The 54,718-nt window shown below is 63.9% G+C and carries 63 protein-coding genes and 1 tRNA gene (2 of these 64 running past the window's edge); 29 read left to right on the plus strand and 35 right to left on the minus strand.

Going from position 1 to position 54,718, the window contains the following annotated elements:
• The 6 genes from trpA to purB all read right to left on the minus strand — a co-directional run.
• A protein-coding gene (gene trpA, locus LH19_RS08630) for a tryptophan synthase subunit alpha (protein ID WP_054727093.1) crosses the window boundary here: on the minus strand, positions 1-370 show its 5' end (the start). The gene continues 422 nt to the left of window position 1, outside the view; only the first 370 of its 792 coding nucleotides appear in the window; the start codon lies at positions 368-370; the stop codon falls past the left edge of the window.
• Complete coding sequence (trpB, locus tag LH19_RS08635; protein ID WP_054727095.1) at positions 367-1,578, minus strand: tryptophan synthase subunit beta; 1,212 nt, start codon at positions 1,576-1,578, stop codon at positions 367-369. Before trpB ends, trpA begins: the two co-directional genes overlap by 4 nt.
• A complete protein-coding gene (locus LH19_RS08640; RefSeq protein ID WP_054733235.1) occupies positions 1,575-2,204 on the minus strand; it encodes a phosphoribosylanthranilate isomerase in 630 nt (209 codons plus the stop codon). Before LH19_RS08640 ends, trpB begins: the two co-directional genes overlap by 4 nt.
• Before the next feature lie 117 nt (positions 2,205-2,321).
• Positions 2,322-2,996 carry an orotidine-5'-phosphate decarboxylase gene (gene pyrF, locus LH19_RS08645; protein WP_054727097.1) on the minus strand — a complete coding sequence of 225 codons (675 nt, stop codon included), beginning with the start codon at positions 2,994-2,996 and terminating at the stop codon, positions 2,322-2,324.
• The gene (locus LH19_RS08650; protein WP_054727100.1) at positions 2,993-3,322 is read right to left on the minus strand and encodes a lipopolysaccharide assembly protein LapA domain-containing protein; all 330 of its coding nucleotides are present in this window, start codon (positions 3,320-3,322) and stop codon (positions 2,993-2,995) included. Before LH19_RS08650 ends, pyrF begins: the two co-directional genes overlap by 4 nt.
• A gap of 69 nt (positions 3,323-3,391) precedes the next feature.
• Positions 3,392-4,708, minus strand: a complete 1,317-nt coding sequence (gene purB / locus LH19_RS08655) for an adenylosuccinate lyase (protein WP_054727102.1) — start codon at positions 4,706-4,708, stop codon at positions 3,392-3,394.
• 199 nt (positions 4,709-4,907) lie between these two features.
• Here purB and LH19_RS08660 point away from each other — a divergent pair, with 199 nt between their 5' ends.
• Positions 4,908-5,174, plus strand: coding sequence for a hypothetical protein (locus LH19_RS08660; protein WP_145923412.1), 267 nt, complete (start codon positions 4,908-4,910; stop codon positions 5,172-5,174).
• Between the two features lie 4 nt (positions 5,175-5,178).
• On the plus strand, positions 5,179-5,697 hold the full coding sequence (locus tag LH19_RS08665) for an EF-hand domain-containing protein (RefSeq protein ID WP_054727106.1): 519 nt from the start codon (positions 5,179-5,181) through the stop codon (positions 5,695-5,697).
• Positions 5,698-5,775: 78 nt separating this feature from the next.
• Here LH19_RS08665 and rnk read toward each other — a convergent pair whose 3' ends face one another.
• Both rnk and radC read right to left on the minus strand, forming a co-directional pair.
• Positions 5,776-6,174: a nucleoside diphosphate kinase regulator gene (gene rnk, locus LH19_RS08670; protein ID WP_234716113.1), complete on the minus strand. Its 399-nt coding sequence runs from the start codon at positions 6,172-6,174 to the stop codon at positions 5,776-5,778.
• A 205-nt stretch (positions 6,175-6,379) separates the two neighbouring features.
• Positions 6,380-7,063 (minus strand): RadC family protein, encoded by a 684-nt coding sequence (gene radC / locus LH19_RS08675; RefSeq protein WP_054727108.1) that lies wholly within the window; start codon positions 7,061-7,063, stop codon positions 6,380-6,382.
• Between the two features lie 198 nt (positions 7,064-7,261).
• On the opposite strand from radC, the gene LH19_RS08680 reads away from it, so the two are divergent.
• From LH19_RS08680 to LH19_RS08720, 9 genes are all read left to right on the plus strand, one after another.
• Entirely contained in the window at positions 7,262-10,429 is a 3,168-nt protein-coding gene (locus LH19_RS08680; protein WP_234716114.1) for an intermembrane phospholipid transport protein YdbH family protein, read from the plus strand.
• Positions 10,426-10,641: a YnbE family lipoprotein gene (locus tag LH19_RS08685; protein ID WP_054727110.1), complete on the plus strand. Its 216-nt coding sequence runs from the start codon at positions 10,426-10,428 to the stop codon at positions 10,639-10,641. Before LH19_RS08680 ends, LH19_RS08685 begins: the two co-directional genes overlap by 4 nt.
• A gap of 15 nt (positions 10,642-10,656) precedes the next feature.
• Positions 10,657-11,061, plus strand: a complete 405-nt coding sequence (locus LH19_RS08690; protein WP_407696719.1) for a YdbL family protein — start codon at positions 10,657-10,659, stop codon at positions 11,059-11,061.
• A gap of 256 nt (positions 11,062-11,317) precedes the next feature.
• On the plus strand, positions 11,318-11,638 hold the full coding sequence (locus LH19_RS08695; protein WP_054727112.1) for an AtpZ/AtpI family protein: 321 nt from the start codon (positions 11,318-11,320) through the stop codon (positions 11,636-11,638).
• Between the two features lie 68 nt (positions 11,639-11,706).
• Entirely contained in the window at positions 11,707-12,492 is a 786-nt protein-coding gene (locus tag LH19_RS08700) for a F0F1 ATP synthase subunit A (protein WP_054587828.1), read from the plus strand.
• Between the two features lie 41 nt (positions 12,493-12,533).
• Positions 12,534-12,761 (plus strand): F0F1 ATP synthase subunit C, encoded by a 228-nt coding sequence (locus LH19_RS08705; RefSeq protein WP_003044110.1) that lies wholly within the window; start codon positions 12,534-12,536, stop codon positions 12,759-12,761.
• Positions 12,762-12,844: 83 nt separating this feature from the next.
• On the plus strand, positions 12,845-13,345 hold the full coding sequence (locus LH19_RS08710; protein ID WP_054727114.1) for a F0F1 ATP synthase subunit B family protein: 501 nt from the start codon (positions 12,845-12,847) through the stop codon (positions 13,343-13,345).
• Complete coding sequence (locus tag LH19_RS08715) at positions 13,338-13,880, plus strand: F0F1 ATP synthase subunit B family protein (RefSeq protein WP_054727116.1); 543 nt, start codon at positions 13,338-13,340, stop codon at positions 13,878-13,880. The genes LH19_RS08710 and LH19_RS08715 overlap by 8 nt, the downstream gene beginning before the upstream one ends.
• Before the next feature lie 246 nt (positions 13,881-14,126).
• Positions 14,127-14,957, plus strand: a complete 831-nt coding sequence (locus LH19_RS08720) for a 23S rRNA (adenine(2030)-N(6))-methyltransferase RlmJ (protein ID WP_054727118.1) — start codon at positions 14,127-14,129, stop codon at positions 14,955-14,957.
• Positions 14,958-15,147: 190 nt separating this feature from the next.
• On the opposite strand, the gene LH19_RS08725 is transcribed toward LH19_RS08720, so the two are convergent.
• Both LH19_RS08725 and LH19_RS08730 read right to left on the minus strand, forming a co-directional pair.
• Entirely contained in the window at positions 15,148-15,726 is a 579-nt protein-coding gene (locus LH19_RS08725) for a hypothetical protein (RefSeq protein ID WP_054727119.1), read from the minus strand.
• 12 nt (positions 15,727-15,738) lie between these two features.
• Positions 15,739-16,377: a carbonic anhydrase gene (locus tag LH19_RS08730; RefSeq protein ID WP_054727121.1), complete on the minus strand. Its 639-nt coding sequence runs from the start codon at positions 16,375-16,377 to the stop codon at positions 15,739-15,741.
• Between the two features lie 62 nt (positions 16,378-16,439).
• Between LH19_RS08730 and lipA the strand changes: the two genes are divergently transcribed.
• From lipA to LH19_RS28550, 3 genes are read left to right on the plus strand one after another with little or no spacing between them, the layout of a single operon-like run.
• The gene (gene lipA, locus LH19_RS08735; RefSeq protein WP_054727122.1) at positions 16,440-17,387 is read left to right on the plus strand and encodes a lipoyl synthase; all 948 of its coding nucleotides are present in this window, start codon (positions 16,440-16,442) and stop codon (positions 17,385-17,387) included.
• A 7-nt stretch (positions 17,388-17,394) separates the two neighbouring features.
• The gene (locus LH19_RS08740) at positions 17,395-17,835 is read left to right on the plus strand and encodes a type II toxin-antitoxin system RatA family toxin (protein WP_082396277.1); all 441 of its coding nucleotides are present in this window, start codon (positions 17,395-17,397) and stop codon (positions 17,833-17,835) included.
• A 2-nt stretch (positions 17,836-17,837) separates the two neighbouring features.
• The gene (locus LH19_RS28550) at positions 17,838-18,014 is read left to right on the plus strand and encodes a hypothetical protein (RefSeq protein ID WP_156344018.1); all 177 of its coding nucleotides are present in this window, start codon (positions 17,838-17,840) and stop codon (positions 18,012-18,014) included.
• A 22-nt stretch (positions 18,015-18,036) separates the two neighbouring features.
• Here LH19_RS28550 and LH19_RS08745 read toward each other — a convergent pair whose 3' ends face one another.
• Together LH19_RS08745 and LH19_RS08750 are read right to left on the minus strand one after the other, a co-directional pair.
• Positions 18,037-18,594, minus strand: a complete 558-nt coding sequence (locus tag LH19_RS08745) for a CinA family protein (protein ID WP_054727126.1) — start codon at positions 18,592-18,594, stop codon at positions 18,037-18,039.
• Positions 18,595-18,598: 4 nt separating this feature from the next.
• Entirely contained in the window at positions 18,599-19,780 is a 1,182-nt protein-coding gene (locus LH19_RS08750; RefSeq protein ID WP_054727128.1) for a bifunctional 2-C-methyl-D-erythritol 4-phosphate cytidylyltransferase/2-C-methyl-D-erythritol 2,4-cyclodiphosphate synthase, read from the minus strand.
• 96 nt (positions 19,781-19,876) lie between these two features.
• Here LH19_RS08750 and dusB point away from each other — a divergent pair, with 96 nt between their 5' ends.
• From dusB to hflX, 7 genes are all read left to right on the plus strand, one after another.
• Positions 19,877-20,875 carry a tRNA dihydrouridine synthase DusB gene (dusB, locus tag LH19_RS08755; RefSeq protein WP_054727130.1) on the plus strand — a complete coding sequence of 333 codons (999 nt, stop codon included), beginning with the start codon at positions 19,877-19,879 and terminating at the stop codon, positions 20,873-20,875.
• Entirely contained in the window at positions 20,872-21,969 is a 1,098-nt protein-coding gene (locus LH19_RS08760; RefSeq protein ID WP_054727132.1) for a two-component system sensor histidine kinase NtrB, read from the plus strand. The genes dusB and LH19_RS08760 overlap by 4 nt, the downstream gene beginning before the upstream one ends.
• Positions 21,966-23,384, plus strand: coding sequence for a nitrogen regulation protein NR(I) (gene ntrC / locus LH19_RS08765; RefSeq protein ID WP_054733244.1), 1,419 nt, complete (start codon positions 21,966-21,968; stop codon positions 23,382-23,384). The genes LH19_RS08760 and ntrC overlap by 4 nt, the downstream gene beginning before the upstream one ends.
• A 145-nt stretch (positions 23,385-23,529) precedes the next feature.
• Positions 23,530-25,794, plus strand: coding sequence for a sensor histidine kinase (locus LH19_RS08770; protein ID WP_234716115.1), 2,265 nt, complete (start codon positions 23,530-23,532; stop codon positions 25,792-25,794).
• Entirely contained in the window at positions 25,784-27,163 is a 1,380-nt protein-coding gene (gene ntrX / locus LH19_RS08775) for a nitrogen assimilation response regulator NtrX (RefSeq protein WP_054727136.1), read from the plus strand. The genes LH19_RS08770 and ntrX overlap by 11 nt, the downstream gene beginning before the upstream one ends.
• A gap of 29 nt (positions 27,164-27,192) precedes the next feature.
• Positions 27,193-27,780 carry an RNA chaperone Hfq gene (gene hfq, locus LH19_RS08780; protein ID WP_257720445.1) on the plus strand — a complete coding sequence of 196 codons (588 nt, stop codon included), beginning with the start codon at positions 27,193-27,195 and terminating at the stop codon, positions 27,778-27,780.
• A 20-nt stretch (positions 27,781-27,800) separates the two neighbouring features.
• Entirely contained in the window at positions 27,801-29,156 is a 1,356-nt protein-coding gene (gene hflX, locus LH19_RS08785; RefSeq protein ID WP_054727138.1) for a GTPase HflX, read from the plus strand.
• Here the strand turns inward: hflX and mazG are convergent.
• The 10 genes from mazG to LH19_RS08830 form a co-directional block, all read right to left on the minus strand.
• On the minus strand, positions 29,134-29,907 hold the full coding sequence (mazG, locus tag LH19_RS08790) for a nucleoside triphosphate pyrophosphohydrolase (RefSeq protein ID WP_054727140.1): 774 nt from the start codon (positions 29,905-29,907) through the stop codon (positions 29,134-29,136). The genes hflX and mazG overlap by 23 nt on opposite strands.
• 64 nt (positions 29,908-29,971) lie before the next feature.
• Positions 29,972-30,148, minus strand: coding sequence for a hypothetical protein (locus tag LH19_RS28555; protein ID WP_156344019.1), 177 nt, complete (start codon positions 30,146-30,148; stop codon positions 29,972-29,974).
• Positions 30,145-30,909, minus strand: coding sequence for an MBL fold metallo-hydrolase (locus tag LH19_RS08795; protein WP_054727142.1), 765 nt, complete (start codon positions 30,907-30,909; stop codon positions 30,145-30,147). The genes LH19_RS28555 and LH19_RS08795 overlap by 4 nt, the downstream gene beginning before the upstream one ends.
• A gap of 13 nt (positions 30,910-30,922) precedes the next feature.
• Positions 30,923-31,699, minus strand: a complete 777-nt coding sequence (locus LH19_RS08800) for a TatD family hydrolase (protein WP_054727144.1) — start codon at positions 31,697-31,699, stop codon at positions 30,923-30,925.
• Positions 31,699-33,279, minus strand: a complete 1,581-nt coding sequence (gene metG / locus LH19_RS08805) for a methionine--tRNA ligase (RefSeq protein ID WP_054727146.1) — start codon at positions 33,277-33,279, stop codon at positions 31,699-31,701. Before metG ends, LH19_RS08800 begins: the two co-directional genes overlap by 1 nt.
• A gap of 47 nt (positions 33,280-33,326) precedes the next feature.
• Complete coding sequence (locus tag LH19_RS08810; RefSeq protein ID WP_054727148.1) at positions 33,327-34,304, minus strand: DNA polymerase III subunit delta'; 978 nt, start codon at positions 34,302-34,304, stop codon at positions 33,327-33,329.
• Positions 34,301-34,930: a dTMP kinase gene (tmk, locus tag LH19_RS08815; protein WP_145923632.1), complete on the minus strand. Its 630-nt coding sequence runs from the start codon at positions 34,928-34,930 to the stop codon at positions 34,301-34,303. The genes LH19_RS08810 and tmk overlap by 4 nt, the downstream gene beginning before the upstream one ends.
• Positions 34,924-36,141, minus strand: a complete 1,218-nt coding sequence (locus LH19_RS08820; RefSeq protein ID WP_145923411.1) for a D-alanyl-D-alanine carboxypeptidase family protein — start codon at positions 36,139-36,141, stop codon at positions 34,924-34,926. The genes tmk and LH19_RS08820 overlap by 7 nt, the downstream gene beginning before the upstream one ends.
• 11 nt (positions 36,142-36,152) lie before the next feature.
• Positions 36,153-37,151, minus strand: a complete 999-nt coding sequence (locus tag LH19_RS08825) for a septal ring lytic transglycosylase RlpA family protein (protein ID WP_054727155.1) — start codon at positions 37,149-37,151, stop codon at positions 36,153-36,155.
• Positions 37,135-38,145 (minus strand): lytic murein transglycosylase, encoded by a 1,011-nt coding sequence (locus tag LH19_RS08830; RefSeq protein WP_234716116.1) that lies wholly within the window; start codon positions 38,143-38,145, stop codon positions 37,135-37,137. The genes LH19_RS08825 and LH19_RS08830 overlap by 17 nt, the downstream gene beginning before the upstream one ends.
• Positions 38,146-38,436: 291 nt before the next feature.
• On the opposite strand from LH19_RS08830, the gene LH19_RS08835 reads away from it, so the two are divergent.
• Together LH19_RS08835 and LH19_RS08840 are read left to right on the plus strand one after the other, a co-directional pair.
• Positions 38,437-39,576 carry an NAD(P)/FAD-dependent oxidoreductase gene (locus LH19_RS08835; RefSeq protein WP_054727158.1) on the plus strand — a complete coding sequence of 380 codons (1,140 nt, stop codon included), beginning with the start codon at positions 38,437-38,439 and terminating at the stop codon, positions 39,574-39,576.
• Positions 39,577-39,826: 250 nt separating this feature from the next.
• Positions 39,827-39,916: transfer RNA gene (locus LH19_RS08840), tRNA-Ser, on the plus strand.
• A gap of 358 nt (positions 39,917-40,274) precedes the next feature.
• Here the strand turns inward: LH19_RS08840 and LH19_RS08845 are convergent.
• From LH19_RS08845 to LH19_RS08880, 11 genes are all read right to left on the minus strand, one after another.
• A complete protein-coding gene (locus tag LH19_RS08845) occupies positions 40,275-40,742 on the minus strand; it encodes a PIN-like domain-containing protein (RefSeq protein ID WP_054727160.1) in 468 nt (155 codons plus the stop codon).
• Complete coding sequence (locus LH19_RS08850) at positions 40,739-41,437, minus strand: MerR family transcriptional regulator (protein ID WP_145923409.1); 699 nt, start codon at positions 41,435-41,437, stop codon at positions 40,739-40,741. The genes LH19_RS08845 and LH19_RS08850 overlap by 4 nt, the downstream gene beginning before the upstream one ends.
• A 50-nt stretch (positions 41,438-41,487) precedes the next feature.
• Positions 41,488-41,649, minus strand: coding sequence for a hypothetical protein (locus tag LH19_RS29840; protein WP_407696720.1), 162 nt, complete (start codon positions 41,647-41,649; stop codon positions 41,488-41,490).
• Positions 41,588-42,289: a hypothetical protein gene (locus LH19_RS28560; RefSeq protein ID WP_054727164.1), complete on the minus strand. Its 702-nt coding sequence runs from the start codon at positions 42,287-42,289 to the stop codon at positions 41,588-41,590. Before LH19_RS28560 ends, LH19_RS29840 begins: the two co-directional genes overlap by 62 nt.
• 2 nt (positions 42,290-42,291) lie before the next feature.
• On the minus strand, positions 42,292-43,113 hold the full coding sequence (locus tag LH19_RS28565) for a hypothetical protein (protein ID WP_145923408.1): 822 nt from the start codon (positions 43,111-43,113) through the stop codon (positions 42,292-42,294).
• Positions 43,110-43,400 carry a hypothetical protein gene (locus LH19_RS08865; protein WP_054727168.1) on the minus strand — a complete coding sequence of 97 codons (291 nt, stop codon included), beginning with the start codon at positions 43,398-43,400 and terminating at the stop codon, positions 43,110-43,112. The genes LH19_RS28565 and LH19_RS08865 overlap by 4 nt, the downstream gene beginning before the upstream one ends.
• Positions 43,397-43,600, minus strand: coding sequence for a hypothetical protein (locus LH19_RS27895; RefSeq protein ID WP_062912894.1), 204 nt, complete (start codon positions 43,598-43,600; stop codon positions 43,397-43,399). Before LH19_RS27895 ends, LH19_RS08865 begins: the two co-directional genes overlap by 4 nt.
• The gene (locus tag LH19_RS08870) at positions 43,593-43,784 is read right to left on the minus strand and encodes a hypothetical protein (protein ID WP_054727171.1); all 192 of its coding nucleotides are present in this window, start codon (positions 43,782-43,784) and stop codon (positions 43,593-43,595) included. The genes LH19_RS27895 and LH19_RS08870 overlap by 8 nt, the downstream gene beginning before the upstream one ends.
• A gap of 3 nt (positions 43,785-43,787) precedes the next feature.
• On the minus strand, positions 43,788-43,970 hold the full coding sequence (locus LH19_RS08875; RefSeq protein WP_054727174.1) for a helix-turn-helix domain-containing protein: 183 nt from the start codon (positions 43,968-43,970) through the stop codon (positions 43,788-43,790).
• A 75-nt stretch (positions 43,971-44,045) separates the two neighbouring features.
• A complete protein-coding gene (locus tag LH19_RS28570; protein ID WP_145923407.1) occupies positions 44,046-44,744 on the minus strand; it encodes a hypothetical protein in 699 nt (232 codons plus the stop codon).
• On the minus strand, positions 44,741-45,982 hold the full coding sequence (locus LH19_RS08880; protein ID WP_054727176.1) for a tyrosine-type recombinase/integrase: 1,242 nt from the start codon (positions 45,980-45,982) through the stop codon (positions 44,741-44,743). The genes LH19_RS28570 and LH19_RS08880 overlap by 4 nt, the downstream gene beginning before the upstream one ends.
• A gap of 139 nt (positions 45,983-46,121) precedes the next feature.
• Between LH19_RS08880 and LH19_RS08885 the strand changes: the two genes are divergently transcribed.
• The 4 genes from LH19_RS08885 (at position 46,122) to LH19_RS27900 (ending at position 50,012) form a co-directional block, all read left to right on the plus strand.
• Complete coding sequence (locus LH19_RS08885; protein ID WP_234716117.1) at positions 46,122-47,456, plus strand: tyrosine-type recombinase/integrase; 1,335 nt, start codon at positions 46,122-46,124, stop codon at positions 47,454-47,456.
• Positions 47,453-47,701, plus strand: a complete 249-nt coding sequence (locus LH19_RS08890) for a sigma factor-like helix-turn-helix DNA-binding protein (RefSeq protein WP_054727179.1) — start codon at positions 47,453-47,455, stop codon at positions 47,699-47,701. Before LH19_RS08885 ends, LH19_RS08890 begins: the two co-directional genes overlap by 4 nt.
• A 52-nt stretch (positions 47,702-47,753) precedes the next feature.
• Complete coding sequence (locus LH19_RS08895) at positions 47,754-48,683, plus strand: HEPN domain-containing protein (RefSeq protein ID WP_054727181.1); 930 nt, start codon at positions 47,754-47,756, stop codon at positions 48,681-48,683.
• A 225-nt stretch (positions 48,684-48,908) separates the two neighbouring features.
• Complete coding sequence (locus LH19_RS27900) at positions 48,909-50,012, plus strand: IS110 family RNA-guided transposase (protein ID WP_158514415.1); 1,104 nt, start codon at positions 48,909-48,911, stop codon at positions 50,010-50,012.
• Here the strand turns inward: LH19_RS27900 and LH19_RS08900 are convergent.
• Entirely contained in the window at positions 49,979-51,193 is a 1,215-nt protein-coding gene (locus tag LH19_RS08900) for an IS256-like element ISSpma2 family transposase (protein WP_006954973.1), read from the minus strand. The genes LH19_RS27900 and LH19_RS08900 overlap by 34 nt on opposite strands.
• A gap of 661 nt (positions 51,194-51,854) precedes the next feature.
• Positions 51,855-52,412 (minus strand): hypothetical protein, encoded by a 558-nt coding sequence (locus LH19_RS08905; RefSeq protein WP_054727183.1) that lies wholly within the window; start codon positions 52,410-52,412, stop codon positions 51,855-51,857.
• Between the two features lie 1,415 nt (positions 52,413-53,827).
• On the opposite strand from LH19_RS08905, the gene LH19_RS08920 reads away from it, so the two are divergent.
• Together LH19_RS08920 and LH19_RS08925 are read left to right on the plus strand one after the other, a co-directional pair.
• On the plus strand, positions 53,828-54,289 hold the full coding sequence (locus LH19_RS08920; protein WP_054727187.1) for a hypothetical protein: 462 nt from the start codon (positions 53,828-53,830) through the stop codon (positions 54,287-54,289).
• On the plus strand, positions 54,286-54,718 hold the 5' portion of the coding sequence (locus tag LH19_RS08925) for a zeta toxin family protein (protein ID WP_054727189.1). Its footprint extends 308 nt past the window's final position; 433 of the gene's 741 nt are visible here — the first part of the coding sequence; it begins with the start codon at positions 54,286-54,288; the stop codon falls past the right edge of the window. The genes LH19_RS08920 and LH19_RS08925 overlap by 4 nt, the downstream gene beginning before the upstream one ends.

Here is a 54,718-nt window from a genome sequence, read left to right on the forward strand (position 1 = left end):
TATCGACGCAGATGACGCCATCGACACCCGCTTTTGCGCATTCGGCGGCGAACCAGTCGGCCCCGCGGATCGTCATCGGATTGGCATAGCCCATCAGGACAAGCGGCGTATCGGGATGGCGCGACCGGAACGCGGCGGCGATCGCGAAGATGTCGGCGGTCGTCGTGCCCTTGGCGAGGCTGCGCAGGTTCGCGGCCTGGATCGCCGGACCGTCGGCCATCGGATCGGTGAAGGGCATGCCGAGTTCGATCACATCGGCGCCGCCCGCGACGAGCGCATCGAGGTTCGCGGCGGTATCGCCGTCGCCCGCGGTGATGAAGGCGACGAGCGCGGTGTGCGGCTTCGCGAAGGTGGCAGCGAAGCGGCTCACAGCTTCACCCCCAGCGCATCCGCTACGGTGAAAATGTCCTTGTCGCCACGGCCCGAGCAGTTGACGATGATGATCTTGTCCTTGCCGAGTGTCGGCGCGATGCGTTCCGCTGCCGCGATGGCGTGGGCGCTTTCGAGTGCGGGGATGATGCCCTCAAGCTTGGTCAGCTTCTGGAAGCTGGCGAGCGCCTCGGCGTCGGTGACCGGTTCATAGCGGACGCGGCCGATTTCGTGGAGCCAGCTATGCTCGGGCCCGATGCCCGGATAGTCGAGCCCTGCCGAGATGCTGTGCGCCTCGGTGATCTGGCCGTCCTCGTCCTGCAGCAGGTAGGTCTTGTTGCCATGAAGAATGCCGGGGCGACCGCCGGCGAGGCTCGCGGCATGCTTGCCATCGAGACCTTCGCCGGCCGCTTCGACGCCGACGATCTCGACGCTGTCGTCGTCGAGGAACGGGTGAAACAGCCCGATCGCGTTCGAGCCGCCGCCGACCGGGGCGATCAGCATATCGGGCAAGCGGCCCTCGGCTTCGAGGATCTGCGCACGCGCTTCGTCGCCGATCACCGACTGGAAGTCGCGGACCAGTTCGGGGTAGGGATGCGGGCCCGCGACCGTGCCGATGATGTAGAAGGTGTCGTGGACGTTGGCGACCCAGTGGCGCAGCGCTTCGTTCATCGCGTCCTTCAGCGTCTTGGCGCCGCTTTCGACCGCGACGACTTCGGCGCCGAGCAATTTCATACGGAACACGTTCGGCTGCTGCCGCGCAACATCGACCGCGCCCATGAAGATTGTGCAAGGCAGGCCGAACAGGGCCGCGACGGTCGCGGTCGCGACGCCGTGCTGGCCGGCGCCGGTTTCGGCGATGATCTTCGTTTTGCCCATCCGCTTCGCGAGCAGGATCTGGCCGATGCAATTGTTGATCTTGTGCGCGCCGGTGTGATTGAGATCCTCGCGCTTCAGATAGATTTTGGCGCCGCCGAGCTGCTCGGTCAGCCGCTCGGCGAACCACAGCGGGCTCGGGCGGCCGACATAATGCTTCAACAGATAGTCGAATTCGGCCTTGAAGCTGTTGTCTTGCTGCGCCGCGCGATAGCAACGCTCGAGATCGAGGATCAGCGGCATCAGCGTTTCGGCGACATAGCGGCCGCCGAACTGGCCGAAATGGCCGCGTTCGTCGGGCTGGGTACGGAGGCTGTTCGGTGCGTGGGTCATCGACCCGCCGCTTTAAGGAAAGCCGCGATCTTGTCCATATCCTTCACGCCCGGCGCGCTTTCGACGCCCGAGGATACGTCGACCAGCGGCGCGCCCGTCGCCGCGAGTGCCTCGGCGACGTTGGCGGGGGTCAAGCCGCCCGCGATCCCCCAGTCGATGCTGTGGCGATGATTGACGAGCAGCGACCAGTCGAAGCGGGTGCCGGTGCCGCCGGGCATCGCCTGCGCCGGGGCGTCGAAGAGGATACGGTCGACGGCGCCGTCATATTGGCGGATGCGGTCGAGCGTCCCGGCATCTTTCAGCCCTACCGCCTTCCAGACCTCGGCGGGGATCGAACGCTTCACCGCCGCGACCCATTCGGGCGCCTCGCTGCCGTGGAACTGGACGATATCGGGGCGCACCTTGCCGAGCGCTTCGGCGGTGGCGATTTGCGACGCGTTGACCAGCAGCAACGCGACCTTGACCCGCCCTTCGGCGCACTTGCGCAGTTCGGCGGCGGTCTTGAGGTCGACGTAGCGCGGGCTCGGTTCATAGAGGTTGAGACCGATATGCGTCGCGCCGAGGCGGATGGCGGCATCGACATCTTCGGGTGTCTTGAGGCCGCAGATTTTAACGAGAGGGGGCATGGCTGGCTCGGCTATCCTGTATCCGTTCGCATCGAGCGAAGTCGAGATGCCCATCGGTCATGCGCGCCTTCGGGGTGTCTCGACTTCGCTCGACACGAACGGGTATTGCTGGTGGGCTTAAAGCGTCGCCTCGATTTCGCGTGCGGCGAGGTCGGGGTCGGGCGACTGGCTGATCGGGCGCCCGACGACGAGGATCGAGGCGCCGTCGGTCATCGCCTGCGCCGGGGTGACGATCCGCTTCTGGTCGCCGGCAGCGCCGTTCGCAGGCCGCACCCCGGGAACGACGTAGAAGCCTCCGGGCCATGCCTTGCGCGCCGCCTTCACTTCCTGTCCCGAACAGACGATGCCGTCGACGCCCGACTGGCGCGCCAGCGCCGCGAGCCGGACGACCTGGTCGTGCGGGGTGCCGCCGACGCCGATGTCATCGAGATCGGGCGCGTCGAGGCTGGTCAGCACCGTCACCGCGATGACCTTGGTACTCGTGCCCGCGGCCGCCTTGGCTTCCTCGAGCATCGCGCGGCCGCCCGCGGCGTGGACGGTCAGGATGGCGGGTTCGAGCGGACGCAACGCCTGGATCGCCTTGGCGACCGTATTCGGAATGTCGTGCAGCTTGAGATCGAGGAAGATCGGCAGGCCGAGCTTCGCCATTTCATGGACGCCGTGATGGCCGTTGGCGCAGAAGAATTCGAGCCCCAGCTTCAGCCCGCCGACATGGTGCCGCACCTTCTGCGCCAGCGTCAGCGCCGCATCGAGGTGGGTGGTATCGATGGCGAGATAAAGCGGCGAACTCATGGGGTCTCCAATGGCGATGGCGGGATGTCGTTGACGGGGGCCGACGCCGGGGCGGGGTCGGACGGGCGGTTGGCCATGGCGCGCAGGTCGGCAAGCTGGCGCTCGCTGTTGTCGAGGCGCCGCTTCATCGACCAGCGTGTCGCACGCAACGCGATCCAGGTCGGGATGCTGCCGAGCAGGAAAGCGATGAAGATCAGCATCGGCAATTTGGTTTCGAGATCCTGCCCCGGCCAGATGCGGACCGTCACCGGAATCCAGTTCGCCATCGCGAAAACGACCAGTACGATGGTCAGGAAAACCCAGATGATCGTTCGCAGGATTCCCACTTGGCCTTGCTCCTCGGTCGGTCTTCGCGCGACCCTAGGACAGATTGCCGCGGGTTTCCAGCCCGCGCACTATGCCGCCCCGAACACCCGCGCAAAGATCGTGTCGACATGCTTCATATGATAGTCGAGGTCGAACAGCGCGGTGAGCTCGTCCGCCGACAGCCGCGCGGTCACGTCGGCATCGGCCTTGAGCAGTTCGAGCAGCGACAACTGGCCGTCGCTTTCCCACACCCGCATCGCGTTGCGCTGGACCAGCGCATAACTGTCTTCGCGGCTGGCGCCCGCCTGGGTCAGCGCCAGCAGCACGCGCTGCGAATGGACGAGCCCGCCCATCCGATCGAGGTTCTTCTGCATCCGCTCAGGATAAACGAGCAGCTTGTCGACCACCCCGGTCAGCCGCGCGAGCGCGAAGTCGAGCGTGATCGTCGCGTCGGGACCGATGAAGCGCTCGACCGACGAATGGCTGATGTCGCGTTCGTGCCAGAGCGCGACATTCTCCATCGCCGGGGTCACGGCGCTGCGCACCATGCGCGCGAGGCCGGTGAGGTTTTCGGTCAGCACCGGATTGCGCTTGTGCGGCATCGCCGACGAACCCTTTTGCCCCGGCGAGAAATACTCCTCGGCCTCGAGCACCTCGGTGCGCTGCAAGTGACGGACCTCGACCGACAGGCGTTCGATCGACGAGGCGATGACGCCGAGCACCGCGAAGAACATGGCATGCCGGTCGCGCGGGATCACCTGCGTTGATACCGGCTCGATGGCAAGGCCGAGCTTGGCGGCAACATGTTCCTCGACGCGCGGGTCGATGTTGGCGAAAGTGCCGACCGCGCCCGAAATGGCGCAGGTCGCGATTTCGGCGCGCGCCGCCTGCAGGCGGAGTTTGCAGCGCGAGAATTCGGCATAGGCCTCGGCGAGCTTGAGCCCGAAGGTCACCGGTTCGGCATGGATGCCGTGGCTGCGGCCGATCGTCGGGGTCAGCTTGTGCTCATAGGCGCGGCGCTTGATCGCTTCGAGAAGGGCGTCGAGGTCGGCGAGCAATATGTCGGCGGCCTGCGCGAGCTGGACGGCGAGGCAGGTGTCGAGCACATCGCTCGACGTCATGCCCTGATGCATGAAGCGCGCCTCGTCGCCGACATTCTCGGCAACCCAGGTCAGGAAAGCGATGACGTCGTGCTTGGTCACCGCCTCGATCGCGTCGATCGCGGCGACGTCGATCACCGGCTTGGTGGCCCACCAGTCCCACAGCGCCTTCGCCGCCGATTTGGGAACTGTACCCAGTTCCGCGAGCGCGTCGGTCGCGTGCGCTTCGATCTCGAACCAGATACGAAAGCGATTCTCGGCCGACCAGATAGCGGTCATGTCCGCCCGGGCGTAACGCGGAACCATTGATTTTCCTTCCTTTTGCGGCGTCTCATCGGAGAATCCGTCCGAAACTGCGACGGAGCGCCCCCTAGCAGGGACAGAGTGTTTCGCCAATCACGACCGGCGCGCAACTTTCGGCAAATCGGGTGAGTTGACCCCATGCCCCATCAGAAAGGTGGCGGGTCGCACCATCGCAAGCCGTCGCCCCTACAGGAGTAATATCGTGATTAAACAAGTGCTTTTGATCGGCGCGGCAGCAATCAGCTTCCCCGCTCTGGCGCAGACGACCGAACCGACGGACAGCGATCCGGCACCGACCACGCAGTCGGAGCCCGCACCGACGGCCGAGCCGGCACCCGCGCCTGCTCCGACCGACAGTACGACCCCGACCGAGGAACCGGCGCCCGATGCGGACAAGGCCGATCCTACGGACAGCACCCCGCCGGCCGAGCCGGCCCCGGAGCCGGAATCGGCTCCCCCGCAGGAGTAATATCATGCTGAAACAGATGCTTTTGATCGGCGCCGCCGCGGTGAGCTTCCCCGCGCTGGCCCAGGAAACGCCGCCCGCCGACCCGGCCGCTCCGGCGACCTCGCAGCCGGCACCGACCGATACTACGACGACGCCCGCGCCGGCTGAGCCGGCTCCGGCTCCGGCACCCGATGCCGCAACTTCGACGCCGCCCGCCAGCGAGGCTCCGGGTACGCCGCCGGCCGGCGACACCGCAACGCAGCCTGCGCCTTCGGGCGGCACGGCAGCCTCGCCGACGCAGGTCGCACAGATCGTGGACCAGGAGTTCCCGACCTATGACGCCGACAAGTCGGGCGAACTCAGCGACGCCGAATTTGCGGCGTGGATGAAGAAGCTGCGGACTGCCACCGATCCCTCGGTCGATCCCGAATCGGCTGATGTGAAGACGTGGATTGGCCAGGCCTTTGCCGCCGCCGATGGCGATAAGTCGGGTCAGGTCAGCAAGACCGAGCTTACCGGTTTCCTGTCGCGCGGCGCTGGTTAAACGGCGTCCCTGACTGGGTGGTGAAGCCGTCGGAGCGATCCGGCGGCTTCATCGCGTCAGGGGTATTGCCAACGTGCGTCAGGGCTGCCGGACCTTCACGATCGTCAACCGATGCTCCTCGCCGCCCCGGTCGGGCCAGAGGATCGACTGGCCGGTACTGAGCCCGATCAACCCGGCGCCGATCGGAGTGAGGATCGATATTCGCCCCGCCGAAATGTCAGCGTCGCCCGGATAGACAAGACGCACCGTCCGTTCGGTGTCGCTCTTCTCGTCGAGAAAGGTCACTTCCGACCCCATCGTCACGACATCGTCCGGGATGTCCGCGCTGCTGTGGATCGCGGCGCGGTCGATTTCGCCGAGTAACAGTTCGTAAAGGCGGATATGGTCGCGTTGCTTCTGCAAAGTAAGCTCGGTCAGCGCATCGGCCTCGCTGTCGATCATATGGATATGCGGCCGGATGGCCTCTTCGTTTTTCATGGTGCGGACTTTCCAGCACGCGCGCAGCAGAACAGCCGCACGCAACAATAGAATCTAGTGGAAATTTGCCCCGGGTTCGGGGCAGTCGCGCCGGAACCCGGGGCTAGATGCCCGCGAGAAGCTGTCCCCCATGGAAACGGAAAAGGCTACGCATCATCGGCATGGCGCGATGATGTCGCCCATGCTCGCGAAAGTCAAATCGCGCCTAAAGGAGCCCCATGGCGCGCAGGCTGCGAAAATCCGAGCCGCCGATGATGATATGATCGTGAAGCGCGATGCCGAGCTTTGCCGCCGCCGCGGCGATGTCGCGCGTGATCGCGATATCCTGCCGGCTCGGTTCGGGGCTGCCGCTCGGGTGATTGTGCACAAGGATGATTGCCGAGGCGCCGAGTTCGAGCGCGCGCTTGATCACCTCGCGAACGTAGATCGCCGACTGGTCGATCGATCCCTCGCTCGCCAGTTCGTCGCGGATCAGCATATTGCGCGAATTAAGGTAGAGGACGCGGACGCGCTCGACGTCGATCGGCCCCATGTCGGCACGCAGCCAGTCGAGCAGCGCGTCCCAGCTCGAGAGCAGGGGCTTGTCGCGAAACTCGCCCTTCAGCATCCGCAGCCCTGCCGCCTGAACGATCTTCAGTGCGGCGATCGCGCCTTCGCCCATGCCGTCGACGCGGCGCAGCGATTCGGGGTCGGCGCTGATCAGTTGCGCGAGCGAGCCGAATTCGCGGAGCAGCGCCTTGGCCAGCGGCTTGGTGTCGCGGCGCGGAATGGCGAGGGCCAGAAGATATTCGACCAGCTCGTAATCGGCGAGCCCCTCCGCATCGTCGAGCAGGCGGGCGCGGAGCCGCGCGCGGTGGCCGATATGATCTGGTGCTTCGCTGTCCCCCATCCGCCTCCGAATAACCGCCTTGTGGGGCGCACTCAACGGTCATAGGAAACGGATGATGGCGATCCGGACCAATCTCCTGCAGCGAAACGGGATTTCCGGCGTTTTCATCCCGGACAGGGTTTGGGCCGGAGGACGATTTTTGCACGGCATGACGTCATCGGGCGATCTCGGCGTTTCCGCACTTCCCGGGGGCAGGCCGTGAGCCAGGCGGATGAGCAGCCCCGGCCCCGGTGGCGATACCGGACATTGTTGTTCAAGAAACGCTGGCTGACGGCGGGTGCGGTTGCGGCGTTGATCGCCGGGGTATGGCTGGCGCGCGAGCCGATCGCCGACCGCTTCATTCGCGAAGAACTCGACAGCCGCGGCATCGCAGCAAGCTATCGCGTCGAAGACATCGGTTTTCGCACCGAGCGGCTGTCGAATGTCGTCATCGGCGACCCAAAACGCCCCGACCTGATCGCGAAAACGGTCGTCGTATCGCTCGGCTATGGCTGGTCGGGGCCCTATGTTTCCCAAATTCGCGCCGACGGAGTACGGCTTTACGGGCGCTTTACCGAAGGGCGGATGTCGTTCGGAGCACTCGACAAGTTCCGCGATCCGACCAGTACCGATCCCTTCGCCTTGCCGGACCTGTCGGTGGTGCTGAAAGACGCCCGGGCGCGAGTCGAGACGCCGTGGGGCGATGTCGGCGCGGCGCTGAATGGCGGCGGCAACCTGCGCAACGCCTTTACTGGCAAGCTGGCGCTCGTCGCGCCGGACATCACCGCGGCGGGATGCAGCGGCGACGGAGTCACCTTCTATGGCACTGTGTCGGTGCGCGATGTGCGGCCGCGCCTCGTCGGGCCGCTGCGCGGGAAGTCGCTGCGCTGCGCGAACGGCAGCGTGACCGCCGCCGCGCCGCAGATCGCGCTCGACCTCTCGCTCTCCGAAAACCTGCAAAGCTGGAAGGGCAGCGCCGATGCCAGCATCGCGAAGCTGGCGGCGGGACCGGTGCAGGCGGACCGGCTGGGGGTCATCGCCCGCTTCGACGGGACGGCGGCGCAGACCCGCCTCGACATCGACGCCGATATGGCGCGCCTGCGTGGCGCCGATTTCGCTGCCGATTCGGTCAATCTCGATGCGAAAGGCATCGTCGGCGCAAAGGCGCCGAGGCTCGACGGGCGTATCGCCTTTGCCCGCGCGAGTGCCAGTGCGGGGCTGCGGCAGTCGATCGCTGCGAGCGCCGATGGCCTGAAGGCAACGCCCATCGGCCCCTTGGCCACCAAGGCGACCGCAGCGCTCTCGCGCATGCTCGCCGACGCCGGCGGCAGCGCGCAATTCCTGTTGGCGGGCGAAGGGGAGGCGGCGCGAGTCGATGTGGTCGCCTTGCAGCTCTCGAGCGCTAGCGGCGCGCGATTCAGCGGCGATGCCGACAGCCGCATCTCCTACCTCTGGGCGGCAGCGAAACCGGCGATGCTGATCGCCGGGCGCTGGAGCTTCGGTGGCGGCGACCTGCCGACGGGTGACCTCGACCTCGATCGGCGCGCCGATGGCGCGGTCAGCGGGCTCGCGCGACTCGATCCCTATAGTGCGGGCGATGCGCGGCTGGCGCTCGCCCCGGTCCGTTTCTCGGGCGAACCGGGCGGCCTCGTCCGCTTCGCGACGCGCGCCGAACTGTCGGGCCCGCTTGCCGACGGGCGGGTCGACGGGTTGACGGTACCGCTGGTGGGCGTGCTCGCCCCGACCGGCGCGCTGGCCCTCAATGGCGGGTGCAGCCGAGTTGCCGCACAACGGATCGCGATCGCGGGTTTCCGGCTCGGCGCCAGCGCGATCGACCTGTGCAGCCGCCCCGGCGCACCGTTGCTGAGCGCGGGCCCCGACGGGCTGCGCGGCGACATCCGCATTCCGGGCATCCGACTGCGCGGTGCGAGCGGCACGTCGCCCTTCGCCTTCGACAGCGGCCCGGCGCGGATCGACCTTGCATCGATGCGCTGGTCGCTCGCGCGCGCCGACGTGCGGCTGGGCGAGGGCGACAGCGTCACCCGCTTCGCCGCCGAAACGTTGTCGGGACGCAGTACCGCAAATGGCCTTGCCGGCGAACTCGGCGGGGCGAGCGGCAAGATCGGCGTCGTGCCGCTGAACATGAGCGAGATTGGCGGCGGATGGCGCTGGGCAGGCGGCGCGCTGTCGCTCGACGGCGCAATGGTGCTGACCGATGCCGAAGCCGACGCGCGCTTTTCGCCGTTGATCAGCAACAACGCCCACCTGTCCTTTACGAATGGCGTGATCGACGCAACCGCCGGGTTCGACGAGCGGAAGTCGGGCGTCCGCGTCGTCGATACGGTCATCCGCCACCGGCTCGCCGACGGAACCGGTTCGGCCGACCTCAAGGTCACTGAATTGCGCTTTGGCGACAATTTCCAGCCCGACCAGCTGACCCGCCTCGCGCTCGGCGTCGTCGCCAATGTCCAGGGATCGGTGGTCGGCGACGGCCGCATCGACTGGTCGCCCGCCGGAGTGACCAGCCGCGGCACATTCGCTACCGCCGACACCAACCTGGCCGCCGCCTTCGGTCCGGTCACCGGGCTGACGACCACCCTGACCTTCGACGACCTGATCGGCCTCAGGTCCGCGCCGGGGCAGATCGCCAAGATCAAGGAGATCAATCCCGGCATTCCGGTGATCGACGGCGAGATCGAATACCGGCTGCTCGGCGACAACAAGGTGCGCGTCGAGGGAGGAAGCTGGCCGTTCGCGGGCGGCAAGCTGTTGCTCCACCCGACGACGCTCGATTTCAACGCCACCGAGCCGCGGCGGCTGTCGTTCGACATCGTCGGGGTCGATGCCGCGGTCTTCCTGCAGAATTTCGGCTTCGACAATATCAACGCGACCGGCAAGTTCGACGGGACGCTGCCGGTCGAGTTCGGCGGCCTCGGCGGCAAGATCGTGAATGGCCGCATCGATTCGCGCGAGGGTGGCGGCACGCTCGCCTATGTCGGCGAACTGTCGAACCACAATCTGGGCGCGATGGCCAATTTTGCCTTTGGTGCCCTGCGCAGCCTGAAATATGACGATCTGACGATCATCCTCAACGGCGATCTCGACGGCGAGATGGTGACCGATATCCGCTTTGGCGGCGTCGGGCAGGGTGAGGGGGCGACGCGCAATTTCCTGATCAACCAGATCGCGAAGCTGCCGTTCGTCTTCAACGTCAAGATCCAGGCCCCCTTCCGCCAGCTCGTGACATCGGCCAAGGGCTTTTACGACCCGACAGTGTATATCGAACAGAATCTGCCCGCGCTGCTCCAGGCGCAGGAAGACGCCAAGGCAGCCGCCGCCAACCCGGCCAATCCCGTTCAGCCCCCAGCAAGCGAGCCCGTGCAATGATGACCACCAATGGAGAAGCAAGGAGGCAGGGTGTCGCGAGCCGGTATCTGGCGCTATTGATCGGAACAGTCGGCCTTGCGGGCTGCGTTCAGATCGATACGCCCGACAAGCCGATCGAGATCAACCTGAACATCAACATCCGCCAGGAAATCGTGTACAGGCTGGATGGAGACGCCAAAAAGCTGATCGAACAGAATAGCGAGATATTCTGACAGGGAATGATGACGATGAAGACATATTTCAAACATATGAAGCCGACCGGACTGGCGATGGCCGCCCTGGCCGTGACCGCTGCGGTGGCCGTGGCGGTGCCCTCGGCGACCGCACAGCGCAACCCGGCCTATGAAGCCGCGCGCGCGGCGGGGCAGGTCGGCGAGCAGCCCGACGGTTACCTCGGCTATGCCTCGACCCCGACCCCGGCGGTGCGGGCAATCGTCGACGACATCAACATCAAGCGCAAGGCCGCCTATACCAGCGGCGCGCCGCAGGGCAGCACGGTCGAACAGTTCGCTTTCGTCACCGGCTGCAACCTGATTGCCAAGACCAAGCCGGGCGAAAAATACAAGGCGCCCGACGGGAGCTGGAAGACGCGCGACGGCGGTGCGCCGGTGCGCGATTCGCGCTGCCCGTAACGCTCGGCCAACGAACAAGGGCGCCTGCGGGCGCCATATGCCGCCGCGCCCCTAAACGCGGCGGCATTTTTGTGTGCGTGCGCCAAGTTCATTTGCGCGCTGCAACATAATGTTGCGCTGCGCCCACGCGCGGGCATTGACTTCACAGGGCGTCGTTCCTAAACGGACCGCGCCTTAGGGGTCCCCCGATTTTTCGGGCCTTTTTTCGCAGGCAGGATCGCGGTTTTCCGCTTCTGTTTCAGGAGGATGGCGCAAGATGACGGGTAACGGCAGCGATCCGGAACCAACTTCGGAGGATTCGCGCCTGGTCTCGCTCGAAGAGCGATTGGACCGGGCCGAAGCCGCAGAAGCGAAACGGACCGCGGTGACCGCCGGACCGGAATCCGATGCCAATTACCGGCTCGGCAACCGGGTATTGGCGGAACTGCTGGGCGGATTGATCGGCGGCGCACTGTTCGGGTGGCTGATCGATCGCTTCGCCGGCACGTCGCCCTGGGGCTTGTTGGGGATGTTGTTTCTGGGGATCGTCGTGGCGTTCCGGAACATCATCCGCCTGACAAAGACGCCCCGCAACTAGCGGAGCAAACAGGAATTTATCGGCGGGACGGCCCCAAAAGCCGCCCCGCAATGCGCGTGGAGTGAAGAGTGGCGGCGGAATCCGGCAAGATCGACCCGATGCACCAGTTCGAGGTGACCCCGCTCGGCGGCGGTTTCAACCTCGGCGGGCATGAAGTCCTGTTCACCAACAGCGCGCTGTGGATGGTGATCGCCGCCGTCGTGCTCGGCCTCTTCATGTGGGGCGGGATGCGCCGCCAGCTCGTTCCGGGCCGCTGGCAGGCTGCGGTCGAAGGCTTCACCGGCTTCATCTCGAACATGATGACCGCGAATATCGGCAGCGAAGGGCGCAAATATACGCCTTATGTCTTCTCGCTTTTCATGTTCATCCTGTTCTGCAACCTGCTCGGCATGTTGCCGCTGGGCGTGCTGGGGCTCCACCCCTTCACCGTCACCAGCCACATCGCGATCACCGGCGTGCTCGCGCTGCTTTCTTTCTCGATCGTGCTCGTCGTCGGCTTCTGGCGCCATGGCCTGCACTTTTTCTCGCTGTTCGTTCCGCACGGTACGCCGTTGCCGATGATCCCCTTCATCGCGGTGATCGAGTTCATCTCCTTCATGATTCGCCCGTTCAGCCTCGGCCTGCGGCTTTTCGTCGCGATGACCGCCGGCCACGTGCTGCTGAAGGTGCTGTCGGGCTTCGTGATCAACGGCTTCAACGCCGAAAATATCGCGATCGGTTCGGTCGTGTCGGTGCTCAGCTTCCTCCTGATGATCGGCATCAGCGCGCTCGAACTGCTCGTCGCCGGCATCCAGGCCTATGTTTTCGCCCTGTTGACCTCGCTTTACATCAACGATGCGGTCAACCTTCACTAATCCCGTTTTATAATAAACGCTTACACCCAAGGAGTATTACAATGGACGCAGAAGCAGCAAAGCTGATCGGTGCAGGTCTCGCCGCTATTGGTGCCGGCATGGCCGCCATCGGCGTGGGCAACGTCTTCGGCAGCTTCCTCGAAAGCGCGCTGCGCAACCCGGCGGCCGCCGACGGCCAGCAGGGCCGCCTGTTCATCGGCTTCGCCGCTGCCGAACTTCTCGGCCTGCTGGCGTTCGTCGTTGCGATGATCCTGCTCTTCGTCGTCTGATTTCAGCGACGACCGGTGACGCCGGCTTTTCGGAGCCGGCGTTCGCCTGTGCAGGTTTTTCCAGATTTTAGGGTTCGCCTTTCATGCCCCAGATAGCCCAGCTAACCGCTGACAATTGGTACCTTGCCTCGCAGCTTTTCTGGCTGCTGGTCGTCTTTGCCGGTATTTATATCGTCATCGGCCGCGGCATGCTGCCCAAGATCGAAGCGACGGTGGACGCGCGCGACCGCAAGGTGGCGGACGATCTGGCGGCGGCAAAGGCGGCCCATGCTGCCGCCGACACGCTCGAGGAAAGCTACCGCCAACAGGGCGACGCGGCACGCGCCGCTGCCCAGAAGGCGGTTGCCGACGCGAAGGACAAGGCCGCGAAGGATGCCGAAAAGCGTCTTGCCAAGGTCGATGCCGAACTGGGCGACAAGCTGTCGGCGGCCGAAGCCGAAGTCGCCAGCGCGCGCTCCTCGGCAATGGCTGAAATCGAATCGGTCGCGGCCGAGGCGGCGGGTGACCTCGTTGCCAAGCTGTCGGGCGTGAAGGTCGTCGCGGCGGATGCCAAGGCGGCGGTGAAGGCGGTGCTCCATGGCTAATCCCCTGATCATCCTGTCCGAAGCGGCGGGCGAAGCGCATGCCGATCCGACGGCGTTCGGCATGGACGCCACCGTCTGGGTGTCGATCGCGATGCTCGTCTTCATCGGCATTTTGCTGTGGAAGGGCGTTCCCGCGATGATCGCGGGGATGCTCGACAAGCGGATCGCGGAGATTTCGAAGCAGCTCAATGAAGCCGAACAACTTCGTCTCGACGCCGAATCGCTGAAGGCGGAATATGAGGCAAAGCTCGCCGACGCGGCCAAGGAAGCCGACGAAATGCGCGTCCGCGCCGACGCGGAGGCCGAGGCGCTGGTCACCAAGGCCAAGGCCGACGCGACTGCGCTGATCGCGCGCCGCAAGCAGATGGCCGAAGACCGCATCGCTGCGGCCGAAGCCACCGCGCTCGCCGACGTGCGCAGCGCCGCAGCCAAGGCAGCGACCGAAGCCGCGGCCAAGCTGATCGCCGAAAAGCATGACGCCAAGGCCGACAAGGCGCTGGTTGATCAGGCAATCGCAGGTGTCACCAAGGGCTGACCCTCGGCAACATTGCTGAAACAAGGCGCCCGCGGATTTCCGCGGGCGTTTTGCTATGGGCTGCGGGGCGAATGGCAGGTTTCCGACCGATCCAGGTCATTCGACATTGAGCGGGTTGAGCAGAATGCTTTGAAGGTTTCCGCCCGACTCTATACCGGGACCGGATTGGTTGCTTCCATCGCCTTGCGCCCGGCTGCCGCGCCCAGCCATTCGTGCAAGAGCAGATCGCCGGGATTTTGGATTACGATGAATTATCGCCATAGCTTTCATGCCGGCAACAGCGCCGATGTCGTAAAGCACAGCCTGCTGATCGCCCTGGTGCGGGCGTTGCAGCTTAAAGAGGGCCCGCTTACTCTGATCGACACCCATGCCGGCTGCGGCCTGTACGACCTTGGCGGCGAGGAGGCGAGGCGCACCGGTGAGGCTACACAGGGCGTAGTGCGCGCCTTTGCCGACACGAACCCCTTGCTGGACGACTATCGCGCCGCCGTGCGGGCGGTAAATGCCGGGGCCGAGCCGCGCCTCTACCCAGGATCGCCGCGATTTCTGGCGCAGCTTCTGCGTCCGCAGGATTTTCTGATCCTGAACGAGAAACATCCCGACGACGCCTATGCCCTGCGCGGCGCGATGCGCGATACATCCGCTGCGGTACATCAGCGCGACGCCTACGAACTTTGGCTGGCGATGCTGCCGCCCCGCACCGCGCGCGGCGTGGTGGTGGTCGATCCGCCCTACGAGCAGACCGATGAACGCGCCCGTATTACCGCCACCCTCGCCGCCGCTCACCGCAAATGGGCGCATGGCGTGACGGCGATCTGGTATCCGCTGAAAGACCGCGCCACGCATGTGCGGTGGAAGGCGCAGCTACGCAAGCTCGGCATCCCGAAGTTTCTTGTGGTGGAGCATTGGTTGTACGACAGCGATCAGCCCGACATCTATAACGGCGCGGGCCTCTTTATCGTCAATCCGCCCTACGCCTTCACACAGGCGCTGCCGCCTCTGCTCGAAGCCCTGCGCGCCGCGCTAGTACCGGAGGGGCATAGGGGAAAGATGACGACCGATTGGTTGGGCGATTGAAATAAACCCTCAACTTCCCCTTGACGCAGAGGAGGAATTGCCGCGCTGCAGCTTGCCTCTATGCGCAAGGAGACTGTCACGCCCTTCCAGCCATCGGAAGAGGACAGTCGGGGCTCACTCACGAGGTCCCAGTCATATTTGACACCATCGATTTGGACAGTGCCGCCGCGGCCGTGCGTGTGAAGCATATTCAGGCCGGCGGCACTTCCCACAGCATCAGCTTGGTCGCATGGACATTCTCGCGCGCCTTGGTCGAGTCGAGCCGTGTCAGTTTCACGTCGCCTTTCAGCGCGCCCATTTCCAGCATCGCATCGATCACCACGACGCCGCCGGCGCCGACCTCGATCTCGATTTCACTCGGACGCGCGAGGCTCGCCTTGGCGGTGGCGGCCTGAATGCGGTGCGTTCCCGGCGCGACATCGGCGAGCAACATCTGGCCCGACTTGATCTGGCCCCTGGCAGCGTCGTCGAGCGTGATGTTCATGCCCTGCAACGCAGCGACGAAGCCGCGGCGGGCGATATAGATGCGCGCCTTGCCCTCGGGCGCCTGCATCGCCCGCGCGTTGGCGACGGCCGCATCGTCGGCCTTGGCGCCGCCCTTGTTGCTCGACAGGGCCCAGAAACAGAAGATGACGACGCCGCCGATCAGCAGCACCGAAAGGATCAGCAAGGTGCCCGGCGAAAAGATGCTGGCGAGCGATGGCCCCATGAAGGCCCCGAAAATGGCTGCGAGGAAAATGATCGTCAGCCACATTGCGTTCTTGCTCATGCCGTCCTCCTGTTACGCCGGGGCAAATTCTCCCGTCGCTTCGTCCATCACATGCAATATGCCGTCGCTGATCGCAAAAAATGCGCCGCGCAGTTTCAGCGTACCGCGTTTTTCCTTCTCCTGAATACAGGGGAAAGTGCGGAGATTGTCTATGCTCACGCGCACAGCCGCCATTTCCATCGCGCGGCCTGCGGTGCGGTTGTCGAAATCGGGATATTCGGCGCGAATCCCGGCGCTCGCGTCGTCGAGCAGGGCGATCCAGTCGGCGATGAAGCCGCCGCGGCCCGGCTCGGCGCCCTCCATCGATTTGTGAAGCGCGGCGTGGCACCCGCCGCACAGACCGTGCCCCATCACGACGATTTCCTCGACCTTCAGGAACTGCACTGCGAATTCGAGCGCGGCCGAGACGCCGTGGCGGCCCGGCGTCGTTTCGAACGGAGGCACCAGCGCCGCGACGTTGCGCACGACGAAGATTTCGCCGGGATTGGTATCGAAAATCTGCGACGGTTCGGATCGGCTGTCCGAACAGGCGATGACCATCACCTTGGGCGACTGGCCCTCTGCCAGCTGTTCCCAGCGCTCGCGTTGCTCCGCCCAACCGCCGTTACGGAAACGACGATATCCTTCGATCATGTCTGCAAAGTGAGTCATGGACGCGCCTTAGCATAGGATGCGAGGTTGAGAAGAGGCGCGTGCACGACTATGTGGGCGAAATGAACGCTCCCGCACAGCCCGTTTCCCCGGCGGCATCGACGCCCAGCCAGCGCAGCCGCAAGCCCGACTGGATCCGCGTCAAGGCGCCGACCAGCCCCGGCTATGCCGAAACGCGCAAGCTGATGCGCGAACTGAACCTGCATACGGTGTGCGAGGAAGCAGCCTGCCCGAACATCGGCGAATGCTGGACCAAAAAGCATGCGACGGTGATGATCCTCGGCGACACCTGCACGCGGGCCTGCGCCTTTTGCAACGTCAAGACCGGCATGCCGCGTCCCGTCGACCTGCTCGAGCCCGAGCATACCGCGATCGCCGCGGCGAAGATGGGGCTCAGCCACATCGTCATCACCTCGGTCGACCGTGACGACCTGCCCGATGGCGGTGCGAGCCAGTTCGTCAAGGTGATCAACGCGCTGCGCCGCGAAACGCCGAAGACGACGATCGAGATCCTGACGCCCGATTTTCGCAACAAGCCCGAAAGCGCGGTTGCGGCGATCGTCGACGCGCGGCCCGACGTTTATAACCACAATCTCGAAACCGTCCCCCGGCTTTATCCGACGATCCGTCCGGGCGCGCGCTATTATGCGTCGCTGCGCCTGCTCGAAAGCGTCAAGCGCCGCGATCCGTCGATCTTCACCAAGTCGGGGATCATGCTGGGCCTCGGCGAGGAACGGATGGAGGTCCATCAAGTGATGGACGACATGCGCAGCGCCGACATCGACTTCATGACGATGGGGCAATATCTGCAACCGACGCCGCGGCACGCCAAGGTGATCGACTTCGTGACGCCGCAGGCGTTCGATTCCTATGCCCAGATCGCGCGCGCCAAGGGCTTTCTGCAGGTCGCGTCGTCGCCGCTCACCCGGTCAAGCTATCATGCCGGCGACGATTTCGAGCGCATGCGCGCCGCGCGCGAGGCGCAACTGGCGCGCGCCAGGGCGGACTGACGCCGCGTTGCCGAGGCACCACGAAAGCCGCGTCCTGCCGTACAGCGCAGAACAGATGTTCGCGATGGTCAGCGACATCGCGCATTATCCCGATTTCCTGCCGTGGGTGATCGCGCTCCGCATCCGCAGCGAAAGCGAGGAGGAGGCGGTCGCCGACATGATCGTCGGCTTCAAGGGATTGCGCGAAAGTTTTTCGTGCCGTGTCCACAAGCAGCGGCCGAGCGACGTGTCGGTCAGCTATATCGACGGGCCGATGCGCCATCTCAGCAACGAATGGCATTTCGAACCGACCGAAGAGGGCTGCTGCCGCGTCGATTTCATGGTCGATTTCTCGTTCCGCAGCCGGGTTTTCGAAACGCTGGCAGGCCAGATGTTCGACAAGGCGCTGCGCAAGATGATCGCGGCGTTCGAAGCGCGCGCCGACGAGCTTTACGGGGTAGCCGCGTGAGAATGCCCAAGCGCTTTTCGGGAGCTATAGGCCTGTTGGCCGGCGCTCTCGTCGTTGTCCTGCTTTTCGGAGCAACACTGAAAAATGTCGCGCCCGTTCTTGCCGCGGCATCGCTCCTGATCGGCTATTCATTGATCGAATTGTTGATCGAGCGCAGCAAACGGAAGCGGAACGGCTAGGCCCTTCCCGAGCTTATATGTTTTACTCTGCCGGCAGGGTGATATCCTCCGACGGCCGCAGCGCATCCTTGCCGGGCTGAAGCAGTTCGAGCGCGAACATCGTCGCGTGATGGCGAATGCCTGCGCGGTCGCCGCCTTCGAAGAAGACGCGCTGGGTGAAATAATCGTCGGGATCCTGTCCGCGCACCGCGCGCGCGAAAACAACGGTTCCCACCGGCTTCTTTTCCGAACCGCCGCCGGGCCCCGCGATCCCGGTGATTGCGACCGCGACATCGGCGTCGCTGTTCGCCAGCGCGCCGGCGGCCATCGCCCACGCCGTCGCGAGCGACACTTCGCCGAAGGTTTCGAGGATTTCGCTGCTGACGTCGAGCTGGCGCTTCTTCGCTTCGCCCGAATAGGTGACGAAACCGGCGCTGAACACGTCCGAGCTGCCGGCGATGTCGGTCAGCGCGACCGCGACCATGCCGCCGGTGCAGCTTTCGGCGACCGCGATCTTGCGGCCGGCGGCGCGATTTTCGGCCAGCACGTCGGCGGCAAGCGCGTCGCGCGCGGCAAGGCGCGTTTCAAAGTCGGACGGCACGGGGTCAATTCTCCGGAAGTTGCAGGGTAGCGACGGCCTGGGCCGCGATCCCCTCGCGGCGGCCGGTGAAGCCCAGCCGCTCGGTCGTTGTCGCCTTCACACTAACCCGCACGGGGGAAATCGCAAGGATTTCGGCGATGCGTTCGCGGATCGCGGTGCGGTGCGGTCCGATTTTCGGCGCTTCGGCGATGATCGTCAGGTCGATATGGCCGATCCGTCCGCCGCGTGCCGCGATACGTTCGGCCGCGAAGGACAGGAAGCGGTGCGATGCCGCGCCGCGCCATTGCGGATCGCTGGGCGGGAAATGATCGCCGATGTCGCCTTCGCCGAGCGCGCCGAGCAGCGCGTCGGTCAGCGCATGAAGTGCGACGTCGGCATCGCTATGGCCTTCAAGTCCATGACTATGCTCGATTTCCAGTCCGCCGATCCACAGCGGCTTGTCGGCAACCAGGCGGTGCACGTCATAACCCATGCCCACCGCGGTCTGCATCATGACGCTGCTCCCCAATAGTCCCGACAGGATCGCCATATCGTCGGCATATGTCAGTTTGTGGAGCCTGGCATCGCCCTCGACCACAGCGACGGCGACGCCAAGCCGCCGTACGAGCTGCGCATCGTCGGTCGCCGAACCGTCGCGCGCGGCGGCATGCGCGCGGCGCAATGTCCCCAAATGAAACGCCTGCGGTGTCTGCACCCGCGCCAGCGCGCCGCGGTCGACGACCGCGCCCGCTTCGCCATCCGCCTGTTCGACGAGGGTATCGGGGACGGGCAGCGTCGGAATGGCTGCCTTGGCGCCATCCTTTAGCGCATCGAGCAGCCGGCCGATCACGGCCGCCGACACACCGGGCCGCGCGGCATCGTGCACCAGTACCAACGCGTCATCGTCCCGGTCGGCGAGGACCGCGAGGGCATTGGCCACCGAATCCTGCCTTTCCGTGCCCGGCACGGCGGTTTCCCACCCCGCCGGGAGCGGCCCGATCGCCGCAGCGACGTCTTCGCTTGCGACCAGCACGCCCGCCGCAATCGCTTCATGCGCCGCCAAGGCGTCGAGGCTCCAGCGCAGCACCGGCTTGCCCGCCAGCTCCGCGAGTTGTTTCGGCAATTCGAATCCCGCGCGCTTTCCCAGACCGCCGGCCAGCAGAACGGCTACGGCGTGCGGGGCAGGGGAGGATGCGGACTCGCTCATCGCCCGCGCGGTTAGCGCAGCCACGCCTTGCAGGAAAGCGGCTTAGCGTGTAGGGGCGTGCTCAATTTTTAGGCAATTCGACGAAAGCTCCCCGCCATGGCGCCGCTCCGGCCCATCCAGATCGGCAACATCACCATCGCGGATCCCGTGATCCTCGCGCCGATGACGGGCGTCTCCGACCTGCCGTTCCGCAAGCTCGTCCGCTATTATGGCTCGGGGCTCAACGTCACCGAGATGATCGCGAGCCAGGCTGCGATCCGCGAAACGCGCCAGTCGATCCAGAAAGCCGCATGGGACCCGATCGAGGAGCCGGTGTCGATGCAGCTCGTCGGCTGCACCCCCTATGAAATGGGCGAGGCGGCGAAGCTCAACGAGGATCGCGGCGCCGCGATTATCGACATCAACATGGGCTGCCCGGTCCGCAAGGTCACCAACGGCGATGCGGGTTCGGCATTGATGCGCGACCTGAAACTCGCCGCCGCCCTTATCGACAGCTGCGTGAAAGCGGTGTCGGTCCCGGTTACGGTCAAGATGCGCATGGGCTGGTGCCACGATAGCCTGAACGCCCCCGAACTCGCCCATATCGCCGAGGACCTCGGCGCCAAGCTGGTGACGGTTCATGGCCGGACACGGAACCAGATGTACCGCGGCGAAGCCGACTGGCGTTTCGTCCGCACGGTCAAGGATGCGGTATCGATCCCCGTCATCGTCAACGGCGACATCTGCTCGTCCGACGATGCGAAGGCCGCGCTCGCGCAGAGCGGGGCCGATGGCGTCATGATCGGCCGCGGCGCTTATGGCCGGCCCTGGCTGCTCGGACAGGTGATGGCGGCGCTGCGCGGCGAAGCCGAGCGGCCCGATCCGGGTATCGACGAACAATATGACGTCATTACATCGCATTACCGTGCGATGATCGACCATTATGGCGAGATGACCGGGGTCAATATGGCGCGCAAGCACCTTGGCTGGTACGTCAAGGGACTGCACGGCTCGGCCGAGTTCCGCAACAAGGTCAACCAGATCCCCGACAGCAAGGGCGTGCTCGACGCGCTCGAAGCCTTCTACGGGCCGCATTTGACCCGGGCCGCCGCGTGAGCGCGCTCACGTCGAGCATCCCGACCTTCGATCACGACGAGCTGATCCAGTCGCACCCGATCGCGACGCTGATGATCGACAAGGGCGGAGTAATCCTGTTCGTCAACGCCGCCGCCGAGCAGCTTTGCAACGTCAGCCGGGCCGCGATGGTCGGCCGCGTCGTCTATGACGTCATTCGCATGGACCGCAGCTATCGTCAGCGGATGAACGATCCCGGCTACTCGGCACTGTTCGCGCACCGCGCCGAAATCTCGGTCGGCGCCCGCCGTTCGATCTTCGTCGACATGCAGATGGTGTCCTATGGCCAGAGCGGCCACCGCATCCTCGCGCTGGTGCCGTCGCAGAATGAGGCCGAGCTGATGGGCGGCGCGATCGGGCGCTCGGGACGCGCCGCCGGCGCCGCGGCATCGATGCTGGCGCACGAGATCAAGAACCCGCTCGCCGGCATCAAGGGGGCGGCGCAACTGCTGGCGCGCAAGACCGATATAGGAGGGGAGCGTTTCACGACGCTGATCTGCGCCGAGGTCGACCGCATCACCACGCTGATCGACCAGATGGAGCATTTTTCGCGCGGTCAGCCGATCGCCTGTTCGGCGATCAACCTCTATCAGGCGATTCATCAGGCGATGGAGGCGGTGCGCGCGCGGCAATTGCCCGATATCCGCTTCTTCGAGGACTTCGATCCGTCGCTGCCGCTGGTGCTGGGCAACCATGACGCCATGGTGCAGATATTGCTCAACCTCGTCACCAACGGCTGCGAGGCGCTGAGCGGCCAGCGGGACGGCACGGTGCGCATCGCGACCGCCTATCGTCACGGCCTGTCGATCGACAATGGCGACGGGCGCGGCCGCATCGCGCTGCCGATCGAGGTCAGCGTCAGCGACAATGGCCCGGGCGTCCCCGCCGAGATTCGCGGCGACCTGTTCGATCCCTTCGTCACTACCAAGCGCGAGGGGCGCGGTCTCGGCCTTGCGCTCGTCGCCAAGCTGGCGCGCGATATGGGCGGCACGGTCCAGCATATGCGCGACGGCGAATGGACGCGCTTCCGCATCCACTTGCCTGCCGCGCCGGCGGGGAAGGGGGGCGCCCGGTGACCAACGGCAAGACGGTTCTGCTGGTCGAGGACGATCCCGCGATCGCGCTGATCATCCGCGAGACGCTGGTCGACGAATGCGGCACCTTTGCCTCGGTCGGCAGCATCGCCGAACGCAACGCCTGGCTTGCCGACCACCGCCCCGACCTGATCATCACCGACGTCGTGCTGCCCGACGGCGACGGCATCGATTCGCTGCCCGGCGTCGGGGTCGACCCGGCCACCCCGGTGATCGTGCTGTCGGCGCAGAATACGCTCGACACTGCGGTGCGTGCGACCGGGATCGGCAGCTATGATTATCTGCCCAAGCCGTTCGACCTCGAAGAGTTGACCGCCAGTGTCCGCGCCGCGCTGCAGCGCCGCGCCGAACCTGCGGCGAAAGCCGATGCCGGACAGGCCGACAGCCATGGCCTCGTCGGCCGCGCACCGGCGATGCAGGCGGTCTATCGCACCATCGCACGGCTTGCCTCGAACGATCTTGCCGTCCTCATCCTCGGCGAGTCGGGAACGGGCAAGGAAGTCGTCGCGCGCGCGGTCCATGCGACCGGGCTGCGCCGGGCGGGGCCGTTCGTTGCCATCAATATGGCCGCGATCCCGCGCGAATTGATCGAGGCCGAGCTGTTCGGCCACGAAAAGGGCGCCTTCACCGGCGCGCATAGCCGCAACGCGGGGCGCTTCGAGCAGGCGGCGGGCGGGACGCTGTTCCTCGACGAAATCGGCGACATGCCGCTGGAAGCGCAGACGCGGCTGCTGCGCGTCCTCCAAAGCAACGAATATTCGACCGTCGGCGGCAGCCAGGCGCTGCGCGCCGACGTCCGCGTCGTTGCCGCCACACACCGCGACATGCGGACGCTGGTCGCAGACGGGCGGTTTCGCGAGGATCTGTTTTACCGCCTCAACGTTATCCCCGTAACCTTGCCCCCGCTCCGCGACCGGCGGAGCGACATTGCCGCGCTGGTCCGCCATTTCGTCGATGCCGGGCGGCATTCGGGGCTCCCCGACCGCCAGTTCGCGCCCGCCGCGATGCAGATGCTCGAACGCCATGACTGGCCCGGCAACGTCCGCGAACTCGGCAATGTGGTGCAACGGCTCGCCGTGCTGTCGCGGGATACGGTGGTCACGGCGCGCGACGTCCAGGCGGTGCTGCACGACAATATCGACGGCGTCGGCACCGCCGAACCCGCCGACCTGCTGGCCCGCGCCGTCGACGACTGGGCACGCGACCAGATGGCCGAAGGCGCGGCGGACGGCGATATCCACGAACGGCTCGAAGCGATCGTCGAAGCGGCCCTGTTCCGCCGCATCTTGCGCGAGGTTCGCGGCAACCAGCTCGAAGCCGCACGGCGCCTTGGCATCAATCGTAACACGCTGCGCAAGCGGCTGGGACAGCTCGACATCGACCCGGCGCATCCCTGATCCGCTCCGCGCTCGGTTCGACCGGGCAGAAATCGGGCCGATCGAACCGCAAAACGCACTTTGTGTGTTTTCTATGCAACAGGTTTGTCGTAACGCAGCAACAATGGCGCAACTCGCTCCCCCCGCCAATGACATCGATTCGGGCGTGGACGACGCACGGGCGAACGACTGGCAGTTTGCGGCGCCCGAATATTACACGCTCGGCATCATGATCAGCGTCGCGATCGCGACCTATATCTTCGTTACCGGCGACAGTCAGAGCCAGCGGCTGCTGACTCCCGCGATTGTCGCCGCGATCATGGTCGCCAACCTTGTGCCCGCGATGGCGCTGATCGTGCTGATCGGCAGCCGCGTCGCGCGGGCGCGCGCCGTGCGGTCGATGGCGGGCGGGAATGGCCGCCTCCACGTCCGCCTCGTCGCGCTTTTCTCGCTGCTCGCGGCAACTCCGACGCTGCTCGTCGTCATTTTCGCCTCGCTGCTGTTCCAGTTCGGCGTCGACTTCTGGTTTTCGGACAAATCGCGCGGCATGTTCGAGAATGCGGCAAACCTGGCCGAGGGCTATTATCAGGAAAACCAGCGCGAGGTGGGAGCGAACACCGCGAAAATGGCTGAGGATCTCGGCCGTATCCTGACGCGCCTGAAGATCGATGACCCTGATTTCTCCAACTATTACTTTCAACAAGTCGTTGTTCGCAGCCTCAACGAATCAGCGATCATCGAGATCGGCGCCGATGACGTTGCGCGTACCGCGGCAGCGATCAATCCCGACAATCGAGCGGCTGAAAACCGTCTGTCGAAGATGATGGTGAGCCGCCTCAATGCTGGTGAAGATGTGGTCGTCGTCCGCCAGCCCGACCGGATCGAGGCGGCGACACGGCTGCCCGGGACGGAACGCGCCTATCTCTACGCCTCGCGCGATTTCAACGTGCCCGGTTTCCAGCAGTCGGTGCGCGCCGGCAATGTGCTCGCCGACTATAATGCGCTGTTCAAGCGCTCGCAGCTTTTGCAGTTGCAGTTCAACGGCGCGCTGTTCCTCGGTGCGCTGTTGCTCTTGGCGCTGGCGGTGGTCGCGGCGATCGTCGTCGCCGACCGTATCGTCCGCCCCCTCGGAACGCTGGTCGGGGCGACGCGCACCGCGGCCGATGGCGATCTTTCGGTGCGGGTGACGCCCCCGGCGCGCGACGACGAAATTTCGGTGCTGACGCGGGCTTTCAACCGCATGACCGAGCAGCTCGAAGGTCAGACCGGCGCGCTCGTCAGCGTCAATGAGCAACTCGAGGCCCGCCGCAGCTTCATCGAAGCGGTGCTCAGCGGCGTGTCGTCGGCGGTGGTATCGGTCGATGCCGACCATCGCATCCTGCTCGCTAATGCCGCGGCCGAGCGGTTGATCTGCCAGTCGAGCGACTGCCTGACGGGTCGCAATCTCGCCGAGGTTGCGCCTGAACTCGCCGAGCTGCTCGCCAGCGACGAGCGCGAGGCGATCGTTCAGCACGCGCGGAAGGATGCCGAACCGGCCACGCTCGCCGCGAAGGCGGTGGCGCAGGGCGACGGATTCGTACTGAGTTTCGAGGATATCACCCAGCAATTGCTCGATCAGCGCCGCGCGGCCTGGTCCGACGTCGCGCGGCGCATTGCGCATGAGATCAAGAATCCGCTCACCCCGATCCAGCTCGCGGCGGAGCGTCTCCAGCGCCGGTTCGGCGACAAGGTCGAAGGCGACAGCGCCACCTTCCGCAAGCTGACCGATACGGTGATCCGCCAGGTCCATGACATGCGGCGCATGGTCGACGAGTTTTCCAGCTTCGCACGCATGCCGAAGCCGACTTTCGGGGTCGAGGATATCCGCGACATCCTCCGCCAGGCGGTTTTCCTGTTCGAGGTCGCCAAACCCGAAATTGCCTTCACGATCAAGACGGCGGACGAAATCGAGCCGCTCGTTTGCGACCGCCGCCTGCTCTCGCAGGCGCTCACCAATATCGTCAAAAATGCCGTCGAAGCGATTGAAGAAAAACCGAAAGATGCCGAAGCCAACCCGGTCGGCCATATTCTCGCCGAACTCGAAGCGGGCGCCCGCGATTCGCTGATCATCCGCATTTGCGACGACGGGATAGGGCTCCCCGAAGCCCGCGAGGCGATCGCCGAACCCTATATGACGACGCGGCAGGGCGGAACGGGCCTCGGTCTCGCGATCGTCAAGAAGATCGTCGAGCAACATTATGGCGAGCTGGAATTTTCGGACAATCCGGCGGGGCAAGGCGCGTGCGTGACGCTGACCCTGCATCCCGACCGGTTGCGCGCGCTTGCGGACCGGGGGGTCGGCAAGGGCGGCGAGGGGACAGTGATAGGGCAGGCAGAATCGGTACCGGGGCGGGTACGGCACCGGCAGGACAGAGAAGAACATGGCGCTTGATATTCTGATCGTCGACGATGAGCGCGACATTTGCGACCTGGTCGCCGGCGTCATGGAGGACGAAGGCTATGAAGCGCGCACCGCGTCCGACAGCGACGCGGCGCTGGAGGCGATCCGCCAGCGGCGGCCGTCGCTCGCGCTGATCGATGTCTGGTTACAGGGCTCGCGGCTCGACGGGTTGGGGCTGGTCGAGGCGATCAAGGCGTTCGACCCGACGTTGCCGATCATCGTCATTTCGGGCCATGGCGGGCTCGATACCGCGGTCGCGGCGATCCGCCGCGGCGCCTTCGACTTCATCGAAAAGCCGTTCGAGGCCGAGCGGCTGCTCCATCTCGTCGCGCGCGCGACCGAGAACGAGCGGCTGAAATTCGAATATGAGCAGCTTCGCGAAAAGGCGGGTCCCGCCGACGAACTGACCGGCACCAGCGCCGCGATCAACAATGTCCGCGCCACGCTGAAGCGCGTCGCCGGTACCGGCAGCCGGGTGCTGATCACTGGCGCGCCGGGCGTCGGCAAGGAAGTCGCATCCCGCGTGCTCCATGGTTGGAGCGGCCGGCACAACGCGCCGTTCCGCGTCATCTCTTCGGCGCGAATGGATCCCGAGACGGTCGAGATCGAGCTCTTCGGTTCCGAATCCGACGACGGATCGATCCGCGTCGGCCTGCTCGAACAGGCGCATGGCGGCACATTGTTCCTCGACGAGGTCGCCGACATGCCGCTGACGACGCAGGGCAAGATTTTGCGCGTGCTGACCGACCAGAGTTTCACGCGCGTCGGCGGGCGAACGATGATCCGCGTCGATGTCCGGATTATTTCGGGTTCGGCGCGCGACCTGATGGCCGAAATCGCCGAAAACAGGTTTCGAGAAGATCTTTATTACCGCCTGAATGTCGTGCCGGTGCATATTCCGCCGCTGCGCGAACGGCGCGACGACATCGCCAGCCTTTGCGACCATTTCGTTCGCCGCTACGCCGCCGACCGCCGTGTCCCGCCGCCGGAAATCAGCGCCGAAGCGATGGCGGCGCTGCAGGCGCACGACTGGCCGGGCAACGTCCGCGAACTGCGCAACGTCATCGAACGCGTGATGATCCTTGCTCCCAGCGACCGGCTCGCACGGATCGACGCCGACATGTTGCCCGCCGAGCTGGTGCGCGGCGGCGCCGATATTCTGCCGAACAGCGAATCGATCACCGCCATTCCGCTCAAGGAAGCCCGCGAGAATTTCGAACGCGAATATCTGCGTATCCAGATCAACCGTTTTTCGGGCAATATCTCACGTACCGCAACCTTCATCGGGATGGAGCGTTCGGCATTGCACCGCAAACTGAAGCTGTTGGGATTGAGCGACAATAGCGATGGCGAAGGGTAAGGGGCTTTGACGTAGACCTGCGGCGCGCTATGCCGCATATTGCGTGTGCGAAGAAGGTCAAAGATGCCGGCTGTGCCGACATCGCACCGCGGTTATACCGCCAAGAACAGGAGGCCAATGTGTCCGATAAGAATCAGAATCTCCAGGATCTTTTCCTCAACGCCCTGCGCCGCAGCAAGACTCCGGTCACGATGTTCCTCGTCAAGGGCGTCAAGTTGCAGGGAATCATCACCTGGTTCGACAATTTTTCGCTCCTTCTCCGCCGCGACGGACAGTCGCAGCTCGTCTACAAGCACGCCATCTCGACGGTCATGCCCTCGCATGACTTCGATCTCTCGCTCCTCGGCGACAATCTGCGCGATGCGCCCGCCAGCAAGGGCAAGGCCTTGCAGGATGTTTTCCTGAACGCGGTGCGGCGTTCGGACGAGTCGGTGACGATGTTCCTCGTCAACGGGGTGATGCTGCAGGGCGATATCGTCGCCTTCGACCTGTTCTGCATGCTGCTCGAACGCGAGCGGCAGGTGCAGCTTGTCTACAAGCACGCCATTTCGACCGTCCAGCCGAACGGGCCGATCAACCTGACCGACAACGGCGACGACGACGCGGGCGGCGCCTGATCGATCGCCCGAACGCTCCGATGAACGATGACATTGGCGAGGTGACGCGCGGCGCCGCGGCGCTGCTGGTCGTGCCCGAATGGCATGGCCAGCGGTTGTCGCGCGACCTCGATGCGCGCGTTGAGGAAGCAAAGGGGCTCGCCATCGCGATCGGGCTGGTCGTCGTCGCGGCGCATCCGATCCGGCTGCGCCAGACGCGCGCCGCCACCTTGCTCGGCGTCGGGCAGATCGACGCGATCAAGCCCGATATCGCGGCCCACGACGTCCAGGTCGTCATCGTCGACGCGGCGCTGACCGCGATCCAGCAGCGCAATCTCGAAACCGCGTTCGGGGCGAAGGTGATCGACCGCACCGGGCTGATCCTCGAAATCTTCGGCGAGCGTGCCGCGACCGCCGAAGGGCGGCTGCAGGTCGAACTTGCGCATCTCGATTATCAGGCGGGGCGGCTGGTGCGGAGCTGGACCCACCTTGAGCGCCAGCGCGGCGGCTTCGGCTTCCTCGGCGGCCCCGGCGAAACCCAGATCGAGGCCGACCGGCGGATGATCCGCGACCGCATGGCACGCATCCGCCGCCAGCTCGAGGATGCGCGCCGCACGCGCCAGCTTCAGCGTGCGAAACGCCAGCGCGCACCATGGCCGGTGATCGCGCTTGTCGGCTATACCAACGCCGGGAAATCGACATTTTTCAACCGCTTGACGGGAAGTGACGTCATGGCGGAAGATATGTTGTTCGCAACCCTCGATCCGACGATGCGCGAGATCGGGTTGCCGGGGATCGACAAGGCGATCCTGTCCGACACGGTGGGCTTCGTGTCAGACCTGCCGACCCAGCTTGTCGCCGCGTTCCGCGCGACGCTCGAGGAAGTGACGACCGCCGACCTGATCGTCCACGTCCGCGACATCGTCCATCCCGACAGCGAGGCGCAATATGACGATGTCCGCGCGATCCTCGACTCGTTGGGCGTCAACGGCGCGCAGGACGGGGAAGGGGGCGGCGATGCGCCCGACGCCATTCCGCAGATCGAAATCTGGAACAAGATCGATACCGCCGATCCCGAACGCCGCGCGGTGATCGCGGAAATGGCGGCGCGGCGGCCCGACGTAGCGCTGATCTCGGCGGTCACCGGCGAAGGCGTCGACGCCGCGCGTATCCTCATGGCGTTGCAATTGACCGCGCAGCACCAGACGCTGCGGATCTTCCTCGGCTTCGACCAAGGCGACGCGATGGCGTGGCTGCACGCGCGCGGCGAGGTGCTGAGCGACGAAGTGCAGGGCGAGGGGCATTTGCTCACGGTCCGGCTCGATCCCGCCGACCGGGCACGTTTCGAGCGATTGTGGCCGGCCAGACCCGACGCTACGAGCGCTCCGACGCCTTGACGGCCTGCCAATGCGCTTCCTGCGCATCGAGCGACAGCCCGGCCAAGGAGCCGCCGGCCCGATCCTCCATGGCGGCAAAACGGCGCGCGAATTTGAGATTCGCGTCGCGCAGCGCGCCTTCGGCATCGACGCCGAGCTTGCGCGCATAATTGACCACCGCGAACAGCAGGTCGCCAACCTCCTCGTGCCGCGCCGCATCGCTGTCCGCATCGGCGACCTCGGCCAGTTCCTCGGCAATCTTGTCGCGTGGCCCCTGGGCGTCGGGCCAGTCGAAGCCGACCCGTACGGCGCGCGCCTGCAGTTTCTGCGCGCGGAGCAGTGCGGGCAGCGACAGCGCGACGCCTGCCAGCGCGCCCTGCGGACCGTCGGCAGCACGCTCCGCCGCCTTGATCTGCTCCCATTGCATCCGGACGTCATGGGCCTTGGTGTCGCCGAAGATGTGCGGATGGCGGCGCTCCATCTTGTCGCTGATCGCCGCAGCGACGTCGTCGAACGTGAAGAGCCCGTCATCGGTCGCAATCTGGCTGTGAAAGACAACCTGGAGCAGCAGGTCGCCAAGCTCGTCGCAGATCGCAGCGGGGTCGCCGCCGGCGATCGCGTCGGCAACCTCATAGGCTTCCTCGATCGTATAGGGCGCGATCGTCGAGAAATCCTGCGCCAGATCCCATTCGCAACCGCCGTCGGGGTTGCGCAATTGGCGCATGATGGCAAGCAGGCGATCGATGGGGGACAGGCTTGTCGTTTCGGCCATCCTATTATCCGATAATATATATTATGTTAAATCATCATATGCAGGCGAGAAGCGGCGCGCCCCCTCACGCCACGAGCTGCCACGTCCGGATGACGATGAACACGAGCGCGAAGATCGCGAGCCAGGCCAGCCCCATCTTAAGCCAGTCGGCCAGTTTTAGCTGACGCGCGACGAGCGCACTGACAACGAGCGTCAGCGCCATCGCGAACCACAGCATGTCGGCGCCGGTTTCCATGGTCATAGCTGCACCTCCAGCCCGTCATAACCCGGCTCGACGCCCGGCGGCAACTCGGCCGACAGATCGTCATAGTCCATCGTGTTATCCATGTGCGTGATGATCGCACGCGGGCTGCCGACTTTGGCAAGGCCTTCGAGGGACATTTGCAGATGCGGATGCGTCGGATGCGGATAGCGCCGCAGCGCGTCGATCACGAACAGGTCGACACCCTGGAAAAAGTCGACCATCTCGTCGGTAAACTTCGAAAAATCCGTAGCATAGGCGATCTTGTGGGCACCGTCGCTGAAGATCAGCCCGGTCGCCTTGATCGGCCCATGCGGCATTTCGATCGCCGACACCTCGATCGGCCCGATCGATTGATGATCCATCAGTTCGACCGGATCGACCGACGCCGGATAGCCGGCATTTCCGGCAAAGGCGTAAGTGAAACGCCATTTCAATATGTCGAGCACATGGTCGCGCGCGTAAGCCGGCACCGCCGAGCGCCGCAAATGCATGATCTGCCGAAGATCGTCGAGCCCATGGCAATGATCGGCATGCTCGTGCGTCCAGATGACCGCATCGACCTCGCCGACTTCGGCGTCGAGCAGTTGCAGCCGCATGTCGGGGCTCGTGTCGACGAGCAGCCGGAAGCCGCCGAGCGAGATCAGGATCGAGGCACGGCTGCGCAAATTGCGCGGATTGTCCGGATCGCACTGACCCCAGTCGTTGCCGATCCGCGGGACGCCCGACGACGTCCCGCAGCCAAGGATCCGAAGCTTCATGGCGTGTCCGACGTCACGGCGCCGCCTTGTTGAAAAGCTTGTAGAAATTGGCGCTGGTCGTCGCCGCCAGTTCGTCGCGATCGTCACCGCGCAAATCGGCGAGATAGGCGAGCGTGTCGGCGACGAACGCCGGTTCGCTGGTCTTGCCGCGGTGCGGCACGGGGGCGAGGAAGGGGGAGTCGGTTTCGATCAGCAAACGGTGCTGCGGCAGCCACTTCGCGGTCGCCTGCAGGTCGGCGGCATTCTTGAACGTCACGATCCCCGAGATCGAGATATAGAGGCCAAGATCGAGCGCATGCCGGGCGAAATCATCGCTGGCGGTGAAGCAGTGGATGACGCCGGGAAAGACCGCCCTGCCCATTTCCTCGCCGAGCAGCGCCAGCGTATCCTCCTCGGCATCGCGTGTGTGGACGATGACCGGCAAACCGCTTTGCTGCGACGCGTGAATATGGCGGCGGAAACTATCCTGCTGCCGCTGCCGGTCGCTCTTGTCATAATAATAGTCGAGCCCGGTCTCGCCGATGCCGATCACGCGCGGGTGCGCGGCGCGCTCGACGAGTTTCGCGGTGTCGACGTCGGGATGCTGGTCGGCGTCATGCGGGTGAATGCCGACGCTGGCCCAGACGTCGGGATTGGCTTCGGCCGCCGCGAGCACATCGTCCCATTCGCTTTCGCGCGTCGCGATGTTGAGCATCGCCGTGACGCCCCGCTGCCGCGCCCGCACCAGCACCTCGCCCTGCTGTTCGGCAAGCCCCTTGTAATTGAGGTGGCAGTGCGAATCGACGAGCATCAGGCCTCCCCTTCCCCCTCATTCTCTTCGGCAGGCAGTTCGAGGCGCGGGAAGATCGGGACGGGCTGGCCGACGGTGAAGCCGCTGGCGGCGAGCTTCGCGAACCAGTCGGTTTCGGCCAGCGCGGCAAAATCGCGGGCGTCTTCGGCGATCCCCATCTGGTCGAGCAATGTGTCGGCGGCCGCCGGCACGACCGGACGGATCGCGATCGCGAGCGTCCGGACCGCCTTGAACAAAGTCATCAGCACCGCGCGCATCCGCTCAGGATCGGTCTTGCGCAGCGCCCAAGGCGCCTGCGCGTCGACATATTGATTGCACGCGAACACCGCGCGTAGCCAATCCTCGATACCGACCGAAAAGGCCAGTTGCTCGAAGGCATGTGGCAGGCAATTGCGCGCCATTTCATTGACTTCGCCGAGCAGGTCGAGATCATCCTGCGCCTGCCCATAGTCAGAGGAAAGAGCACCATCCAAATTCTTGAAAATCATCGACAAGCTGCGCTGCGCCAGATTGCCGAAACTGTTCGCCAGATCGGCATTGGCGGTGCGCACGATCGCCTCGGCCGAATAGGTGCCGTCCTGCCCGAAGCTGACTTCGCGGAGCAGATAATAGCGGAGCGGATCTACGCCATAATGTTCGGCGAGCGCCATCGGGTCGACGACATTGCCCAGCGACTTCGACATCTTCTCGCCGCGGTTGAGCAGGAAGCCGTGGCCGAACACCTGTTTGGGCAGCGGCAGACCGGCGCTCATCAGGAAGGCCGGCCAGTAAACCGTATGAAAACGAACGATATCCTTGCCGATCATGTGGATATTCGCCGGCCAGAACTTGCCGAAATCGCTGGCGGGATCGGGATAGCCGAGGCCCGAGAGATAGGTGGTCAGCGCGTCGACCCAGACATACATGACATGCCCCGGCGAGCCCGGCACCGGCACGCCCCAGTCGAAGCTGGTGCGCGAGACGCTGAGATCCTTGAGCCCGCCCTCGACGAAGCGCAGCACTTCGTTGCGGCGGCTTTCGGGACGGATGAAATCGGGCTGGTCGTTGTACAGTGCGAGCAACCTGTCCTGATAGTTGGACAGGCGAAAGAACCAGCTTTCCTCGACGGTCCATTCGACCGGCGTGCCCTGCGGCGAGAGTTTGGTTTCCCCCTCTCCTTCCGTCAGTTCGCTCTCGTCGTAAAAGGCTTCGTCGCGGACCGAATACCAGCCTTCGTAGCGGTCGAGATAGAGATCGCCATTGGCCTCCATCGCCTTCCAGATCGCCTGCGACGCCGCATGGTGCGCGGCGTCGGAGGTACGCATGAAATTGTCATAGCTGATATTCAGCCTGGCATACATCTCACGGAAATATCCCGACATTTCGTCCGCGAGATCGATCGTCGCGCGTCCCTGGTCGCGCGCCGTCTGGAACATCTTCAGCCCATGCTCGTCGGTGCCGGTGATCAGCCGCACGTCGCGACCGCGGGCGCGCTGGAAGCGGGCCATGACGTCGGTGGCGATCGCTTCATAGGCATGCCCGATATGCGGGCGGCCGTTCGGATAGCTGATCGCGGTGGTGATATAAAAGGGGTCTGACATGCCCGCGCCTTAGCGGGTGCGGAGCAGGAGGGGAAGTATCCCGACGATTATCGCGCCGCCGCGACTTTGGGCGCGAGTTCGGCAAGGCAATTGCCGATCTCGAACCCGACCATCGCGCCGTCGTAGGAACCGCGGATCGCATCGCGCACCGTCCGCTGGATGCGGTCCCATTGCGCCAGCACCGGTGCGATCTCCGCTACCGGACGCTCGCGCGCCAGCCGGGCAAGCAGGCCCGGAACGATGTCGATCACCAACTCGAGCCGGGCGCGGTTACTGGTGCCCGCGACTTCGCGCGCCAGCGCTTCGCGCAGCCGGTTTCCGGGATCGCCGCTCGCCGCAATGGCGAGCAATTTCTTCTCCATCGCCGCAACGTCGCTGTCGATCAGGGCGATTGCCTTTCCCGGCACCCCGCCCGATGCCGCAACGATCGCGCGCACCTCCGCCATTTCGAGCATCGGGCGCAATTCGTGCAGCCAAGATGTCATGACGTCATGTGCAACCGGTTGAAAACGAAGCGTTCTGCATCGCGAACGGATCGTCGGCAGCAAGCGTCCGGGTGAGTGACTGATCAGCAAAAACAGCGTTCTGGCTGGCGGCTCCTCGAGTGTCTTGAGCAGGGCATTCGCGCCATCGGTCTCGAGGTCGTCGACCGCATCGACGATGATCACGCGCCACTCGCCGAGCGAAAGCGACAGGTGCAGGCGGCGGATGATGCCGCGCACCTGGTCGATGGTGATGTTGCGCGCGAGTTCCTTGCCCTTGTCCTTCGGCTGACGCGTCAGTGAAAGAATCTCGGGATGGTTGCCGGCGTCGACAAGGCGCGATGCGGCGATATCGCCGGGGTCGTCGAGCGATACCGGCACGCCGTCACCACCGCTCCCGTGGGTGACGAGGAACCGCGCCACCCGCTCGGCAAAGGCACCCTTCCCCATCCCCTGCGGTCCCGCGAGCAACCACGCATGGTGGAGCCGCCCCGCAGCCCATGCCTCGATAAAGGCGCTTTCGGCGTCCTGATGGCCGATCATGCCAGCCACTCCTGAAGGTCGGCGAGGATCGCCGCGGTGACCGCATCGGCAGGAGCATCGGCCTCGATCACCCGCCAGCGCGCAGGTTCGCTCGCCGCCATCTCGGCGAAGCGCGCAGCGAGGCGCGCCTGATAGTCGGCGGGCTTGCTGCCCATGCGGTCGGCGCCGCCCGCATCGCGCGCCGCCAGCCGCCGCGCGGCTTCATCGGCGCCGACGGTGAGCAGGAAGGTCCGGTCGGGGAGCAGCCCCAGCGAACCGAAGCCATGGAGCGCCATGATGTCCGCATCGGTGATCCCGCCGCCGCCGCCCTGATAGGCGCGCGACGAATCGACGAAGCGGTCGCACAGCACCCACGCGCCGCGTTCGATCGCGGGCCGGATCGTCCGCGCGACATGATCGGCGCGCGCTGCGGCAAAAAGCAAGGCTTCGCTGCGGACGTCCCAGCGGTCGTCGCTGCCTTCCATCAACAGCGCGCGGATCGCCTCGGCGCCCACGCTGCCGCCGGGTTCGCGCGTCACGACGCTTTCGATGCCGCGTCCGGCCAGCGCCGCGGCGAGCGCGCGGATCTGCGTCGATTTCCCGACACCCTCCCCGCCTTCGAGGGTGATGAAACGCCCGCTCACCAGCCCGTCAGCCGGTAAAAGCCGGTGCGCGCCCGCGCCCACCAGCCGCCTTCGCCGACGTCGGCCGCCGCAAGCAGCGGCGTCGTCTGCGGCGGCAACCCGTCCGGAGTAACGACCAGATCGGCGATCGGCGTCCCGCGCACGACGGGCGCCGCGAGCGGCGAGCGGGTGCGCATCACTGCGCGATAACCGCCCGAATAGCCTTTCGGCACCGTCATCCGCACCGCCATGCCGGTTTCCGTCGCGACGACCGGCTTGGCGCCCTTGCCGACATCGATGCGGCCGACGCTGGCGCCCGCGGGGACCAGTTCGCGGCCCTCCCATTGCTCGAAACCCCAGCTCATCAGCCGTTCGGCCTCGTCGCGGCGCGCCTTCTCGCTGCTCATCCCGGCAACGACCATGATCAACCGCCGCCCGCCGCGCTTCGCCGAGCCGAGGAAGCAATAGCCCGCTTCGGCGGTGTGCCCGGTCTTGAGCCCGTCGGCACCCGCGAAACGGCCGAGGATCGGGTTGCGGTTCGGCTGGACGATCGGCTTGCCATCGGGCGAAGTGCCGTGCTGGAGCCGCGGCATCGAAAAATAGCGCGCATAGCCTTCGGGATGATCGCGGATCAGCCGGTCGGCAAGCGTGATCAGATCGGCGGCGCTCACCTTCGTCACCCCGCCGTCGGGCCAGCCATTCGGTGTCCCGAATTTGCTCGACGACATACCAATATTGTCCGCTATGACATTCATTCGTTTGACGAATGCTTCCTCGCTACCGTCGATCCCGACCGCCAGCACCGCCGCGGCGTCATTGCCCGAAACGGTGATCAGACCCTTGAGCAGTTCGTCGACCGACACCTTCTCGCGCGGCCGCAGGAACATCGTCGATCCGCCGGTGCTGCCGTTCCACTTTTTCCACGTCGCTTCATCGACGGTGAATTGCTTGTCGCGCGACAATTCGCCCTTGCGGATCAGGTCGAGCACAACATAGGCGGTCATCACCTTTGCCATCGACGCCGGCGCGAAGCGCTTGTCGGCGCCGCGCGAGAAGAGGATCGCGCCCGAATCGAGATCCTTCAGCATCACGATCGGCGCCTGCGTAACGTAGAGCGGGCGGCTCACCGGCGCCGGAGGCGCCTTGCCCCCTGCCGAGGCAGCTGGCAACGCTGCGGCAACCGCCAGCGCGGCAAGCGCCGCAGCACCGCCCCTGATGATGATCGCCCGTCGCATCGGCCGGCGGGTCACCGGTCGCGAACGACCACTGCGTCGCGGAAACCCTTTGCCTTTGCCTTGCCGAGCGCAGCCTGCGCCTCGGCGTCGCTGGCGAACGGTCCCATACGGACCCGCCAGAGATTGCCCGCCTTGACGACGCTGCCGCCGACCGACTTCGCGGCGGCGTTGGCGCGGCTCTGGCTGCCGAACGCAGCGACCTGCACGGCGTGGCTACCGCTCGCGGCGGACGGCGCCGGCGCAGGCTTGGCAACGGGTGTGGCCGGTTTGGCGGCAGGCTTTGCCGCAGGCTTCTTCGCGCCGGGGCCTTCGACGATGAAACGGTCGCCGCCCGCGGGCTGCGCAGGCGCCGGAGCAGTCGGCGTCGATGGCGTCGCCGCCGCGACATTGGCGGAAACGCCCGCCGGAACCGGCATGCCCTTGAGCTTGCTGCGCAGGATCATCAGCAGCGAGTCGGGCGTCGCGATCCGGTCGGGAACCGCGCCGCCGGCACGCAGCTGCGCCCTTTCGGCGGCGGGCGGATTGGTGCGCCGGACGCGGACGGCGGCGACGCCGCCGGTCAGGCCAAGCTGCTCGGCGGCGCCGCGCGACAGGTCGATCAGCCGGTCGTTCGCCATCGGCCCGCGATCGTTGACGCGCACAAGGATCGTGCGCCCGGTATCGAGCGCGGTGACCTCGACATAGCTCGGCAGCGGCAGCGTCTTGTGCGCGGCGGTGATCGCGGCGGGATCGAACGCTTCGCCATTGGCTGTCGGGCGCCCGGCCAGTTCCTCGCCATACCAGCTCGCATAGCCGACGTCGTCATAGTCGGCGATATCGGCGGGCGTATAGGTGGTGCCGCTGATCGTGAAGGGCTCGCCGAGCTTGGCCGGTCCATCGACCCCGGCGGTCGCAGGCGCCGGCCCCGCTATGGGCCTGCTGTCGCCCTTGCCTCCACCCAGATTGCCGCATCCGCTGAGCAGCAACGCCGCCCCTGCCATCAGGCCCCCGCCCCTAACGATCGATTTCATCCGCCAGCAACCCCACAGAAAGCGCGTAAAAGTTGGAACAATTATAGTCGAGTATCGCACGATAATTGCCGGTCAGCAAATAGGCGGTGTTGCCGGGACCATCGGGTTCGAGCAACGTCGCCTGCACCTGCCCGTCGGGCCAGCGGCCGTTCAGCGGTTGGAAGCCGTCGGCGCGCCATTCCGCCATGCTCCGCCAACGGCTGTAGCGCGCGAAAACGCGCGGGCAGCGGGTCGGCTGGAGCCGCGTCGCAAAACGATTGCGGTCGAAACCGGCGGGCACGCGCACCGCGACGCCCCACGGCTGCCCGGCGCGCCAGCCGGCGCGGCGCAGATAGGCCCCGATCGACTCGATCGCATCGGCCTCGCTCGACCAGATACGCGCGACGCCGTCGCCGTCGCCGTCCTCGGCAACCGCCAGATAAACCGAGGGCAGGAATTGCGGATAACCGAACGCCCCCGCCCAGCTTCCTTTCAGCACGCTGCGCGGCACGCCCTTTTCGACCATTTCCAGCGTCGCAAGAAATTCGGGTTCGAACAGGCTGCGGCGGCGGCCTTCATAGGCCAATGTTGCCAGCGCCTCGGGCAAGTCGAAATTGCCCGTCACCTTGCCATAGGCGGTCTCGTGGCCGAAAATCGCGATCATGATGCTCGTCGGCACGCCGGTGCGCTGTTCGATCCGCGACAGCATGGGCAGCAGCCGGTCGTGAACCGCGCGCCCGCCGCCGATCCGCGCCGCATCGACATGCTTCGCCTTATAGGGGGCAAAGGCGGGGATCGGCGTGTTGGGATTGGGGGGTGCGCCAAGGTTGTCGCGATCGAGCGCCACGACACGGGGGTTATAGACCAGCCCCGCGGTCACCCGGTCGAAGGTCGCGCGCGATACCCCGCGCGCCTGCGCCTTCGGCCACAGCGACTGGACATAGGTGGTAAAGCCGGCATCGCTCCCCTGTGCGTGGAGCGGCGCCGATGCGGTGAGCGCCCAGGCCGACAGCATCGTGGCTGCCAGCTTGAAAACGCGTCCGATTCTGAAACTGCTAGCGTGCATGACGTCCCCACCCATAGGCAATGTCTTGCACAGATGCGAGCGCCTTGACCACCCCGCGCCAAGACAAGCCGAGTCATTCGCGCGCCGGACCGATACACCCGGTTCGCTTGCCACGTGCTCGACCGGTTCCGGCCCTTTCGGTGTGCGGATCGAGGTAATAAGAAGCATCGACGTCATTCGGATTGCCGCCAGCCAGAGCGAGCGGGCTCGGCACCGGAGATTGCCGGAGGGGAACGGGAATTGCAGACAGCCGATTTTCTGATCGTGGGCGGCGGCATCGCCGGCGTATCGGCAGCCGCGCGGCTTACCGCGCACGGACGGACCGTGCTGCTCGAAGCAGAGAGTGGCTTCGGCTATCATTCGAGCGGCCGCAGCGCGACCTATTATCATTTCGGCATCGGCAAATCGGTGGTGCGCGGCATGACGGCATTCAGCCGCGCGCATTTCGAAACCCCCAGCGCAAATGGCACCGCGCTGTCGCGCCCCTCCGCCGCGCTGTTCATCGCGCCGCCGGAGATGCTCGCGGGGCTCGATCTACTCGAAGCGGAAATGCGGCCCTATAGCGACCGGCTCGAGCGGCTCGACGCCGACGCCGCGCGCGACATCGTGCCGGTACTCCGCTGCGGCGGCGACGGGATCGTCGCCGCGGTGCTCGACCGCGCCGCGCGCCGCCTCGACAGCGAAATGCTGCAGCAGGATTATCGCGCGGCGATCAAGCAAGCGGGCGGCCAGTCGATCCCGGGTGCCCGCGTCGTTGCGATCGCGCGTGAAGGAACGAACTGGGTCGTGACCACGGCGACCGGCGACCGCTTCTCCGCACCGATCCTCGTCAACGCGGCGGGCGCCTGGTGCGACGAGATCGCGCGCCTCGCGGGCGTCGAGCCGCTCGGCCTTCAGCCGCTGCGCCGGACGATCATCGCCTTCGACGCCCCGCCGGATCAGCAGATCGGCGACTGGCCCTTCACCAAGACCGCGGTCGACGATTTCTACATGCTGCCCGAATCGGGTCGCCTGCTCGCCTGTCCCGTCGACGAAGTGCCGAGCGAGCCGACCGACGCCCAGCCGGAGGAATATGACATCGCCCTCGCCGCAGCGAAGGTCGAACATTATACCTCGCTCGCCGTCCGGCGGCTCAGTCATAGCTGGGCAGGGCTACGCACGTTCACGCATGATCGCGTTCCGGTCGCCGGCTTCGCGCCCGATACAGAGGGGTTTTTCTGGCTGGCCGGTCAGGGCGGATATGGCCTGCAGACCGCCCCCGCGATGGCCGCTGCGACGGAATCGCTGATCACCGGCGGCAACTGGCCCGCCGGCTTGACGGATTGGGGTGTCGATCGGGCCGATCTTGCGGTCGAACGGCTCCAGATCGCAGGAAATTAGCTCGACCATCCGAGCGCCGGGAAGCAATCAACGAACAGTGCGCGCGCCACGCGGCGCCTCACGAGCGGCGGCAACATTTATCGACTGCCAAGCGAAAGAGGACTCTCGACAATCCGGCAGGCAGCAGAGTATCGGCCATATTTCACCGCCGAGGAGCAAGTTGCTGCCAAGGAGGTGTCCCGGCAGGTGCCCCACGCCACAACGGTTTCGCGGGCCGCAGCTTGGAATGAATGGCGGTAATCCGCCGTGCGGACAGGTGGCCGAGTGGTTTAAGGCAGCGGTCTTGAAAACCGCCGTGGGTGCAAGCTCACCGTGGGTTCGAATCCCACCCTGTCCGCCAATTTTCGTTGATTTTTTTGTAGTTTTTCCCGAAAGTTGGCTCCATTCCCATAATCGCTCCCCGATAGGTCACCCGCTAGGCGCATAGCCTCGCTATGCAGCCGGAATGGGTTTGCAGATCGGGCAGGCCAGATCGGGGGACTTTCCCGGCTGGTGCGGGTGCAGTTCGATACACACCCTACGCGACAAGTCGCGGCTGGGAATGGCGGAGCGGCGCGGGGTTCGAGAGGTGGCAGCTTCCCAATTAAAAATGACTTGCGACTTGAATTCGACTGCAAGCGCGGTTTTCTACCAGTTTGCAGCAAATAATTTCCGGGTCGCTTCGAAACCAGCCGCGCGACGCACCCAAGGGACGGTGCCTATCCAGCTTTGCCCTTCTTGACTGCCTTTTTCAGCTTCTTTTGCGCCGACTGAAAATCAATCGCAACCGGCTGTAGCTCTCCGGTCTCATTGATGTTCCACGGCGGACGAAAGCATTGCCGGGGCTTCATGGCGATGATGCATTCTTCAATCCTTGCCCACCACATGAGGATATGGGCAGATTGCATAGTGCCTTTCGCCTGCCCCCATTTTGGCGGCAGATGGATGACCTTTGCGCCAGTCCGAAAGACGGCATCGACTTGAGGCGGATTTTCCAGAAAGTCGCGGTCGGCTGATAGGATCACATCGCCGCCATCGGCCATAAACTCTGTGATCCAATGTACGTCGGACTTCCCGGCTTGTCTCGCGCTCACGACGGAATCCAGTGACCAGCCGTCCCGCAACGCAATCTCGCGGACCGCTTTGATTATCGCTTCAGCGACGTGCTCGTCCGCCCTTATCCTCAACTTGCCAATTCAAGCTCAAAGCGCACGGCCCCCTCAACCTGACCGCGTGACACGTTGAACCAGCGCGCCACTCTGTCAAAGTTGCCGTCTTCCGCTTTCCATTGCCGAAACAAGGCATCGGTCGGGATGCCTGCACTGTCCACTAGCGGCTTCCCGAATGCCCGCGCCGGATCGAGAACAATATCGGGATGGTCGCCCGGGCGAGGCTTCCAGCGCGATGCCAAATGCGTCGCCGGATCAAAGACAACTCCCTTGGCAATAGACGCTTCGATTGCATCCCAGATCAGATATTGACCCGTCACCATTTCCCAAGTTGGTCGATCGCCAACCTCCTCGGAAGCCTGAGCAATCACGCGGCGACGGTCGGTTAGATATTTCACATCGGACAGGGCGAAGGGATGCTGAACACTCCATTCCTTGCGCGCCAGTTCGGCAGCCTTGCGAAGCGTCTGCATCGAGACGCCTTGGCCACGAAAATACTCAATGAACCGCAGTTCCATCAGGTCCAGAAAACTGACCGTCGGGGACTTCTTGAAGTCGCGATCCACAATCGGCCCGGATTTGCTACTTGGCCAGCCATTGATCCACCCACGCAGCTTGGCCGCATGGGATACGCCCAGCAATCGGGTGGCGTCCCCGATGCTGTAGAAGCCCGCAAGCAGCGGATCGCGGTCAATGGCCTCCATTACACCCATGCTCATATCCTAGCGGCTGGACCGTCCAATTACACCCCCAAATGGCAAGGCTAGCACTCCACCTCCCGCACCAGCCGCGCAATTTCCTTCACGTATCGGGCCGCTGCCTTTGCCTTTGCGGAATAGCCGCCGTGCTTTCGGGCGTTGCGGTTACCTGTAGGTGCGCCGGGATTCGTCCCGCCGTGCATTCTGCAACGTCGCTTTCCCTTCAATGCCGGGGACTGGCACTCCGTTCCCGAGCGGGTCCGGGCTAGGCAGCGCGACGATTGTGCCAGCTGGGCCGGTTGCATCGGATTGTTTGTCTGATTTTCCATTTCCCCCCTCCCCTCTGTGCTGGTGGAAGTGATCGGCAACCACGGCCTGTCCACCCTCGTTCACATGAACGTGCTTCACGGTTTGCTCTCGGGGCTGGTGGAGCCTTGTGAGCGCTTCCAGCGTCGCCCGGCAGGCAGCTTGGGCCTTTAGCGCCAGCCGCATGTACCTGTCGGCTGCGTCGGGATAGTGCCCCATATTGCTGCCAGAGCGCCGGGCCATTTCCGTAAAGAGTGCGTCTAGCGATATTGCCTGAGATGCAAAGATGCGGCTGGCCAGCGACAGGTCGCCCTTCACCGCGCGCTGTAGTTCCTCGGCTAGCACTGCGCTGCTTTCAGCAATGGTGGGCTGGTGGCGGTCCCCAAACATTTGTGAGCCGAATGACATGGCGAGATGCGCGTTGCGGGTTTGCGGGTCCAACGTCACCCGCGCCAGCGTTCGCCCGATGTTTTCGTCCGGCCGCTTTTCAACTTCGAGCACTGCGGGTTCCCCGCGCGTCGCGAGGCCGTCCCCCGGTTTTGCCTTTGTCCGTTTCGCCATTGTCAGTCCTTCCGCGCCTTCGCGCCAATGTTTTGAGAGGTGCCGCAACGCTTGCCGATGATGCGCCCGCCCGGCTCCAGCCGCTCCAGGCCGAAGTGTGACGCTGCCTCAGCACTTGCCCCTTTCAGCACGTAGGCGAGCGCCGCTGCATGATTGACCGCGTGCAGATCAGGATTGGCAGTCTCCAGCCCCAACCTGCCGCCAATCGGCTTGCTGTGGATGACGCGCGCCCGGTAAGGCTGGCCCGTAATCCGGCGAAGCCATCCCCGCTGCAATGCCGTCACGACGGGCACCAGATCGGCGGGCACATGGGCAAGCAAGTGGCAATGCCCGCCTTTGTCGGGGCCGTTGCCGGGCGCATTTTCATGGGTCCACAGCCAAGCGGTACCGCTTCCGTGCCGGGCCAGCGCCTTCGCCATGAGATCGGTAAAGCGGCCGGTCGCCTTCGCCATGCCTGCCAAGGGCACTCCAGCGGCCTGCCAGTGAATCGAGATCATACGAGTGAAAGGCTGCCCGATTTTTTTGGCATGGCGCTCAGCGGCCTTCAGATTGGCAATTTGAGCCGCTGTCAGTGCATGGCTCTCCCGGTCGGCACGGTTGCGTGCGCCGCCCCGGCCGGTGGGCCTAGCGGAAAGGTCTCCCACACCAGATGTAAGGTAATTAACCGCAAGCGCCGTGCCACTTCTGAAAATCGGTGGATTTGCGGGCGATTGCGGCTGGAGCACCGCAATTGAAACTTCACCGAAACCGCAATCACGGTGAAGTTTCAAAGCGCCGCCATGCCGGGCGCTATCAAGCGGCTTTGGCATGGCGGCAGCGATCATGGGGCAATCCAGACAATGGCCAGCTTGCCGGTGCGGTTCGGCCTGCGCTGTCCGCTGTCACGAATAAGCCCTTTTCGCTTCAACTCACTGGTGCGCGGCTGGATAGACCAGCGGTCCATATCGAGCCGTCCGGCCAGTTCGTCGGCAGTCAGGCCATGCGCGCCAGCATCGCGGATTGCGCCCACTGCCATGCGCTGGAGCCGCCCCAGCTTTGGCGCAAGAGCTTCAGCAGCGGCAATCGAGGTTTCCACGTTCCGGTGCCCCGGTGCATCGGGATAGGGGCTCATGCCGCGCCTCCCTCTGCCATGGGCGGCAAGCCTGCGCGTGCCAGTAGTTTGCCCAGCCAATCGGCCTGCGCTTCACTCATGGGCGATGGATCGACCGCAAGCTGGCCAAGAAACTGCCCAGCCTTGCGGCTTAGACGGCCGGTGCCGCTCAGCAGGGCAAGCGCCGCTGCGCGATGATCGAGAAAGGGCGGCTCAGTCATTGCAGCCCTCCCCAAAGCAGAGCCACACCACGTCCCGCGCCATCGAGGGCGGCAGGCAATAACGGGAGGCAAGCATTTGCACCCGCCAGTCCTGTGCGGTAGAGAGGGGATGCGACCAGCCACCCAAAAGCAGATCGCGCGAAGCCCCGGCCTGCACGCCGGGGTTTTGCATTTTTATCGCCATTGCTCATGCTCCCGCCTGATAAGTCGGGAGGCTGGCAAGGTAGGCTTCGAGATCGGCAAACGAGATCAACGTGCGCCGCCCGGCTTTCCGAGCCGTAATCTTGTTTTTCTGGAGCAATTCATAAAGCCGCGTGCGCGACATGCCCGTGAATTGCTGAGCTTCGGGCAAAGTGCCGTATGCTTTCATGGGGAAGTATCCCGCAAGGTCCGTGCGGGATTGCCCGAACGTTGCCGGGCAGTTTGGAACAGTGATTCGTTCCGTCTAAAATGGGGGTTTAGCAAGAAAGTTTGCTGGTGGCCGGTTTATCCAGTCATGCTTGAGTAGCAACTTGGCCCAATCTAATGGTCGATCTCGTGCTACGGGACTGTCGAGCATGAGGCGATAGAGCTGATTGTCGGGCCTTTCCTCCCGTAGCGCCCTAACCCGCTCCCGAATCTCTCGTAACTCCTTGTCATCGGGCTTAATGTCCCAACTCGATTCTCGTATCAGTTTAGCTGCCAACTTGCAGCCCTCTACCATGTAGGCTCGTGTCCCTTGCTTCCGGCAATGGCTGACGCAGCAATCTGTAATGACGGCGAGATAACCCTCGAATTCCAAGTGGCGTGCAGGTGTGGGTGGCGCTCCCCCGCCTACTCTATCCGGCCGAAAAATTGGACTTTCAACGCCACGGCGGGCATCCACGATTGCGGCTTGGACTTCATAGATCGGCGACAATGCAGCATAAGGAACGCCGACATTGGAAAAGTATTCCAGTAGCGCGTTCATTCCCAACGCAACGCCGAATCGGCCGCCATCGCCCACTTGCTCCATACGCAGCGCGGCCTGAACCAATTTTGCATGAACGGCAGCCAAGGCGCTTTCGAGACCTTCCTTTGGATCAAGTCTTTCCAACATGCGCTCCCGCATCTCTACAGGCGGCAGGCTTTCGGGGTACTCAGGCGGGAGTCTCTTGGTGCTCATGCCACTCCTCGGATTGGCGAAACCTTCGCACCAGCAGCGCCGTCGCTGGCGCAATAGGATGCCCAATCGGCCATGAGCCGCCGCCGCTTGTCGAATAGATCGCCGCGCCGGTAAGCCGCTTCGGACTTGTTGCCGATCACATGAGCCAGCGCCATTTCGCAGACTTCGTGGGCATAGCCGGTGCATTCGGCTGCCCAATCGCGGAAGCCCGAGCGGAAGCCGTGAACGGTGCATTCCAGCTTCATACGGCGAAGCAGCATCGACATGGCCATTGTGGATAGCTTGCCGCCCTTGTCGGCTGGAAACAGGTTCGCTTTACCTAGCGGTTTCACGGCCTCCAGAATCTCGACAGCGCGGGGCGACAAGGGAATGCGATGTTCCTTGCTCGCCTTCATGCGGGACGCTGGCACGGTCCAGATTGCCTTGTCCAAATCGACTTCGGCCCAAGTTGCCCCCAGCACTTCGCTGGTGCGCGTTGCAGTGAGAATGACAAACTCCAACGCGAGCGCCGCTATCGCCTCCCGCTCGCGCAGCCTCGCCATGAACGCCGGGATTGCCTCATAGGGCATGGCCTTGTGATGCCCGCGCGTGAGCCGGGAACGGGGCGGCAGGATTTGCGCGATATGGCCGCGCCAGCGGGCAGGGTTTTCGCCATCCCGGTATCCGCGCGCCTTGGCGGCATCGAGCACGGTTTCTATCCGCCCCCGGATGCGGCTGGCAGTTTCGGGCTTGTCCTGCCAGATCGGCTCAAGGATTTTCAGCACATGCGCCGTGGCAATGTCGGCAACCGGCAATTCGCCCATGACGGGATAGACGTAGCTTGCCAGCGTGTTGCGCCATTGCTGCCGGTGCTTGTCATTGCGCCAGCTTGCCTCATTTGCGCCGATATAAGCCTCTGCCACGGCTTTGAACGTCACCCCGGCTATCGCTGCCGCCTGAGCCGCCGCAAGCGCATCTGTGGCTTCCCGCTGGCGTTCCTCCAGAGGATCAATCCCGGCCTTCACCTTGAGCCGCAGGGCATCGCGCGCCGTCCGGGCATCGGCAAGGGAAATGCCGCCCTGTCCAGCCGCGCCCAAGCCAATGTCGCGCGACTTGCCCTTGAGCATGAAGCGATACACCCATGACCGAGCGCCGGTTTCCTTCACCAGCAAGTGCAGCCCTCCCCCGTCCGCATGGCGTCCGGGCTTGGCATTCTTGACCGCCAGAGGGGTTAGCACGTTGCTGAGCTTGCGAGGCATGGCTGGCGTCTCCGTTACCAAATCCGTTCCCCGATAATACGCTGGTTTTATGGGAACGCAACCGGATAGAACGGGACGGGAACGGAGTCGGATTGTGCCGATTATCGCCTATTTTCGATGCCTATTTTAATGCTGGTGGATGCATCGGGATGCTAGTTTTGGGGACACCCTGTCCGCCAGGTTTCAATCCCACTCTTTCCCGAACCGTCTCCGAGACCCCAGCGTAGCTGCGGGTTTGAGGTGCGATTCGTATCCCTGTGCGTCCCACATGATCCAGGCCGACATTTTTGCCAATGTGGGACTAAATTTTATGATCAGAGGGATGAACAGCACTTCGACAGGGCTCTCGCAGCCCAAGAGCAAACAGCGGCGAGTGAGTCTCGGCGACGGCCTTATGCGCCTCGAACGACCGGGAGGCACCAGCAGCTGGGTGTGCCGGGTCCAGAGCGATGGCGTGCGCCGCGACTTCGGCCTTGGCAGCTGCCAGAAAGTCAGCTTGGCGCAGGCGCGCGAACTCGCGCGGGAGATTCGCAGCCAGGTCGAGTTGGGCGTTGACCCGCAAATAGAGAGGCGCAAGCGGCAGGCAGTGCCGACCTTCAAGGAGGCCGCCGCCAAGACTTACGAGATACATTCAAAGACGTGGCGCAACGGCAAGCATCATGCGCAATGGATGCGCACAATGGAGCTTTACGCCTTCCCGCACATCGGAAAGTTCAAAGTCGATCAGATCACCGGCCCGATGATCCGCGACCTGCTCGCGGAAATCTGGCTGGCCAAGCCAGAGACGGCGCGCCGCGTCCGCCAGCGGATCGGCGCTGTCCTCGATTGGGCCTATGCCTCGGGCTACCGCGAAACCGATGCGCCGATGCGCGCGATCACCAAAGGCCTGCCTCGCCAGCCGCGTCGCGACAATCATTTCGCGGCCATGCCCTATGAAGATGTGCCTGCCTTCGTGCAGCGTCTCCGCGAGCGAGAATCGTTCAGCCGCCTCGCGCTCGAATTTGCGATCTTCACCGCCGCCCGGTCCGGCGAGGTTCGTGGCTCGACGTGGGTAGAGTTCGACCTCGAAAAGGGGCTGTGGAAGCTCTCCAAAGACCGCATGAAGGCATATCGGGAGCATGTCGTCCCCCTCACCCGCCGACCGCTGCGCATCGTCGAGCGGTGCGCGCGGTTGCGGATCAAGGGCTGCGACCTTGTCTTTCCCGGCCTGCGGCGCAATCGACCTCTGTCGGATCAGACGCTGACCAAACTGCTCAAGGAAATGGGCGAGCCTTACACGGCGCATGGCTTTCGCTCGTCGTTCCGCGATTGGGTGAGCGAGGAAACCAACCATCCGAGCGACGTCGCTGAAGCCGCCCTCGCCCATACTGTCGCCAACAAGGTTGAGGCCGCATACCGGCGCGGCAATCTTCTCGAAAAGCGCCGCCTGATGATGGAGGATTGGGCGAACTATTGCGATGGGAGGAAGCGGTGAGCCGCTACACCCGCGCGCGGCGTCACCTGCTCCGCAAATATGAGCGCGCCGTCGATCGGATCGACGAGGAGGATCGTGAGATCTTCCTTGGCCACCGCGTCGAGGAGCTGAACTATCGCGAGCTTGCTGAGCGCCATGGCGTCAGCGTTGCCGAGGTCGAACAGGCGATGATCCGCAGTTTGCGGGTCATCGCCCAGTCGGTCGATGGAAAGAACCGTAGGTGGTGGCAATTCTGGCGGCGATGAAGCCGCTTCGATCTTGCCAATCAGCCGCCGCGCCGACAGGGTGCCGCCAGCGATGAAAACCGACCTCGACCATCTTCCGGCCAACAAGCAGCGCGAGCTGGAACGCGTAAAGGCAATCATCTTCGAAGAGTTCGAGGATGCGCTGGCGCTCGGCACGATGAGCTGGAAGAAGAAGGGCCGGATCGACAAGATCATCCTCTATGGCAGCTATGCGCGCGGCGGCTGGGTTGATGAGCCGCACACCGCCAAGGGCTATCGCTCGGACTTCGACCTTCTCATTATTGTCAACGACAAGCGGCTGACCGAGAAGGTTGATTTCTGGGGTAAGCTTGAGGACCGGCTTATCCGAGAACTGGCGATCGACAAGACGCTCAAGACGCCGGTCAATTTCATCGTGCACACCTTACAGGAGGTGAACGACGGGCTCGCTCATGGGCGCTATTTCTTCATGGACGTCGCGCGCGACGGGATCGCGCTCTACGAGTATGATGACAAGCCGCTCCACACCCCCAAGCCCAAGACGCCTGAGCAGGCGCTTGCGATGGCTCGGGAGTATTTTGACGAGTGGTATCCGAGCGCAGGGGAATTCTTCGACGATTTTCGCTCAAACACGGAGCGGGGTCGATACAAGAAGGCCGCGTTTGAGCTCCACCAAGGCGTCGAGCGCCTGTACCACTGCGTCCTCTTGGTCTGCACATTCTACACGCCGCACGTTCACAATCTCGCCTTCCTGCGCACGCAGGCTGAACGGATCGACATGCGGTTGGTCGATGCTTGGCCGCGCGAGCGCCGCGAAGATCGGGCGCGGTTTGAGAAGCTCAAGGAGGCCTATGTGAAGGCCCGCTATTCGAAGCACTACCGCATCACCGAAGAAGAGCTGACGTGGCTCGGTGGCTGCGTCGAGGAACTCGGTCGCGCGGTCCACGCAATCTGCGGAGAGCGCCTCGCCGAACTTGAAAAAATGGCTTCCGCGCCCGTTTGATCATTTCTCCTCGATGTTTCGGTGAGTGCCTGAACCTAGCGGTTGCGCGAAGAGACCAATCTCAAAGAGTTCGCAGGTACTGGTCAAAACGCCATCAATCTAAGTTTGTCATTTTCGGTTCAGGTATTCGAGCCAACCTCATCGTCAGATTCGGACGCCGAGCCCAGAAATAAGGCCACGACCTTGATGCCTATGTGGCGCCGGATCCCAGGGTGGGAGGCACCAATGAGCAAGCGGCTATGGGTGGGTCTCGACGCAGGCGTGTATGCGACATCAGTCTGTGTGCTAAATTCAGCCGGGGAACCAATCCAGCAAGGCGATCTTCCGACGTCCGTCGAGGCAATCGATGCCTTTATCCGCCCTCTCCGGCGCGGGAACATAGAGGTCATTGCCATGGAGTCGGGCTCCTCCAGCATCTATTTGGCGCGCGGACTTGAACGCTTGAAATATTCCGTGGCCGTTTTCGATGCCCGGCAAATTTCCGCCTTTCTAGGCCTGAAGCAGAACAAAACGGATCGCAATGACGCTCGGGCAATAGCGGATGTCGCGCGAAGCGGACGATCAGCAGTGTCGGAAGTGTTGGTAAAGAGCGTGGAATGCCAACGCATCCGATCCATGCTGGCAAACAGGAAACAGATGCTTCGAATGAGAATTGCGAGCGAAGCCGCGATCGGAGCACAATTCAATCTTTATGGCGGCAAACTGGCCAAGTGCCATTCTGCGGCAACGCTGCGTCGTAAAGCAAATTTAGAAATGGATAGATTACGCAAAGAGCAAAAGATCGACTTGCGACCAGATATAGAACCCGTTCTCTCCATTTGCGCAGGGCTGCGAGATTATGTTCAGCACCTGGATCGCAAATTTGCGGATATGGCGGTCAACATCGATATCTGCCGCCGCTTCATGGAAATACCTGGCGTTGGTCCGCTTACCGCGCTCTCTTTCTACAGCGCCATCTGCGATCCTGACCGGTTTGCTAGATGCATCGACGTTGGACCCTATTTGGGGCTTGTACCCCGTGTCCGACAGTCTGGCGGCACAGTCGCGCGATTCCGGATCAGCAAAATGGGTAACACGATGACCCGCCAACACTTGGTTACAGCCGCGATGCATCTGCTTCGCGCGCGCTCGACTGACAGCAGTTTGAAGCGTTGGGGTCTCAACCTTCGGGAGCGTAGGGGTGGAGGACGCGCTAATACTGCAGTGGCTCGAAAGCTATCTATCGTCATGTTGGCGATGTGGAAGGGTCGCGTCCGTCAAGGTGGTGTAATTTCGGCTGTGGCCGTGGGCCATCGTCAGGCGGCTTTGGCGGTGATGTGTAGGGGCTGATTTTCCTCCTCGATCATGGGTTGGTTGAGTTCGGCCATGCCTTCGATCTGCATGTATCGGTGCTGGAGCTGCCACTCGTCGTTCTGCTCCATCAGCACAGCCCCGACGAGGCGGATGATGCTGTCTTCGTTCGGGAAGATTCCGACGACGTCGGCGCGGCGCTTGACCTCCTTGTTGAGCCGCTCGAGCGGATTGGTTGAGTGTAACTTCGTGCGGTGCTGGGTGGGAAAGCCGGTGTAGGCGAGCACGTCGGTTTCGGCCTCGTCCATGCAGGCGCCGAGCTTGGGCCAACGGGTGCGCAACTGGTCGGCGACCTGTCGCCAGACCTGCGTTGCGCTTTTCTGATCGGGCTGCAGGAAGACCTGGCGGATCGCGGCGGCGACGACAGTGTTCTGGCCCTTGGGCACATAGGACAGGGCATTGCGCATGAAGTGCACCCGGCAGCGCTGCCAGGTGGCGCCCATGACGCGGGTGATCGCGCCCTTGAGGCCCTCGTGAGCATCGGAGATGACCAGCTTCACGCCGGTAAGACCGCGCCGAACAAGGTCCTTCAGGAAGTCGGACCAGAAGACCTCCGCTTCCGAGGGGCCGATATGCAGGCCGACGATCTCGCGCCGGCCCTCGGTGTTGACGGCCATGGCGATTATTGCGGCAACGCTGATGATCCGCCCGCCTTCGCGTACCTTGAGATAGGTGGCATCGAGCCAGAGATACGGCCATTCGCCGGTGAGCGGGCGTTTCAGAAAGGCATGGACGCGCTCGTCAATGTCCTTGCAAAGCTTGGAGACGGTGGACTTGGAGATGCCGGTCATGCCCATGGCCTGGACGAGTTCATCGACCCGCCGGGTGCTGACCCCGCCGATCCACGCTTCCTGGATCACCGCAACCAGCGCTTTCTCGACCATCTTGCGGGGCTCAAGGAAGCCCGGAAAGTAGGACCCAGCACGCAGCTTGGGGATTTTCAGGTTCAGCGTGCCTACCCGGGTATCCAGCGAACGGTCGCGATAGCCGTTGCGCCAGGTCGCGCGCTCGCTGCTGCGTTCGTGGCGACCCGCGCCGATCAGGCCATCAACGTCGGCCTCCATGATCAGCTGCAGCACGTTCTCGGCGATGGTGCGCAAAAAATCCGGTTGGCCGCCCTTCGCAGCAAGCTCTTCGATCAGTAATCTGTCCTCGGTCATCGGGAACTCCTCTTCGTCACGGTTGAAGTGTGCAAACTCCACCATAACGATGAACCCGGTGGCCACCAGCGACGCCGCATTCCGGGGTGGGGCATGCCCCACCCCGGAATACACCATCGCCTACACCGGAAATTACACCACGAGCGCGGACGCTAACATGTGGAAGCGCGGAACGACCTGGAACGCGTTTGAGAGCCTGACTTCGCAATTCCCTAAATCTCCAATCGCTGAGATGTAGCTTCCCTCGCGGAAGCGGCAGGCCCGAAAACCGAAATCGGATTCAGAGCATCGACTCTGTATAATATTTGGGTCGGGCCTGCCGAAATGGGGCAGTGCTTTCGCGTAATAAAGCTGAATGGGGGGTATCTGCTTAGGGTGGATTGCCAAGCCTTAAGCAAACACGCCAATTCGGTTCTAACCATCAAAGCCATACGAAAAGTGCGCCGCTGCGCGCCGCCTTTGCGCGCAGGGTATGGCATTTTTGCGCCTTGCCATACGCTCAAAGCCGCAGAAAACCGACCATCGCGTGCCCGGAGCTGGCACGGCTTTTATCTTGCCCTCTTAATTTGCACCCGTTTTTCCAAATTTTCGCCGTCACCGCTGCCCGCTGGGAGGAAGTCGGCTGATAATAATCGACGCGAATGCGCCCGGAACTCGTGCGCTAACCTAAGCCTATGACGGCTGAGAAGCCCGCTAGAGCATTCACAATGCCAGGTGACATCGCATTGCCTAAAGCGCCCCCGATCGCACCCTCCAGCACGGTTCGAATTGTATGCCCCGCCTCCTGCACGATCGTCGTGTTCGGTACAGGCTTGACTAGCTGGCTTCGGATCGTGGCCGCCTCTGGCTCAAGTTCGGCAAGCAATTCATCCGGAACGTCCGCGAGTTGCACGAACAGATGATCGAGCGAAGCCGCAATGGCCTCTGCGCTCAGATTGACGGTGTTGGCCTGTATCGCCGAGCCTCCAGCCTGTTGCACACCTCCAATCACGTTTGTCGCGTGGACAATGTTGGTCACAGAGGCCACCCGCGCATTCTGATTAGTATCGGCGCCCAATTCGAACTCCCGCAATTTGGCTTCAAGCCGCTGCTTCGCCTGCGAGACCAATCCCTCCATGGCCCTCAAAGCGCTGTCTGGCGGACGTCGCGTGCCAACCCTATAGGCGGTTTCCGTGGTGGCGAGCTCGGCAACTATCGAAGATAAATGTTCGACGATCATCTCGCGCGCACGCTTGATCGGAGGACCGGACCAGCCCAGCGATCCGCGAGGGCCATGGTTGCGGCAAGGTAGTCAGACAGCGTCTGCTCCATCGCGGAGACACCCTGTTTGAGCGTCCCTCCGCTGTTCAAAGTGCCCCGCGAAGCGGCTGTGGTCAAAACTTGCTCTCGCGTCCTCCGCAATTGGTCCTCAACGCCGGGCCTACGCCCATCCAGAAACTGCTGAAAATCGATTTCCTGCGCGTCACTCAAAACCCCTCCCCCTTTAGTATCGGCGTCGTATGAACGAGCGTGCAAAGCCGGGAATCTCTCGCCTCAGCCGGTCAGTCGCCCCTAGGCTGCTACTGCCAACCGATCCTAATTTTCGGGCCGCGATGCTTCGCATCGGACCCACAATTTATAATCACACACCTTACGCACGGGTGCATAGCGCTTTTCTGCCACTTTTCGAGGCGACAATCCGACTACACCGCTGCCTCGTTCCCGCAAAGCGACGGTATTCTGCCACGTTTCGAGGCTGCGCATCGCACTCTCGCCGGACACGAATATGGCGGACGAAAATGACCTGAGCGGCGGATCAACCGCGCGCGAATTGGAAGCGCTGAACCGCTGTCCGGGTGACGTGTAGATCCGCCCTCCGGGCGAAAGCCGCTGTCCCTCGACACTCCGCCAACGTCCGCAAACGCGTGGCGATGCTCCCGTATGCGGAGCCGTCCGGCGACAACCCAGAGCATCCAAAGGGGCGAGTTGCGGTAGCTGGGCGTAGAAAAACAGGCATTGGCGCACAAACGTCGTGTGGAACGGCGCAGCACAAATTGGGATAATCAAGCGAGACGGGGCGGCAACCCTTCCAGCCGTCCCGTCACAGTTGAACAGCGAGGGTGCCGTTGTGCCTTTTCAGTCCCCTGCCCCACCACCGTCCTCACCGCTTGCAATCGAGCCCATCAGCATGCGGGTTCCGGATGCTTGTCGATTTACGGGACTCAGCCGCAGTTCCCTCTACCTTCTCATCGCAAGGGGTGAAGTTGAGATCGTCAAGATGGGCGCCGCGACCTTGGTCCTGACGGAAAGTCTCCGCAACTTGATCGAGCGGCAGCGCGGTACTTCTACCAGCCAGACGGCGGCGCCGATCCGACGCCGCAGTGATCAGGGCGAAGCCCGGAAGTCTGGTCGGCAATCTCGCAGCAGGCGCGCGGCCAACGATTTTGCGTCTATTCCCCTCTTCGAGCGGGAATAGGCAGCTTCGCGCCTCAACCAAGTCGTAGCCGTCCGCCGGCCGGCTGCCCTAAACCTGCCGTTCCCACATGTGAGTACAGAAAACGGCGAGGAACTGATCTCTCGGCGCCACAGCTCGCCTTTTCGCTGTTTACCGGTCTTCTCGGCCAGTGCGCGTCACTCCTAAGGCTCAATTTGCAGATGAACGCATTCGTGAAGTCGATTTGGCTTGTGCGCGTCGGTTATTTCGGCAGCCACTGCCACGCGACGATGCAGCGGGAAGATGTGGCGAATCCCTACGATCGTCGCTATATATTGGCCATGGCCAAGCATAGCACTTCCAAGAGATCCTCGTCCGACGGCAAGTTTGTCGCAATCAAAGGAGTCTCCGGACAACGGAATGTGACGACGCGTCTGGGCAATGTTACCGTAAGCGGACGGCGGCCGAGCGCCGATGTTGTAAGTTCGAATGTGGCCGCCAGCACAGCAGCTTTGGAGCGCGTCGGAACCAAATTGACCAAGCCTGGCGTCCGTCTCCCGCAGAAGAAGGGTGTGCCGCGCTATTCCGCCGACGAGAATAACCCCGGCGTTTTCATTCGGCGGCTGGACGGGAAGGTCACGACAGGCAAGCTTCAAAACGGTCAGTTCGTCGAAACTAAGTGACCCAGCTTAGCGCCGCGGTCGAGCAAATCCTCGACGCCCAAAAGCGAACGAAGAAGCCGCTGGCGATTATCTTGGCGGGCCACAATGGTTCCGGAAAATCGACCATGTGGCGCAAATCGCTTTCGGGGCAATTGCAAATCCCTCTTCTCAACGCCGACCGCATGATGCTGTCGATTCTTCCAGAGGCGGACAGCAGTGGCGCGCTTGTCGATTGGGCTCAGGCTCTGCGCGACACCGATCTTGGTTGGATGCAGGTTGCACAGTCCGGCGTGAAGGCCTTTGCGGCGCATGCCATGGCGGCGAAGGTACCATTTGCTATGGAGACAGTCTTTTCTCACTGGGATATCCAGGAGGATGGCACTGTTAAATCTAAGATCGACCTAATCACCGACTTGCAGGATGCCGGTTACTTCGTCTTGCTGTTATTTG

Source organism: Sphingopyxis macrogoltabida (assembly GCF_001314325.1).
GTDB lineage: Bacteria > Pseudomonadota > Alphaproteobacteria > Sphingomonadales > Sphingomonadaceae > Sphingopyxis > Sphingopyxis macrogoltabida.

Bases quoted from the DNA above. Each gene is read 5' to 3' on its own strand.
- LH19_RS08690 (WP_407696719.1), top strand. From the start codon at position 10,657: ATGAAGACATATTTCAAACATATGAAGCCGACCGGACTGGCGATGGCC.
- pyrF (WP_054727097.1), bottom strand. From the start codon at position 2,996: ATGAGTTCGCCGCTTTATCTCGCCATCGATACCACCCACCTCGATGCG.
- rnk (WP_234716113.1), bottom strand. From the start codon at position 6,174: ATGAAAAACGAAGAGGCCATCCGGCCGCATATCCATATGATCGACAGC.
- LH19_RS28555 (WP_156344019.1), bottom strand. From the start codon at position 30,148: ATGACCATGGAAACCGGCGCCGACATGCTGTGGTTCGCGATGGCGCTG.
- mazG (WP_054727140.1), bottom strand. From the start codon at position 29,907: ATGGCCGAAACGACAAGCCTGTCCCCCATCGATCGCCTGCTTGCCATC.
- LH19_RS08640 (WP_054733235.1), bottom strand. From the start codon at position 2,204: ATGCCCCCTCTCGTTAAAATCTGCGGCCTCAAGACACCCGAAGATGTC.
- trpB (WP_054727095.1), bottom strand. From the start codon at position 1,578: ATGACCCACGCACCGAACAGCCTCCGTACCCAGCCCGACGAACGCGGC.
- LH19_RS08875 (WP_054727174.1), bottom strand. From the start codon at position 43,970: ATGAAAGCATACGGCACTTTGCCCGAAGCTCAGCAATTCACGGGCATG.
- LH19_RS08900 (WP_006954973.1), bottom strand. From the start codon at position 51,193: ATGACCGAGGACAGATTACTGATCGAAGAGCTTGCTGCGAAGGGCGGC.
- LH19_RS08715 (WP_054727116.1), top strand. From the start codon at position 13,338: ATGGCTAATCCCCTGATCATCCTGTCCGAAGCGGCGGGCGAAGCGCAT.
- LH19_RS08685 (WP_054727110.1), top strand. From the start codon at position 10,426: ATGATGACCACCAATGGAGAAGCAAGGAGGCAGGGTGTCGCGAGCCGG.
- LH19_RS08720 (WP_054727118.1), top strand. From the start codon at position 14,127: ATGAATTATCGCCATAGCTTTCATGCCGGCAACAGCGCCGATGTCGTA.
- ntrX (WP_054727136.1), top strand. From the start codon at position 25,784: ATGGCGCTTGATATTCTGATCGTCGACGATGAGCGCGACATTTGCGAC.
- LH19_RS08695 (WP_054727112.1), top strand. From the start codon at position 11,318: ATGACGGGTAACGGCAGCGATCCGGAACCAACTTCGGAGGATTCGCGC.
- LH19_RS08710 (WP_054727114.1), top strand. From the start codon at position 12,845: ATGCCCCAGATAGCCCAGCTAACCGCTGACAATTGGTACCTTGCCTCG.
- LH19_RS08895 (WP_054727181.1), top strand. From the start codon at position 47,754: ATGAAAACCGACCTCGACCATCTTCCGGCCAACAAGCAGCGCGAGCTG.
- LH19_RS27895 (WP_062912894.1), bottom strand. From the start codon at position 43,600: ATGACTGAGCCGCCCTTTCTCGATCATCGCGCAGCGGCGCTTGCCCTG.
- LH19_RS08820 (WP_145923411.1), bottom strand. From the start codon at position 36,141: ATGCGACGGGCGATCATCATCAGGGGCGGTGCTGCGGCGCTTGCCGCG.
- hfq (WP_257720445.1), top strand. From the start codon at position 27,193: ATGCCGCATATTGCGTGTGCGAAGAAGGTCAAAGATGCCGGCTGTGCC.
- LH19_RS08880 (WP_054727176.1), bottom strand. From the start codon at position 45,982: ATGCCTCGCAAGCTCAGCAACGTGCTAACCCCTCTGGCGGTCAAGAAT.
- LH19_RS27900 (WP_158514415.1), top strand. From the start codon at position 48,909: ATGAGCAAGCGGCTATGGGTGGGTCTCGACGCAGGCGTGTATGCGACA.
- LH19_RS08705 (WP_003044110.1), top strand. From the start codon at position 12,534: ATGGACGCAGAAGCAGCAAAGCTGATCGGTGCAGGTCTCGCCGCTATT.
- lipA (WP_054727122.1), top strand. From the start codon at position 16,440: ATGAACGCTCCCGCACAGCCCGTTTCCCCGGCGGCATCGACGCCCAGC.
- LH19_RS28570 (WP_145923407.1), bottom strand. From the start codon at position 44,744: ATGAGCACCAAGAGACTCCCGCCTGAGTACCCCGAAAGCCTGCCGCCT.
- LH19_RS08825 (WP_054727155.1), bottom strand. From the start codon at position 37,151: ATGAAATCGATCGTTAGGGGCGGGGGCCTGATGGCAGGGGCGGCGTTG.
- LH19_RS08870 (WP_054727171.1), bottom strand. From the start codon at position 43,784: ATGGCGATAAAAATGCAAAACCCCGGCGTGCAGGCCGGGGCTTCGCGC.
- LH19_RS08665 (WP_054727106.1), top strand. From the start codon at position 5,179: ATGCTGAAACAGATGCTTTTGATCGGCGCCGCCGCGGTGAGCTTCCCC.
- LH19_RS28565 (WP_145923408.1), bottom strand. From the start codon at position 43,113: ATGATCGCTGCCGCCATGCCAAAGCCGCTTGATAGCGCCCGGCATGGC.
- LH19_RS08920 (WP_054727187.1), top strand. From the start codon at position 53,828: ATGAACGCATTCGTGAAGTCGATTTGGCTTGTGCGCGTCGGTTATTTC.
- LH19_RS08730 (WP_054727121.1), bottom strand. From the start codon at position 16,377: ATGACTCACTTTGCAGACATGATCGAAGGATATCGTCGTTTCCGTAAC.
- LH19_RS08865 (WP_054727168.1), bottom strand. From the start codon at position 43,400: ATGAGCCCCTATCCCGATGCACCGGGGCACCGGAACGTGGAAACCTCG.
- LH19_RS08885 (WP_234716117.1), top strand. From the start codon at position 46,122: ATGCATCGGGATGCTAGTTTTGGGGACACCCTGTCCGCCAGGTTTCAA.
- LH19_RS08850 (WP_145923409.1), bottom strand. From the start codon at position 41,437: ATGGGTGTAATGGAGGCCATTGACCGCGATCCGCTGCTTGCGGGCTTC.
- LH19_RS08905 (WP_054727183.1), bottom strand. From the start codon at position 52,412: ATGATCGTCGAACATTTATCTTCGATAGTTGCCGAGCTCGCCACCACG.
- hflX (WP_054727138.1), top strand. From the start codon at position 27,801: ATGAACGATGACATTGGCGAGGTGACGCGCGGCGCCGCGGCGCTGCTG.
- LH19_RS08795 (WP_054727142.1), bottom strand. From the start codon at position 30,909: ATGAAGCTTCGGATCCTTGGCTGCGGGACGTCGTCGGGCGTCCCGCGG.
- radC (WP_054727108.1), bottom strand. From the start codon at position 7,063: ATGGGGGACAGCGAAGCACCAGATCATATCGGCCACCGCGCGCGGCTC.
- dusB (WP_054727130.1), top strand. From the start codon at position 19,877: ATGGCGCCGCTCCGGCCCATCCAGATCGGCAACATCACCATCGCGGAT.
- LH19_RS08810 (WP_054727148.1), bottom strand. From the start codon at position 34,304: ATGATCGGCCATCAGGACGCCGAAAGCGCCTTTATCGAGGCATGGGCT.
- LH19_RS08800 (WP_054727144.1), bottom strand. From the start codon at position 31,699: ATGCTCGTCGATTCGCACTGCCACCTCAATTACAAGGGGCTTGCCGAA.
- LH19_RS08830 (WP_234716116.1), bottom strand. From the start codon at position 38,145: ATGCTGTCGGCCTGGGCGCTCACCGCATCGGCGCCGCTCCACGCACAG.
- LH19_RS28560 (WP_054727164.1), bottom strand. From the start codon at position 42,289: ATGGCGAAACGGACAAAGGCAAAACCGGGGGACGGCCTCGCGACGCGC.
- LH19_RS08725 (WP_054727119.1), bottom strand. From the start codon at position 15,726: ATGAGCAAGAACGCAATGTGGCTGACGATCATTTTCCTCGCAGCCATT.
- purB (WP_054727102.1), bottom strand. From the start codon at position 4,708: ATGGTTCCGCGTTACGCCCGGGCGGACATGACCGCTATCTGGTCGGCC.
- LH19_RS28550 (WP_156344018.1), top strand. From the start codon at position 17,838: ATGCCCAAGCGCTTTTCGGGAGCTATAGGCCTGTTGGCCGGCGCTCTC.
- LH19_RS08750 (WP_054727128.1), bottom strand. From the start codon at position 19,780: ATGAGCGAGTCCGCATCCTCCCCTGCCCCGCACGCCGTAGCCGTTCTG.
- metG (WP_054727146.1), bottom strand. From the start codon at position 33,279: ATGTCAGACCCCTTTTATATCACCACCGCGATCAGCTATCCGAACGGC.